This window comes from Parasedimentitalea psychrophila, assembly GCF_030285785.1.
Lineage (GTDB): Bacteria > Pseudomonadota > Alphaproteobacteria > Rhodobacterales > Rhodobacteraceae > Parasedimentitalea > Parasedimentitalea psychrophila.
In genome coordinates this window covers 4097027-4154697 of the sequence record NZ_CP127247.1, presented here as the reverse complement: position 1 = coordinate 4154697, position 57671 = coordinate 4097027, and the positions used below count along the sequence as shown (strand labels likewise).

47 protein-coding genes and 10 pseudogenes (1 of these 57 cut by a window edge) are annotated in these 57671 nt (G+C 54.8%); 33 read left to right on the top strand and 24 right to left on the bottom strand.

What is annotated here, in order from left to right:
* Positions 1 to 632 precede the first annotated feature (632 nt).
* Positions 633 to 1382, top strand: a pseudogene (locus QPJ95_RS20130) (IS3 family transposase); the annotation flags it as partial.
* A 535-nt stretch (positions 1383 to 1917) separates the two neighbouring features.
* On the top strand, positions 1918 to 2160 hold the full coding sequence (locus tag QPJ95_RS24365) for a recombinase family protein (protein ID WP_390922642.1): 243 nt from the start codon (positions 1918 to 1920) through the stop codon (positions 2158 to 2160).
* Here QPJ95_RS24365 and QPJ95_RS20125 read toward each other — a convergent pair.
* Positions 2080 to 7128, bottom strand: a complete 5049-nt coding sequence (locus QPJ95_RS20125; RefSeq protein WP_270920950.1) for a choice-of-anchor Q domain-containing protein — start codon at positions 7126 to 7128, stop codon at positions 2080 to 2082. The genes QPJ95_RS24365 and QPJ95_RS20125 overlap by 81 nt on opposite strands.
* 252 nt (positions 7129 to 7380) lie before the next feature.
* Between QPJ95_RS20125 and QPJ95_RS20120 the strand changes: the two genes are divergently transcribed.
* The 7 genes and pseudogenes from QPJ95_RS20120 to QPJ95_RS20090 form a co-directional block, all read left to right on the top strand.
* A complete protein-coding gene (locus QPJ95_RS20120; RefSeq protein WP_270920951.1) occupies positions 7381 to 8268 on the top strand; it encodes a sulfotransferase family protein in 888 nt (295 codons plus the stop codon).
* Positions 8269 to 8598: 330 nt separating this feature from the next.
* Positions 8599 to 9015, top strand: coding sequence for a hypothetical protein (locus tag QPJ95_RS20115; RefSeq protein WP_270920952.1), 417 nt, complete (start codon positions 8599 to 8601; stop codon positions 9013 to 9015).
* A 168-nt stretch (positions 9016 to 9183) separates the two neighbouring features.
* Complete coding sequence (locus QPJ95_RS20110; protein ID WP_270920953.1) at positions 9184 to 9357, top strand: hypothetical protein; 174 nt, start codon at positions 9184 to 9186, stop codon at positions 9355 to 9357.
* A gap of 353 nt (positions 9358 to 9710) precedes the next feature.
* Complete coding sequence (locus QPJ95_RS20105; protein WP_313851714.1) at positions 9711 to 9878, top strand: acylphosphatase; 168 nt, start codon at positions 9711 to 9713, stop codon at positions 9876 to 9878.
* A 147-nt stretch (positions 9879 to 10025) separates the two neighbouring features.
* Positions 10026 to 10196 carry a hypothetical protein gene (locus tag QPJ95_RS20100; protein WP_286018193.1) on the top strand — a complete coding sequence of 57 codons (171 nt, stop codon included), beginning with the start codon at positions 10026 to 10028 and terminating at the stop codon, positions 10194 to 10196.
* A gap of 98 nt (positions 10197 to 10294) precedes the next feature.
* Positions 10295 to 10909 carry an IS3 family transposase gene (locus tag QPJ95_RS20095; protein WP_313860114.1) on the top strand — a complete coding sequence of 205 codons (615 nt, stop codon included), beginning with the start codon at positions 10295 to 10297 and terminating at the stop codon, positions 10907 to 10909.
* Positions 10906 to 11133 (top strand): annotated as a pseudogene (locus QPJ95_RS20090) (IS3 family transposase); the annotation flags it as partial. The gene QPJ95_RS20095 and the pseudogene QPJ95_RS20090, both read left to right, overlap by 4 nt.
* Positions 11134 to 11157: 24 nt before the next feature.
* On the opposite strand, the gene QPJ95_RS24360 reads toward QPJ95_RS20090, so the two are convergent.
* Positions 11158 to 11256, bottom strand: coding sequence for a hypothetical protein (locus QPJ95_RS24360; RefSeq protein ID WP_390923850.1), 99 nt, complete (start codon positions 11254 to 11256; stop codon positions 11158 to 11160).
* 82 nt (positions 11257 to 11338) lie between these two features.
* Between QPJ95_RS24360 and QPJ95_RS20085 the strand changes: the two are divergent.
* The 6 genes and pseudogenes from QPJ95_RS20085 to QPJ95_RS20060 all read left to right on the top strand — a co-directional run.
* A pseudogene (locus QPJ95_RS20085) lies at positions 11339 to 11533 on the top strand (IS30 family transposase); the annotation flags it as partial.
* A 282-nt stretch (positions 11534 to 11815) separates the two neighbouring features.
* Positions 11816 to 12015 (top strand): annotated as a pseudogene (locus tag QPJ95_RS20080) (transposase); the annotation flags it as partial.
* Positions 12016 to 12241: 226 nt separating this feature from the next.
* On the top strand, positions 12242 to 13111 hold the full coding sequence (locus QPJ95_RS20075) for a glycosyltransferase family 2 protein (protein ID WP_270921216.1): 870 nt from the start codon (positions 12242 to 12244) through the stop codon (positions 13109 to 13111).
* On the top strand, positions 13108 to 13830 hold the full coding sequence (locus QPJ95_RS20070; protein WP_270921215.1) for an FkbM family methyltransferase: 723 nt from the start codon (positions 13108 to 13110) through the stop codon (positions 13828 to 13830). Before QPJ95_RS20075 ends, QPJ95_RS20070 begins: the two co-directional genes overlap by 4 nt.
* Positions 13827 to 14636 (top strand): glycosyltransferase family 25 protein, encoded by an 810-nt coding sequence (locus QPJ95_RS20065; RefSeq protein ID WP_270921214.1) that lies wholly within the window; start codon positions 13827 to 13829, stop codon positions 14634 to 14636. The genes QPJ95_RS20070 and QPJ95_RS20065 overlap by 4 nt, the downstream gene beginning before the upstream one ends.
* 687 nt (positions 14637 to 15323) lie before the next feature.
* Positions 15324 to 16384, top strand: a pseudogene (locus QPJ95_RS20060) (IS110 family transposase).
* Positions 16385 to 16905: 521 nt separating this feature from the next.
* On the opposite strand, the gene QPJ95_RS20055 reads toward QPJ95_RS20060, so the two are convergent.
* Both QPJ95_RS20055 and QPJ95_RS20050 read right to left on the bottom strand, forming a co-directional pair.
* Positions 16906 to 17838 carry a hypothetical protein gene (locus QPJ95_RS20055; RefSeq protein WP_270921297.1) on the bottom strand — a complete coding sequence of 311 codons (933 nt, stop codon included), beginning with the start codon at positions 17836 to 17838 and terminating at the stop codon, positions 16906 to 16908.
* Positions 17839 to 18011: 173 nt separating this feature from the next.
* A pseudogene (locus QPJ95_RS20050) lies at positions 18012 to 19250 on the bottom strand (IS30 family transposase).
* A gap of 243 nt (positions 19251 to 19493) precedes the next feature.
* On the opposite strand from QPJ95_RS20050, the gene QPJ95_RS20045 reads away from it, so the two are divergent.
* A complete protein-coding gene (locus tag QPJ95_RS20045; protein WP_270921294.1) occupies positions 19494 to 20345 on the top strand; it encodes an FkbM family methyltransferase in 852 nt (283 codons plus the stop codon).
* Positions 20346 to 20713: 368 nt separating this feature from the next.
* Here the strand turns inward: QPJ95_RS20045 and QPJ95_RS20040 are convergent, their stop codons facing one another.
* Together QPJ95_RS20040 and QPJ95_RS20035 are read right to left on the bottom strand one after the other, a co-directional pair.
* Positions 20714 to 21613: an IS3 family transposase gene (locus tag QPJ95_RS20040; protein WP_270921312.1), complete on the bottom strand. Its 900-nt coding sequence runs from the start codon at positions 21611 to 21613 to the stop codon at positions 20714 to 20716.
* Positions 21610 to 21906, bottom strand: coding sequence for a transposase (locus QPJ95_RS20035; protein ID WP_286018121.1), 297 nt, complete (start codon positions 21904 to 21906; stop codon positions 21610 to 21612). The genes QPJ95_RS20040 and QPJ95_RS20035 overlap by 4 nt, the downstream gene beginning before the upstream one ends.
* 70 nt (positions 21907 to 21976) lie before the next feature.
* Between QPJ95_RS20035 and QPJ95_RS20030 the strand changes: the two are divergent.
* Positions 21977 to 23173, top strand: a pseudogene (locus QPJ95_RS20030) (IS30 family transposase).
* 68 nt (positions 23174 to 23241) lie between these two features.
* Here the strand turns inward: QPJ95_RS20030 and QPJ95_RS20025 are convergent.
* From QPJ95_RS20025 to QPJ95_RS20010, 4 genes are read right to left on the bottom strand one after another with little or no spacing between them, the layout of a single operon-like run.
* Complete coding sequence (locus QPJ95_RS20025; protein ID WP_270920372.1) at positions 23242 to 26391, bottom strand: efflux RND transporter permease subunit; 3150 nt, start codon at positions 26389 to 26391, stop codon at positions 23242 to 23244.
* Positions 26388 to 27749, bottom strand: a complete 1362-nt coding sequence (locus tag QPJ95_RS20020) for an efflux RND transporter periplasmic adaptor subunit (protein WP_270920371.1) — start codon at positions 27747 to 27749, stop codon at positions 26388 to 26390. The genes QPJ95_RS20025 and QPJ95_RS20020 overlap by 4 nt, the downstream gene beginning before the upstream one ends.
* A 1-nt stretch (position 27750) precedes the next feature.
* The gene (locus QPJ95_RS20015; RefSeq protein ID WP_270920370.1) at positions 27751 to 28365 is read right to left on the bottom strand and encodes a TetR/AcrR family transcriptional regulator; all 615 of its coding nucleotides are present in this window, start codon (positions 28363 to 28365) and stop codon (positions 27751 to 27753) included.
* A gap of 38 nt (positions 28366 to 28403) precedes the next feature.
* On the bottom strand, positions 28404 to 28808 hold the full coding sequence (locus QPJ95_RS20010; protein ID WP_270920369.1) for a hypothetical protein: 405 nt from the start codon (positions 28806 to 28808) through the stop codon (positions 28404 to 28406).
* Between the two features lie 200 nt (positions 28809 to 29008).
* Between QPJ95_RS20010 and QPJ95_RS20005 the strand changes: the two genes are divergently transcribed.
* Positions 29009 to 29341, top strand: a complete 333-nt coding sequence (locus tag QPJ95_RS20005; protein ID WP_270920368.1) for a hypothetical protein — start codon at positions 29009 to 29011, stop codon at positions 29339 to 29341.
* A 164-nt stretch (positions 29342 to 29505) separates the two neighbouring features.
* On the top strand, positions 29506 to 30027 hold the full coding sequence (locus QPJ95_RS20000; RefSeq protein ID WP_270920367.1) for a M10 family metallopeptidase C-terminal domain-containing protein: 522 nt from the start codon (positions 29506 to 29508) through the stop codon (positions 30025 to 30027).
* A gap of 80 nt (positions 30028 to 30107) precedes the next feature.
* Here the strand turns inward: QPJ95_RS20000 and QPJ95_RS19995 are convergent, their stop codons facing one another.
* The 10 genes from QPJ95_RS19995 to QPJ95_RS19950 form a co-directional block, all read right to left on the bottom strand.
* Positions 30108 to 31367, bottom strand: coding sequence for an MFS transporter (locus QPJ95_RS19995; protein WP_270920366.1), 1260 nt, complete (start codon positions 31365 to 31367; stop codon positions 30108 to 30110).
* 125 nt (positions 31368 to 31492) lie between these two features.
* Positions 31493 to 32401, bottom strand: coding sequence for an SMP-30/gluconolactonase/LRE family protein (locus tag QPJ95_RS19990; RefSeq protein ID WP_270920365.1), 909 nt, complete (start codon positions 32399 to 32401; stop codon positions 31493 to 31495).
* Positions 32402 to 32414: 13 nt separating this feature from the next.
* The gene (locus tag QPJ95_RS19985) at positions 32415 to 33755 is read right to left on the bottom strand and encodes a type III PLP-dependent enzyme domain-containing protein (protein WP_270920364.1); all 1341 of its coding nucleotides are present in this window, start codon (positions 33753 to 33755) and stop codon (positions 32415 to 32417) included.
* A gap of 4 nt (positions 33756 to 33759) precedes the next feature.
* Positions 33760 to 34605, bottom strand: a complete 846-nt coding sequence (locus tag QPJ95_RS19980; RefSeq protein WP_270920363.1) for a carbohydrate ABC transporter permease — start codon at positions 34603 to 34605, stop codon at positions 33760 to 33762.
* Position 34606: 1 nt separating this feature from the next.
* Entirely contained in the window at positions 34607 to 35473 is an 867-nt protein-coding gene (locus tag QPJ95_RS19975) for a carbohydrate ABC transporter permease (RefSeq protein ID WP_270920362.1), read from the bottom strand.
* A gap of 84 nt (positions 35474 to 35557) precedes the next feature.
* Positions 35558 to 36883: an extracellular solute-binding protein gene (locus tag QPJ95_RS19970; protein ID WP_270920361.1), complete on the bottom strand. Its 1326-nt coding sequence runs from the start codon at positions 36881 to 36883 to the stop codon at positions 35558 to 35560.
* A 37-nt stretch (positions 36884 to 36920) separates the two neighbouring features.
* Entirely contained in the window at positions 36921 to 37271 is a 351-nt protein-coding gene (locus tag QPJ95_RS19965) for a RidA family protein (RefSeq protein ID WP_270920360.1), read from the bottom strand.
* A 17-nt stretch (positions 37272 to 37288) separates the two neighbouring features.
* Complete coding sequence (locus tag QPJ95_RS19960; RefSeq protein ID WP_270920359.1) at positions 37289 to 38041, bottom strand: SDR family oxidoreductase; 753 nt, start codon at positions 38039 to 38041, stop codon at positions 37289 to 37291.
* Between the two features lie 48 nt (positions 38042 to 38089).
* Entirely contained in the window at positions 38090 to 39205 is a 1116-nt protein-coding gene (locus tag QPJ95_RS19955) for an ABC transporter ATP-binding protein (RefSeq protein ID WP_270920358.1), read from the bottom strand.
* A gap of 22 nt (positions 39206 to 39227) precedes the next feature.
* A complete protein-coding gene (locus tag QPJ95_RS19950) occupies positions 39228 to 40274 on the bottom strand; it encodes a Gfo/Idh/MocA family protein (protein ID WP_270920357.1) in 1047 nt (348 codons plus the stop codon).
* Between the two features lie 111 nt (positions 40275 to 40385).
* Between QPJ95_RS19950 and QPJ95_RS19945 the strand changes: the two genes are divergently transcribed.
* From QPJ95_RS19945 to QPJ95_RS19925, 5 genes are all read left to right on the top strand, one after another.
* Positions 40386 to 41393, top strand: coding sequence for a succinylglutamate desuccinylase/aspartoacylase family protein (locus QPJ95_RS19945; RefSeq protein ID WP_270920356.1), 1008 nt, complete (start codon positions 40386 to 40388; stop codon positions 41391 to 41393).
* 74 nt (positions 41394 to 41467) lie between these two features.
* A complete protein-coding gene (locus QPJ95_RS19940) occupies positions 41468 to 42313 on the top strand; it encodes a fumarylacetoacetate hydrolase family protein (RefSeq protein WP_270920355.1) in 846 nt (281 codons plus the stop codon).
* Positions 42313 to 43329, top strand: coding sequence for a phosphotransferase family protein (locus tag QPJ95_RS19935; RefSeq protein WP_270920354.1), 1017 nt, complete (start codon positions 42313 to 42315; stop codon positions 43327 to 43329). Before QPJ95_RS19940 ends, QPJ95_RS19935 begins: the two co-directional genes overlap by 1 nt.
* A gap of 12 nt (positions 43330 to 43341) precedes the next feature.
* Entirely contained in the window at positions 43342 to 44622 is a 1281-nt protein-coding gene (gene eno / locus QPJ95_RS19930) for a phosphopyruvate hydratase (RefSeq protein ID WP_270920353.1), read from the top strand.
* 36 nt (positions 44623 to 44658) lie between these two features.
* Entirely contained in the window at positions 44659 to 45690 is a 1032-nt protein-coding gene (locus QPJ95_RS19925) for a LacI family DNA-binding transcriptional regulator (protein WP_270920352.1), read from the top strand.
* 69 nt (positions 45691 to 45759) lie between these two features.
* On the opposite strand, the pseudogene QPJ95_RS19920 reads toward QPJ95_RS19925, so the two are convergent.
* The 4 genes and pseudogenes from QPJ95_RS19920 to QPJ95_RS19905 form a co-directional block, all read right to left on the bottom strand.
* Positions 45760 to 45973: pseudogene (locus tag QPJ95_RS19920) on the bottom strand (IS3 family transposase); the annotation flags it as partial.
* Between the two features lie 16 nt (positions 45974 to 45989).
* Entirely contained in the window at positions 45990 to 46772 is a 783-nt protein-coding gene (locus QPJ95_RS19915; RefSeq protein WP_270920351.1) for a transposase, read from the bottom strand.
* A gap of 11 nt (positions 46773 to 46783) precedes the next feature.
* Positions 46784 to 47101 (bottom strand): IS110 family transposase, encoded by a 318-nt coding sequence (locus QPJ95_RS19910; protein WP_270920350.1) that lies wholly within the window; start codon positions 47099 to 47101, stop codon positions 46784 to 46786.
* Between the two features lie 193 nt (positions 47102 to 47294).
* Positions 47295 to 47583, bottom strand: a pseudogene (locus tag QPJ95_RS19905) (DDE-type integrase/transposase/recombinase); the annotation flags it as partial.
* 559 nt (positions 47584 to 48142) lie between these two features.
* On the opposite strand from QPJ95_RS19905, the pseudogene QPJ95_RS19900 reads away from it, so the two are divergent.
* The 9 genes and pseudogenes from QPJ95_RS19900 to QPJ95_RS19860 all read left to right on the top strand — a co-directional run.
* Positions 48143 to 48259 (top strand): annotated as a pseudogene (locus QPJ95_RS19900) (IS6 family transposase); the annotation flags it as partial.
* A gap of 343 nt (positions 48260 to 48602) precedes the next feature.
* On the top strand, positions 48603 to 50894 hold the full coding sequence (locus QPJ95_RS19895) for a bifunctional salicylyl-CoA 5-hydroxylase/oxidoreductase (RefSeq protein WP_270920349.1): 2292 nt from the start codon (positions 48603 to 48605) through the stop codon (positions 50892 to 50894).
* Positions 50891 to 51631: an SDR family NAD(P)-dependent oxidoreductase gene (locus tag QPJ95_RS19890; RefSeq protein WP_270920348.1), complete on the top strand. Its 741-nt coding sequence runs from the start codon at positions 50891 to 50893 to the stop codon at positions 51629 to 51631. Before QPJ95_RS19895 ends, QPJ95_RS19890 begins: the two co-directional genes overlap by 4 nt.
* Positions 51628 to 52089, top strand: a complete 462-nt coding sequence (locus QPJ95_RS19885; RefSeq protein ID WP_270920347.1) for a MarR family winged helix-turn-helix transcriptional regulator — start codon at positions 51628 to 51630, stop codon at positions 52087 to 52089. Before QPJ95_RS19890 ends, QPJ95_RS19885 begins: the two co-directional genes overlap by 4 nt.
* Positions 52082 to 52885 (top strand): enoyl-CoA hydratase family protein, encoded by an 804-nt coding sequence (locus QPJ95_RS19880; RefSeq protein WP_390923848.1) that lies wholly within the window; start codon positions 52082 to 52084, stop codon positions 52883 to 52885. The genes QPJ95_RS19885 and QPJ95_RS19880 overlap by 8 nt, the downstream gene beginning before the upstream one ends.
* A complete protein-coding gene (locus QPJ95_RS19875) occupies positions 52885 to 54042 on the top strand; it encodes an acyl-CoA dehydrogenase family protein (RefSeq protein ID WP_270920346.1) in 1158 nt (385 codons plus the stop codon). The genes QPJ95_RS19880 and QPJ95_RS19875 overlap by 1 nt, the downstream gene beginning before the upstream one ends.
* 1 nt (position 54043) lies before the next feature.
* Positions 54044 to 55666 (top strand): AMP-binding protein, encoded by a 1623-nt coding sequence (locus QPJ95_RS19870; protein ID WP_270920345.1) that lies wholly within the window; start codon positions 54044 to 54046, stop codon positions 55664 to 55666.
* Positions 55667 to 55846: 180 nt separating this feature from the next.
* Positions 55847 to 56980: an ABC transporter substrate-binding protein gene (locus tag QPJ95_RS19865; protein WP_270920344.1), complete on the top strand. Its 1134-nt coding sequence runs from the start codon at positions 55847 to 55849 to the stop codon at positions 56978 to 56980.
* Positions 56981 to 57030: 50 nt separating this feature from the next.
* A protein-coding gene (locus QPJ95_RS19860; RefSeq protein WP_270920343.1) for a branched-chain amino acid ABC transporter permease crosses the window boundary here: on the top strand, positions 57031 to 57671 show its 5' portion. Its footprint extends 277 nt past the window's final position; 641 of the gene's 918 nt are visible here — the first part of the coding sequence; its start codon is at positions 57031 to 57033; its stop codon lies beyond the right edge, outside the window.

Genomic DNA, 57671 nt, shown 5'->3' with positions numbered 1-57671 from the left:
TTCGCACGGCGACGCCCTAAACAACCGTTTCTAAAAAATTCGCCAATATTTTCTGAGCAGTGTTTGACCGGAGTCCGCCCTTAGTTACGACTTACTGCGCCAGCAGCATTGTTCGCTGATTGCGCAGGTTTGGAGTTTTCTGCGTGTCGTTCGAAACTGTACCTTCGCGATGTTATTAGCTCTTCAGCCCAGCAGAAGAGGTAGCGTAAGCCTTTTGAGCGTGTCGTGAAAATTGAGAAATCGTTTCCCACTTCCATCAGAAAAAACAGGAGACAAAAATTATTTAACTGCATGATTTATAACAGTTAGTCTCTTTCTGGGAAGCCGTGAACAAACTTGGCGCGGGATTTCCCAGTTATGACCCTCAAAATAAGCGTGCTTGCTGGGGTGCCGAGGCGATTGCAATGGCCGATCAACCTTATTTATAGGCCTCTCAGAGACGTCAGAATAATTTGCAAAGAAAGGTGCCCCAATATTGGGCAAACGGCGCGAAAGGCCCGTTTAAATCTGTTTTGAAGGACATCCATCATACCTGTCCAGGATGTGGCCTGCCGACACAAAGACTCTTGTTTATAAGGTTCCATCCGGCTTCTTCCGCCATCCTCCGGGCTCTTCCGGTTACTGCAATAATAAGTGTCCAACAACAACGGTATATGCAGCGGCAGGGTCACAAATGCGGTCGCCATCGTGTGCGCCGCCTGATGCGGCTTATGCGCTTGGTTCCAATCTATCAGACGCCAAACACGAGCAAGAAACACCCTCAGCATAAGATTTACCCTTACCTGCTCCGGGGGCTGACGATTGATCGGCCAAATCAGGTCTGGTGCGTTGATATCACCTACATTCCTATGCGGCGCGGATTTCTGTATCTGGTCGCGATCATGGACTGGTTCAGCCGTAAAGTTCTCAGTTGGCGATTGTCCAACAGCATGGAGGCTGACTTTTGTGTTGAAGCCCTGAAAGAGGCCATCGCAAAATATGGGAAACCAGCGATAATGAACAGCGATCAGGGCAGTCAGTTCACTGGGTTTGAATGGACGAATGCGCTGAAAGATGCGGACGTAGAGATATCCCCTCTCTCGCGCATGTAAACATGCGCTGCCGGGCAGTGCATGGACGGGAAAGGTCGGTGGCCCCCTCTCATCGAATTCTGCGAATTCGACTGCCGGGCAACGGACAACCGACTGATAGAAAGGCTTTGGCGTTCCCTGAAATACGAGTGCATCTATCTCAATGCATTTGAAACCGGTTCGGAAACACGCACCGGGATTAAAAAATGGATCGCGTACTACAACGCCGAACGGCCACATTCCACGCACGGAATCTTGACCCCAGATGAAGCCTATGACAGAAAAATGGAACCAATGAGATCAGCAGCCTAAATGAAACCCTGATCCACCTTAAGTTGGCTGCAAACTGGTCGAGTTACTGGGACCACCTCGGCACTTGTCCTTTTCTGCCTGTTCTTGGCCAACTCAAAGCAGGTATTTGCACTCGATAGACTGATTCGCGTAGCCAAAGTGAGGCAGGCACGCCGCCAGTATTTGCCCCAAATTGACACCTCAAATCACAATGCTGCTAAAAAGAACCCTGTGTGATCGGTGGTGGTAGATTTAGCCTTTAAGGTGTTGAATTTAATTGGCAATCAACCACCATTGGCAATATTTCATCGGCCTTTTCGTGTACAGTGTTTGTGGGTTTAACTCGGGCGAAAAGTAGAATGCCAGTACAGTAATCATATGCAGGAAACGAGATCCTCGCACCCGATACGAATATTTTGTGCGCCCGAGTTCTAGGATACCAGAGGATGCGCACTCTAAGCTCAAGCTCATCTCGTGTGAAATTGGGAAGGCATTCGCCTCTGCTCAATTCGCCGAAGACAACCGAGCAAGTGCTACTTCATCCAAGGAGGTTTGAATGCGTTTTGTTGGATATAGTCGTCATTCGACTGACAAGCAGAACCCGACTTCTGCAGAAGATCAACTGTACGATATCAAGGTCGCCGGCGAAGCAAAAGGCTGGGTGTTCGTCAGGGGATACGCAGACTCTGCTGTTTGCCAGGTAAATAGAAGACCACCCTCACACGAAAACGAAAATGTCAGCCAAAAGCTTGAGCGGGTCAACGTCGTCAACAATGACAACTTGGTCCAGGCTCGATAGGCTGCCCGAGTTATCATAATCGGCAACGATCTGAGTGTCGGCCCCGTCCATCGTCAGAAAGATGTCCCCTGGGTTTCCAAGGGGCCCGAAGCTGTCCCCGAGGTCGAGGAATTCGGTCTGGTTGCCCGCAGCGACGGCGCCACTCAAACCGACGTTCGCGTCGTCGATAAATTCGATCCGATCAGCGGAGATCTGGAAGTCGAGGATCTGATCCAAGTCAGGCTCTGCATTGGCAGAACTGATGTCGGTGGTGTTGAATAAAAAGACGTCGAGGCCGTTGCCGCCGCTCAGGGTATCGTTGCCCGGACCGCCCGACAGCTGGTCGTTGTCGGGAACTCCACGGCCTAGGAGGTCAATCTCGGTGATTTGGGTGGCGCCCACATTCTCGGACACAACGACCTCCTGGAACGTCCAGAACGTGTATGGATCGTCTGGATCCAACACCGTGGCACTGTAGTCACCCCACCGCGTCGTATCCGGATCGAAGCCACCAGCGCCTACGTAGGGAGCAACACCAGCCTTCAGAAGCACGGGTTCATCGAAAGTTATGGACCCATCTTGCGCCAACTTCGCCGTAACAGCATAACTGCTTACGAATTGACTTCCGCTGGAGCCATTATAACCAATTACGACATTCCCATAGTCGTTGACAGCAATTGAGCCGAAATAAAGATCCAACTCGGCGTCAGGGATTAAACCATCATTAAGCAATGTATTTGTTTCTGCGTCGATCTGAAACCAATGCAACGCTGCGCGACCGTTTTCCTCAACGTGATGCACTCCCCAGACGGACCCTTCCTGTAAAATCAGGTTCGTCAAAAAACGATTGTCAATTGTCTCCAGGTGTACATTCGTTCCAGGCTGTTGCGCATTTGGCGGAGGACCATAGATTTGATCAAAAATGACGCTATCAGGTACTTGGACATTTATTGAAGGGGAAGTTGCAGTTCCATTCACCGTGGCTACCTGTACCGAATTTCCCGCAATCCAGTTGAATGAGAATATCGGAAAAGGCATTCCACTATTGTCCAGGTCGACGATCGGCTGGTATTTACCGCGACCTGGATCGGGTTCTGCGAGCAAAAATTGCGCACTTTCAAAATTTCCATTATAGAGATCTTCTTTTGGAATGGTCAGCATCTCATTTGAAGTATTGACGACGACAATGTCCGCATTGAACCCTAAGGTCGGTAAATCTATACCAGCGTATTCTGCGGAAGCTAGCGAGAATCCTGCCCAGCCGTCAGTGGGATCTGCGGAAAGCGACGCTGCGAGCAGATATAAATTTGTCGTTCTTTGGAAAGCAGTAGCAATCCATCGTTCCGCAATGGGATCATACAAGATGCGCGGATCCACGGCAGAATCTAAAAGGGTTACTCCGGCGTCTCGCCAAAATTGATCTGTCGACTGAGCCTGAATAATATTTCCAGAAGTTTGATCATAGACCGCGAAACGTCCGTTGAGCATTTCGACGATATGGTCATTCCCGACCGCACCCATGGTGTCTGGAGGACGAAATGGAAGCTGTGACGTTAGCGTGCCTGTAAAGTTCAGCCCGAGTGTTGGGTTTGAGGGACCTCCAACCAGAATGTCGTTGCCGGGGCCGCCTGCAAGAATGTCGTTCCCTGAACCGCCTGAAAGAGTGTCGTTGCCGATGCCTGCATTGATGTTTTCGACCTCGGGCGTGCCCACGACGACGTTGTTGTCCGGCGTTCCCACCGGCAGGCCGATGAAGTCGACATAGTCGAATCGGGCTGGCTCGCTCCCGTCCTTTTGACCGATCACTTCGATAACGGAGCCGTTCTGAAGCGAGATGCCGAGGAGGTCACGGGTGGTGGCCGTTGTCGCATTGGCAAGCGGACTGCCGAGATCTTGGTTCCACACAAAGCTGTCGATCTCGACGCCATCAACCAGCAGTCGGAAGCTCGCCTCACCGTCGTTTTCGTCGAAATAGCCGATCTTGAGATCGTAGTTGCCGGTCGGTTGGTCGAAGGCGAAGCTCGCCCGCTTTTCGCCGCTACCAACGGCCTGGAGCACTGCGTCTCCCGACGCCGCCGAGAGCGACTTGGCTGTGTAGCTGGTCAGGATATCGAAATCCTCTGCCTCCTTCCGGAAGGACGCGGGCGGCGGCTGGTCATCGATGGCGACGGTGAACGCGGCCAAGTCGACGATACCCTCCGCTTCGTTGAATGCGGTATCGAAAACCTCTAGGACGTCGAGCGAAACCGAATAGATGCCATTGTCAGCGGGATCCCAGGTGCCGCCCGGGGCCGCGATCGTGTAGGTGACGGTGCGCGGAGTTCCGTCCGACGGTGTATCGACGGAGAAGCCTGTGACGTCCACGTCAATGCCGCCAGGTCCCGTCACTCTGATATCTTCCGTGTCGAATGACGAGACATCCAGCGCGACGTTATCCGAATAGGTTACCGTCACCTGTGTGGTGGCATCCCCTTGCTGCGCATTGCCAATGCCGGGTGCGGAAGCGGTGTCGACCTGCGGCGGCGTCGTATCCGTGACCTGACCGGTGGGGGCAAAATCGACATAGTCAAAGCGCAGCGGTTCGCCAGCATCCTTCATCCCAACGAATTCGATCACCTCGCCTTGACTGATGTTTACACCTTGGATCGTGTGGGTTGTGGCGGTCATATTGTCGGCGAATGCGCTGCCAAGCTCCTCATCCCACAACCAGTTGCCGATTTCGACGCCATCGACGAAGACGGCAAAGCTGGAGACACCATCGTTCTCGTCGAAATAGCCGATGGTGAGGCTGTAGGTGCCGGCCGGGCGGTCAAAGACGTAGGACGCACGTTGCTCTGCGCTCCCGTCAGCCTGCAAGACTTGGTTGGCCGAGGCCGAGGCGAGGTTCTTGACCTTGAACGCAACGTCGCGGGTGAGGTCCTCCGCCTCGATCCGGAAGGGTTCCGGCGGAGGACCCTGCTGCGCCTCAAAGGCGCCGAGGTCTGGCGCGACGTCGCGCGGAACGCCGCGCTGGTCCGCGGGCGTGGCGGTGGCGGGATTGGCTGCGCCTGCGGCCGGCCCACCGGCCAAGATGGCAACGGTTTCGGTCGGGCCACCATTGTCCGCAAGAAGGCCGCCGCCCGTCACCGGATCAATGGCCACAAAGACATCTGCCGGATCAAGGCCGCCGATGATATTCGGGCCGGTCTCGGTCATCACGCCGTAGGTTTCGCCCGGGGTGTTGCCGAGCACAATCGAATTGCCGATTTGAAGCGTTCCGATGTTAAAGACGCCTGCATTGTAATCCGCGACGCTGGTGTTGCCGGTCACCGTGCTGTTCAGGATCGTCATGTCGCCGCTATTTGAGACTGCGCCGCTATTCACGGCGACATAGTTGCCGGCGATGGTGACATTGGTGATGTCCGCCGTTGCGCCCGGGTCGTTGGTAATGGCTGCGCCGCCCTCCGCCAAACTCCCGGTGATCGTGCTGTCGCTGAGCGTGAGCATCCCGCGATTGGCGATGCCACCACCGGATTCGGACGCCGAATTCTCGGTCAGCATGGAATTGGACAGAATGAGGGTGCCGTCATTCAGGACCGCGCCGCCGTCCTCGCCCGACGCCCGGTTTTCCGACATCAACGCGTTGGTGAGCGTCAGTGTGCCTTCATTCCAGATCCCGCCGCCGCCAGGCGCAACGTTGCCCGAGATCACGACGCCGTCCAAGGTTGCTGTGCCTCCGTTGTTTCTGAGGCCCGCGCCCGAAGCAGTATTGGTATTGTTCAAGATGCTGCCGCCGGTCATGTTCAGCGTCCCGTCGTTATAGATCGCGCCCCGGATATGGTTCGTGAAATCGGACGACTGGATCGTGGCGGTGCCGCCGTTAAAGTTAGTCAGGCCACTTGTGTTTCCCGCGAACCGCGAGTCGAAAATCTCGAGGGAGCCATAATTAAACAGTGCCTGAGATGAGTTGTCGGTCGCAGTGACAGTCGAGAGGGTGAGCAGACCCTCGTTGAACATCGCGCCGGCTACGTTGAAGGCGACGGCCGTGTCTTCGAGTATCGTTGTCCCGCTATTGTAGAGGGCGGCGCCCCAAGTATTGCTCGTGTTTCCGGACAGGCTCGAATTGCGAACGGTGAGATTGGCCCCATAGCCGACGACAATCGCTGAGCCTTCATCGCCGGGACTGCCCGCACCGGTGACAACCAGACCGTCCAAAGTGGCCTCGGATGAGTCGCGGAAGGAGAAGACGCTATAGCTGTTGTCGGAATCAAATGGGTTTGCGGGCGCGTTCGTAATCGTCTTTCCGAACGGGTCAGTGGTGGTCACATCGTCGCCAAGGACGTCGCCCGAGACGATAATATCGGGCTGCCCGTCATCGTTCAGATCGCCATCGATTGTAAGGTCGGAGGTGATAAGGAGCGCACCTTGAGTCAGCCTGATGACATCCTGCGGCTCATCGTTGAAAACGTCGGTGTTGAAGGTAATCGTATTGGCGTCGGGATCCGCGTTTGCCATAGCGATGGCTTCACGCAGCGAGGTCAGGCCGTCTGAGGCATCGGTCACGTCGAGCGGCGTATCCACCTCGATGACATCCGTTCCCGGTCCGGTCAGCGTGAAGTCGATGTAATCCATGCGCACCGGCTCTCCGCCGTCGCGCATTCCCAATATCTCGAAGGTATCGCCGTCTTGCAACGCCACGTTTTCGATGCGGCGGACGGTATGCGTCTGCTGGTTGGCGAGGTGGCTGCCAAGTTCCTGATCCAGCACAAAGCTGCCAACCTCTATTCCGTTCACCAGAACTGTTAGCGTGGCCGAGCCGTCGTTCTCGTCGAAATGGCCGATGTCGAGGTCATAGATCCCGTCTTCGCCGGTAAAGGTGAACTGCGCCCGCGACTCCGGCGCCTTGCTCTCGGCTTTCAAGGTTTGACCGCCTGAAGCCGCGGCCAGGGTCTCCACTTTGAAGCCGTCAATGATGTTGAGGCTTTCCGCCTCCACGCGAAACATCGCCATAGCTTTCCTCCCCAGCTGACGAAACCGCCCCAGGGCAAGCGGGCGCACCCGCACCCCTCGGTCCTTCGCGCGACCGGCCTTTCAGGGCCAGGAGTTTACCTCACGCGCGTTGGATATCGGTTGATATAGGCCGATGCACAGGCCTTTCCAGCGTGGAACGATATGGCATGCGGGCCAATGGCCCTGCGGGGGCTGCATTTTGTGCGGCTGTCGCCTATGCTTTGACGAAGCTGTGTTCGGGGAGGACACGCCATGCAGACCATCCATTTCATTTCCGGTTTGCCGCGTTCCGGCTCAACGCTGCTGGCGGGCATCCTGCGCCAGAACCCGCGGTTTGCCGCGGCGATGACCGGGCCGGTCGGCGGGCTGGTGACGACCCTGCTGAACGCGATGAGTCCGCAAAATGAAACGGCTGTGTTTCTTGACGAGGAGAAAAGAAAACGGATTCTGCGCGCCGTTGTTCAGGCCTATTACTCGGACCAGTCTGGCAAGCAGGCGATCTTCGACACCAACCGATTATGGGCAGCCCAGTTGCCGCTTGTCCGGGCATTGTTTCCTCAGGCAAAGATGCTGTGCTGCGTGCGCAATGTCGCGTGGATCATGGACAGTTTCGAATGCCTAGTGCGGCGAAGCGCCTTTGAACCCTCCAGACTTTTTGCGTCCGCTGAAGAACGCGCCACCGTCTATAGCCGGACGGAAGCGCTAGCCCACCGGGGTCGCGTCGTTGGCTTCGCATACTCGGCCCTGAAGGAGGCATATTACGGCGAGCACTCCAGACACCTTCTGCTGATCGACTACGACATCCTAGCCAGCCAGCCCGAGGCCTGCTTGCGGTTGGTCTACAAGTTCCTTGGCGAAGAATGGTTCGCGCATGATTTCCAGAAGGTCGAGTATGACGCACCTGAATTCGACAGACAGCTCGGCGCTGCCGGATTGCACAAAGTGACTGGGCCAGTGCGGCACACACCGCGGACCACGGTTCTGCCGCCAGACCTGTACGAGCGATTTGACAAACTCACATTCTGGAACGATCCCAAGGGCACCTCGGCCTGGCGCATGCTCCATGAACCACAGCATTCTACCCAGCACGCTCAAACCCCAACAAGTTCCAGCGATTCCGGCCACGCGTCAGACCGGTAGCCGCTATCTCCCCCATTCAGAACATCTGCGCCGTTGCACCACTTAATATGTCGTTCCCGCCATGACCTGACAATGGATCATTTCCTATGGATCACCCGCCAAAACCTGCTCGGTCTGTGCAGCCAAGCCATGAAACCCACGCCGCATATTCGTCACGCGGGCTGTGAGCCAGATCTTTGCATCTGCCAAAAGGGGATCGTATGGCCAGTCCCCGCGCCAGTTCCAGAACAAAGCCCGCATCTACGCCATCACTGATGGATAGCTTGCGCCCATTCTCAAGCGTGATCTCAATACGTGCTTCGGGCAGTAGGGGGGCAATGTCGTTAGGTCTTGGCGCTTCGGACACCTCAACCCGAGTATCGGGCCTGTTTTGATCAATGGGTCACGTACCTGAAACGCGAAAAGCTGTTCGGCTCCGACGACCCGCTGTTTCCGCCTGCAAAGATCAAGCCGATTGACGGCGAGTTCAAAGTGGTGGGCCTTGAGCGGGAAACCTACAAGAACGCCAACGCCATTCGCACGGCGATCAAAGAGGCCTTCACCCGTGCCTATCTGCCGCCCTTCACGCCCCACGCGTTCCGCAAAACACTGGTGAAATGGGCCGACATTCGCTATCCAACTCGCGAAGCCTTCAAAGCCTTTTCGCAGAACATCGGCCATTCAAATGTCGTCACAAACGTAAGCGCATCCTGTCCAGTTTCGATTGAACGCCAGGCAGAGTTGATAGAGACGCCGGGCATTGGCTGATTAGCCGTTGTTCCTGACGTCACCAAAACCTACCTTGCCGAAAAATCAAAGGACCGCCCGTGTTTGAAAACGCCTTTAACAGCATCGACCGTGAATTGCGTAACGAAATTGCGTAACGAAGAGGGGTTGGCATCTGAGCTGGACTATGCCGATTAGACATCTTGGATTTTGTTCCTGAAATACCTCGATGACATCGAACAGGAACGCCAGGACGAGGCCGAACTGGAGGGTAGGGACTATGCCCCGACCTTGCCAACCGCAATGCGGTGGAAGACCTGGACCTCGGCCAAGAATGAAGATGGTTCAGACCGCAAAGACGTGCTGACCGGCGAAGACCTTTGACGAGGGGTTGGGATCGCTCTAAAATCTAGACAGCTGAGAGACAGAAATTCGCGGAATTCAAAACTTGGTGTGGTATGTATTGTGGTATTTTTCTGAAATCACATTGAAGAGTTGATTTAAGTCAATGCCTTGCTAGGTAAATGTGGCGGATGTCTGCCGCCATCACCCCTTTCAAATAGTTGAAAAAACACATTTATTTGGAGGGTCTATTTTCTACCCGCCAAACAGCCTGCCTAAAATTGGGCGCTGTTTTGTCTTGGCCTTTGTCATGTCCTCTGAGTGTTCAATCTATTGCTGCGTGGAGCAAAAAGCGTGGTAGATTGTTCTTCTATAAGGCAAAGGGGCAATTTCTCATGTCTGACATTGCTATCAAGGCTAGAATTGCAGGGCGTGTTCAAGGTGTTGCTTTTCGTGCATGGACACGCTCAGAAGCGCAACGACGCGGCCTGTCGGGCTGGGCCCGTAACGAGTCCGATGGGTCCGTCCTTGCCTTGTTCATGGGGCCAGCTAACGAAGTTTGAACCTCGTCCTTGTTCCCGGACATTGCGGTATTTTCCCCCTGTCCATGAAAGGGGCACTAAATGGGACAACAGCGACGGAAATATACGGACGATTATTAGGCTGCGGTAGTTGAATGACTTTATGAGCCTAGTGCGACGCAGGGTAGCGTGTCGAGCGAGCTTGGGATCACCGGCACACAGCTGAAGACGTGGAGGCTTGAGATTGAGGCGTTTGGTTCATCAGAAGCCAAGCGCCGTCAGAAGGCGGATGCCGCTGAACTGGCCCGCCTTCGCAATGAGAACAAGCGTCTTGCTGAGGAAGTGGAGATTTTGGATTGAGCCGGAACGGAGACCGATCCGGGGGATCGTTATCCCGGTGAAAGCATCCGCTTTTTTCGCAACGAGGGCGGTGAAACCATCCCTCTCGGGACATCGCCTTGCAATGCCCTGCCGGGCAGCGGACGAACAAGCACAGTTCCGTCACGGCCCACAAAGCGCAATATGCGGTTTCCACATTATGCCGACACCTCAAGATATCTCGGGGTTGGTTCTATGGCTTTCTGACCAGTCAGGACACCCGCGATCAGCGGCTTGTCATCCGTGAAGCGCGGGATCTGGAGTTGCTGCCAAAGATAAAGGCGTTTTTCAAAGCCAGCGGGAAATGCTATGGGTCCAAGCGCATTCATCAGGATCTAATGGCTGATGGTGAGATCGCTTCTGAGCGGCGTGTGGCGATAATAATGAAAGAAAACAAGGAGTCTCCGCTTCTGCGTAAGCGCCGAAAGCCCAAAACTACTGACAGCAAACACGACATGAAGCCTTCACCAAATCTACTGGAGCAGAAGTTCAACTGCCAGACGCCCAACACCGTTTGGCTGGCGGATATTACCTATATCGACACTCCCTCTCGTGCATTGCTGCGCAATACACTGCCGGGCAGTGGACAGGGGGAGCCAGTATGCAGGTGGGAAATACCGCAAGCTGATTGGCAAGGCCTCCATCACCCAATCCCCTCTCGTGCATGTGAACATGCACTGCCAGGCACTGCATGAGCCGCAAAGGAGAATGCCTGGATAACGCGCCAATGGAGAGTTTTTTGCTTCATTGAAAAAAGGAACTGGTGCATCGCCAGCGATTCAGAACGCGCGCTCAAGCCAAAGCTGCAATCTTCGAATACATTGAGGTCTTCTACAATCGCCAACGCCGCCACTCCAGTATCGGCTACAAAACGCCCCTGCAGGCATTTGAAGATACAACTTTGAAAATGGCCGCATAGGGTCAATAGTGAAACTGTCCGGTTTTAGGGACGAGGATCAGAGAATGTGTCTTGCCCATAGATAACATAGACCTCTCCAGCTTGTTCATTTCCGTTCGGGTCAGCCTCCCGCGCTCCGATCAACAAGTCGTCGTATCCATCCCCGTTGATGTCGCCAGCATTGGCTACACGGTAGGGTTTTGCGCAGCAATGTCCCGAGAGGAGAACGATTTATCGCAGCCTCCATGTTCAAACTCGTGGGGTTTTGAAGAAGGAATTGCAGGACTTCCTGCTTGGCCTGTGCGCCATCCGACGGTCCAGGCACACCGAGAAAAAGGGCCCTAAATTGCACAAAATCAAAGATGCAATTCCGATCAGTGAACGCCCACCTGAGGTCGAGGATCGCGCTGTTCCAGGCCATCATTGCCGGCAGGGAATGCGTAGCATTGGTACGACAGACAGAAGTGTCTTTGGTCGTGTTCGAGGCGATGGGTTTCTATCACCGGCTACTTGTAACGGGACTCGCAACGCAGGGCGCTCCCCTTGCGCAGGTCAATCTGCGCCAAGCCCGGCGGTTTGCAGAGCTGTTTCAAGCGGCCCAATCGGCTGATTACATCGATACAGCGCTTGATCCGAAAGTGCTCGCCCGTCGATATCAGTCTGATTTTTTGGGACTGCGCGTGTCAGCGGAACGCGAAGGTGTCGAGGGGCCGAGTTGCCCGAGGAGATAGCCGACTGGTCGCTGACCAGCCTACAAACCCGGCCGATCAAGATAGGTGCAAGGGTCGTTCGACATGCCCGTGCCATTACCTTCCAGCTTGCTGAAGTTGCGATCAGTGGAGATTTGTTCAATCGCATCTTGGCGGCGATCCAGCGCTGCGTGCACCGCCGGTTCCCGCATGACTGCGCCACCGATAAAACCTGAGCGAAAGCGGCTCCACAGGTCTGACCAAACGGGTGTCGAACAGACCAAAACCGGATCAATCCCGCCTCCGGGACCAGAAGTCATCCTCAAGTCACGTGGCAAGCGCCCTTATCACGGCACAGCAGGCCCTGCAGGCTTGATTTGGGCACAATATATTGACAAAACGCAAGGAAGGTATTTACTTGAGAAATGTCGGCTAAAGTTATGGATTTAAATCGAATTGGAGTTGTCACAGTCTGCTATCGCAGCATGGCAGTTCTCCCGCAGATGCTCGCATCGGTTCCGAATGGGGTACAGGTGGTTTTGGTCAACAATGCCGGCGAAGACGATGGCGGAGAGCTGGCTACTCTTGCGGCGAAGTACAGCGCCAAATTGATCTCTAATGACCAAAACAAAGGCTTTGGTGTTGCCTGCAACCAAGGTGCCGCAGAACTCGATACCGAATTTCTACTTTTTATCAATCCGGATGCAGCCTTAGCCGCCGACACTTTGACCCGCCTTTTGGCCGCGGCGGACACCTACAAAGACGCTTCAGCATTCAATCCACAGATTACTTCTCCGAATGGCGGGCAGCTTTTTAAGCGGAACAGTCATCTGTTTCCACGCTCTGACAAGATGCCACGCGGCTGGCCCGAGCAAGACAGAGAAGTCACCGTTTTGTCTGGTGCTGCACTACTTATTCGGCGAGCTGCTTTTGAGCATATTTCAGGCTTTGACGAGAATATATTTCTGTATCACGAAGATGATGATATTGCGCTACGCCTTAGAAAAAACGCTGGCAAGTTGATGTTTGTGCGTGATGCGATTGTGACTCACTTGGAAGGGCGGTCTTCTGTCCGTTCACCGGAAATCGCCGCTCTAAAAGCGTGGCATATGGCGCGATCGCGTGTTTATGCAACCCGCAAACACGGCCGCCCTGTTCCGCTTGCCAGAGCATTGAACTCCGCTTTAGGACAGCTACTTTCAGTCACTGTTTTGTTTTCGGAACGCAAGCGTTCTAAACAGGTCGCATATCTATGCGGCGTTCTAAGCACGTTCCGGGATGGCGGCGCAACGCGTGAGGCCAATAAATGACCAAGCTGACCAGGAAGGTTTGGCTCGCCGCGCATCACCTCGTTCATGGAGATCAATTTTCGGTACATGGTGTCAAGGTAACCGTTCCACATAATGTTGACCCCGAAATCCGCTACATGCTGGCACGTAAACGCCCATACGAGGTTCCTGAAGCCAAATTTGTTCAGACATATTTGTCCGCTGGAAATCATGTTGTTGAACTAGGCGGGTCGATTGGCGTCATCTCAACCCTCGTCAGGCACCAAATTGGGCCGGAAGCACTGCATATAATTGTAGAAGCCAACCCTGAACTGGCCGCAGTCTGTAAACATAATGCACGCGCCGAAGCGAAACCAAACTGCGTCGATGTGATTAAAGCGGCGGTGGATTATTCCGGCGAAGCGCAGGTGATGTTCGACTTTGGCCACAATGCACACACCGGACGGGTATCGTTACAGGGGCACCCAGTTCCGACCACCACGCTGGCCCAGGTGTCCAACCGCCTCCCAGATGGCCCAGTCGCACTTATTTGTGATATCGAAGGCGCAGAATTCGATCTTATCATTGCTGAAACCGAGGCCCTGAAACGGTTTGAATTGATAATTCTTGAAACCCATCCGCATGCCTACACAGACGGCCTGGAGAGCTTGGAAAAAATGCTAGGCCTCTTAGTCAGTTATGGGTTTGTCCAAACCGAAGACGCGGATGATGTCGTTGTGTTTACAGGTGTTAATCGATGAAAGTTCCAGGTTACTACATCAATCTAGATCGTGCCAAGAAACGTTCAGAGCATATGTTGTCGGAGGTAAGTAGGTTAAACCTACCGCTGACCCGTTTGCCTGCTGTTGACGGCACAAACTTAAGTCGAGAACAGATTGACGCTTTGCATCAGCCAGAGAAAGGCATGCACCGTTTATCCGGGCCAGAGGTTGGCTGCTTCCTGAGCCATCGCGCGGCGTGGGAAAAAATCGCGGCAGGCCAGCACAAATTTGGCGCTGTTTTTGAGGATGACTTAAAATTCTCCGATGATTCGAAAACCTTGCTAAACGATGATTCCTGGCTGCCGAGTGACGCTGATATAATTAAGATAGAGACCTACCAGCGCAAAGCGGTTGTTTCCCCCCCTTTTGTTGACGTTGGTAAGACCAGACAACTCGGCCGCCTTAAGTCGCGGCATCTAGGGGCTGGGGGCTATATCCTATCGCAAAGCATCGCCAACCGGCTCGTTGAACGCACCCAGAGGTTCAAAGTTCCGGTAGACTACCTCATGTTTGATGCGAAATATGCGATATTCCCCGAGATCACACCATGGCAGTTGTTTCCTGCGATCTGCGTTCAGCAAGTGCGCACACACCAGTCATTTTTGCCCGAAGGTGCTGAGAAATCCAGCTTGGACAGCGCCCGTAAAGTTCTCAAACTTAGAGGGTGGGCAAAGGTGCAACGGGAGCTTTCGCGCCCTGTTACAAATCTAAGCCGTGAATTTTCCGCCCGCTTGCACGCTCGGCAAGCGGGAGGAAAGTGGATGTTCATTAGGTACGAAGAGTGAAACTTTTACAAAAAGTTTAACCCGGCGCTTTGGTCTTGCGCAGATATGGAAAGATTGATCCTCGTCCCTAAAACCGGACTGATCCTCGCTCAAAAGCCGTTCCGGCTTGCGACGATTGCTATGGCCAACAAGTCAGCGCGAGTGATCTGGGCAGTTTTATCGAAAGGACAGCAATACAGGCAGCCAGTCGCATAGGCGACATGGCGGCCACGAGATGCAAGACGAATGAGGTGATGACGCGGCACAAGTCAACCAAGAGCCAGGACACTCCGGGAAGGTCACCGGCCCTTTGAGGTCGTTAAGCCGTTTGGATCCTCGCTTGCGGAAACCATCCACTGCCCGGCGGAGCATTGCGCAGCAATGTCCCGAAAGGGAAGGCCAGCAGTATTTTGAAAGTGGCGCACAAACAGGCCGGACAGACGACTGTACTGACAAAACGCTGCGAAATCGCCGAAAAACGCTTGCAATGCAGGAGCCATCCACAGAGGACCTTCAAGACGAAGTGCAGCACGGGCCAGACTGCGGCCAGATCCACCACTCACTACATCTTCGAAAACCCGGAACTAGGTCAGCTTACGGATGTCACTAAGGGCGGAAAGCAGATGGGGTGGATGGCTCCTGCTCCAACCGGCGTCGCTTTGCGCCATAAATCAGGTGTCGAAATCTGCGAATGAGGGGAGCCACCCAATGCAAGTTACAACAGTTGGCCTCGACCTGGCCAAGAACATCTTTCATGTGCACGGTATCACTGATGCAGGTGAAGTCGCATTCAATCGCCCGTTGCGCCGTGCGCAGGTGCTGGCATTTTTTAAGCGCCTTGATCCTTGTTTGGTCGGGATTGAAGCCTGCGGTACCAGCCATCACTGGGCGCGCGAGCTGAGCCAGGTGGGACATGAAGTACGGCTTATCCCGCCGATGTATGTCAAACCTTATGTGAAGCGCGGCAAGTCTGACGCGATTGATGCGGAGGCTATTTGCGAAGCAGTCACGCGGCCCACGATGCGGTTTGTTGAAATCAAATCGGTTGACCAACAAGCGCTTCTGTCCTTGCACCGGGCACGAAGTCTGATTGTTCGACAACGCACCCAATTGATCAATGCGCTTCGCAGTCTGTTGGCCGAGTTTGGTATCTACATTGCCCGTGGCCTCGCACGGGTGATCAGCTTTGCGCAAAGTGTGGTCGAAGGCGTTGAACTGGAACTTCCCACTATTGCGCAGGACGTGTTCCGCAATCTGTGCCAGCGGCTTGGAGCCCTTCATGAGCAGGTGAGATGGTATGAGACACGTCTGAGATTGGAGGCGAAGCGAGACGCGCGCGTGAGGCTCTTGCAAACAATACCTGGCGTCGGCACTGTCACGGCATCTGCGATCGCTGCTAGCATTGGCGATGGCCATCAGTTCAGGAATGGTCGAGAGTTTGCTGCGTGGATAGGATTGACGCCTGCCAACAAATCGAGTGGTGGGAAAGAGCGATTAGGCCGGATCACCATCCCTCTCGGGACATCGCATGGCGATGCCCTGCCGGGCAGCGGATGGGTGATCAATATCTGCGCCAGCTCCTTGTCGTAGGAATGACATCGCTTGTGCGACAGACTCGATCCCACCCGGAAAGGGCGAGTAAATGGCTAACAGCCCTTTTGGAACGCAAACCAGCACGCTTAGCAACTGTGGCAATGGCGAATAAAACGGCACGGATCGTCTGGGCAGTTTTGACAAAGAATGAGCCGTACACGCCGAGAACAATCTGAAAAGACCTAAACAACACGAGATAGCAAGACCTGCGAAGTGATGGTGCAAAAGTCAGCCGCAACAACCAAGACACCCCGTCGAATGTCCCGGGCGTTATTGCCCGCAAAGCAGAAAGGGACTTGGTTCGCGGAACCCATCCACTGCCCGGCAGGGCATTGCGCAGCAATGTCCCGAAAGGGAGGGCCAGCGGTCAAAACCGCGCAAACAGGCCGGACACAAGACTGCTTCTGACAAATGCGCGGATCACCGCAAAAATGTCTTGCTATGCAGGAGCCATCCACACAAGACTTTCGTTGCAATCCGATCAAACAGCAACTATGCGGACTTTTCTGACCTTAATGTGATTTGGCACAATCAGCGTTCGCAGCCATTTCCATTAAAAAGTCATCAATAGTTGCGAAAGATCCGCCGCTGATGGGCTGGACGTTCCAAGCCTATTGCGTCTACGAAACTGAGGTAACACCGACTTCAGTACTACACAAACTCGTTTGATCGGTGATGTCTCAGTTCAATCGCAGGTTCAGATTACCTCTATTCCTTGTAAGGCAAGCTTTTGCCTGAGCATGCTCACGAGGATAAAGAACTTACTTAAGACCGTTTTCTCGATATGTCTTGCCCCAGACTGTTTGATTTCGATGATGCTTTCTCTCAAACCATCAATCGAGGAGGCCATCGATTTTGTTCTTTCTATTTGCCGCTGATATACAAAACACCAGTCATCCACCTTCAGGTTTGATCGCGCGTAGAAATGGTCTCTGTCACCGGGCCGGACAATTTCCCCTCCTAATCTTCGAAAATCAGAAACCGTAATGCATCCCCCACAATAATACCAAGGCCACCTATTTCCGTGGTTAAAACAAGTGTTGAATGGAATAATATCGGAATCGATAGCAAAGGTAACACCGTCTTCTGACAAAGACATTGAAGCCATACTGGATTTCGGGGGAAAGTCGCTTTCAGTTCGATAGTCACGCCGGTGTAAGAGTTCGATTCCGTGCCTGATGAATGTTTCGTCTTGGTTAATATAAAAGTACTCCAGTGTTCGGTGTAAAACGTCTTTTTGGGGAGCCGACCCTCCAGTATCTATAAATGCCTTACCCAGTTCCTCCTCTAAGTTAATGGGGTTATCGGCGTGATTGAGGAAAACCCTATATGCATTCATGATGCCTTCGAAAATATCGACTTTCTTAGCCCTGCTCATTTGTTGCAGCAACGCTCCGTTATGGTGTCCTCTGTTCCAGTCGGCATGCGTTGGATGCCAGTCTCCAGCAGATTTCCCACACTCAAGGCATAAATAAAAAGTGAATAGGTCCAGGAATTTTTCAAATTTGTTTTCTGTTTCATCAAATAAGACGGGACGCCTTCGCCTCACGAAACTACTTTCCTGACGGAACTCATGGTAAGCGTGCAGATAAGATTTTGCTCGCTTTTTTATGGTCTCAATCACTTTCACTGCTTTCACCCATTTTTGGCATTTGCCGTTAAAAACGGTTTAGTGTGTCGCCCCCCGACTGTACAACCAACTTTCGAAATGAGATGTTTCACGAGTGAAGAGACGTAGCCAAATCTAAACGCGCCGTACAGTTTTTGGATTTCCTGGTTGAATGTCTTAACTGGGCTGCGGTTTCAACTGGTGGACGCAACACAGGCCTCAAATTTCTCTGCTGATGTCTGATATTGCAAGGTCTTTCTCGGCCGCTCGTTGAGTTGGCGTGCGACAGCGCTGAGTTTGGCTTGGCTGAAGCCAGATATATCAGTACCTTTGGGGAAGTACTGTCTGAGAAGGCGGTTGGTATTTTCGTTGCTCCCGCGTTGCCACGGAGACTGAGGATCACAAAAATAGACGTCGATCTTTGTGGCGATGGTGAACTTTCGATGCCCCGCCATCTCTGATCCGCGATCCCAAGTCAGGGATTTGTAGAGCTCCTTGGGAAGCTTTCGTGCTTGTTTGATCAGGGCTGTCGTCACGCTCTGGGTGTCCTTGTTCGCGACTTTGGCCAGCATCACGAAACGGGAATGGCGTGCAACCAGCGTCGCGATGTAGCTGTTGTTCGATCCCGCGATCAAATCGGCATCCTATTAGCTGACAGGTGATGCTTGCATCACCGAGAGGCCTGTGGCCGGGAACGGCACGATCTTCGACCTCGGCTGGGCGTTCGCTAATCGAAACAGCATTTTTGATTTTGCGCAACTCAAGGCCCTTTTGAGTGGCGTGTCTGGAGCGTCGGATCGCACGTGGGCTGCGCAGACATTCCTGTAATTCCTTCTTTAAAACCCCTCGGGTTTGGACATAGAGGCTGCGATATATCGTTCTCCTCTCGGGACATTGCTGCGCAATACCCTGCCGGGCAGTGCATGTGACACGCGGTTTTTCTCTTCATCAGGATATTTGCGTTTGAGCCACCCTGCAATTTGCTGCGGTGACCATTTCCGACGCAGCTTGCGCGCTATCAACTGGCACAATGGATCGTTGAACGAGAGCTTACACAACTTGGGCCGAATTGCGCAGTCCCAGGCGCGCTGGTCTGGTTGGGTGGCGCGATAGGCTTGGCGTCCGCCATTCCTGCGAACTTCTCGGCTGATTGTCGAAGGCGACCGGTTCAGGCTTTGCGCGATTGAACGAAACGACTGCTTTGCGACAAGCCCACGGGAAATCTCCTCCCGTTCAATGAGGCTCAGGGTCCATCGCGACCGTGTGCGATCAGCGGGCCGGATCCCACCAGTCCGCGCCAAATGAGGGAAAATCGAAGACGACGCACGATTGAAGTGACGTCCAATCGAACTCATTGACTCACCGCGTTGCCAGCGATCCCACATCTCGGACTTCTGTTTGTCCGTATAAAACGTCCGTGTGCGATACTTCATTCAAAACACTCCATCTTTCCATAAAGATTAAAGTGTTGCGACGACCCATTGAAACCACAGTAGAACGCGGACATCACTCGACGTTAATCGCTGCCACAATTGTCTTGGGTGTATCTAGAAACGCTGCGGATGTCGGTATTTGTGGCCAGACTGACGCGAGCCGTCTCCCCTCGAACACAGCTTCTGCGTTGCCCCCTAATTTGGCCAGATATACAGTCGCACTTCAATTCCAAAGGGAAGACCATGCAGACCATATTAAAACTTGCGACCAAGCACTGGCTGAGACGGTACAATAAAAAGCAAGCCACCCCCTCTGTGCGCGCGGTGTTATTGGGCGACGCTGTCAGCCTGCGTGTCATCATTGACGGCGTTTTTTCAGGGCCTGAAATCAAGGCTCTTGAGCAGTTTGTTTTCCCTCACCTTAAAGGGCATGCGATGGCGTTGGACATCGGGGCCAATATCGGGAACCACGCGGCGTCCTTTTCCAAATATTTCGGGAAAATCTTTGCCTTTGAAATCAACGAAGTTGTCTTTCACATCCTTCAATCCAACACCGTAGGGACAAACATCATTCCGGTCCATGTCGGGTTGTCGGATCAAGCAGGTGAAGTTTCATTTGCCGAAAATTTCGAGAATATGGGCGCCTCGCGAATTGAAGTGGGATCAAGTGATGCTGCTCAGCAAATGAAGGTGGTCCCCTTAGACACATTTGCGCGAGAAAACGCTTTGACGGATGTCTCGTTTGTGAAGATAGACGTCGAAGGCCATGAACTGCAGGTCTTAAAAGGCGGCGCGGCGTTTTTCCAAGAACAGCAACCGGTCCTTGCGTTTGAAGCGCATTTTGCCACTAACCCTTCAGAAGGCAAACGGGTCCAAGAGCTTCTGGAAAGCTATGGGTACTCCCATTTTTGGGAAATGGAGCTGCAGAGCCCATTCATGCGTAAGCTGAACGCCAATTGCCCAAAGCCGGTGGCACGTTTTTTGAAGCTGCTCATCAGTACACCTGTGCAAAAAAACTTGATGCTTTCACCGTGCGAACAGCTTGCAGGCAAGAAACGGGATTCGGTCATTGCATCGACTTTTGATCTTCGGTGATAGGCTCTTACTCCCGCGCCAAGAACGCTTTGGCCGGTCCTGTCAGATTAAATTGGCTTTAGGCGGGCGGGGCAGTCAGTTAGCGTTTCCGGATGATAAAAAACCCATTTCGTTACTTCAAAGCCTCGCCCGGGATCATCCGGCTGGCGGTAATTCCTTTCGCCCAATAAACGCACCGCCGCTTTTTCCAAATGTGGGCCGCAGCGGAATTTCACGAAGGTGTGGTAAATCCACGAATGTTAGACGGCAGGTCCCAGCGACCACCATGGGCGAACACCGCCCGTTTCAGGATTTCCAGCCGGGTTTCCTGCAGGCTGACCTTCAGATCTGATCCTCGTCCCTAAAACCGGACAGTTTCACTATTGACCCTATGCGGCCATTTTCAAAGCTGTATCTTCAAATGCCTGCAGGGGCGTTTTGTAGCCGATACTGGAGTGGCGGCGCTGGCGATTGTAGAAGACCTCAATGTATTCGAAGATTGCAGCTTTGGCTTGAGCGCGCGTTCTGAACCGATGGCGATGCACGAGTTCTTTTTTCAATGAAGCAAAAAAGCTCTCCATTGGCGCGTTATCCAGGCATTCTCCTTTGCGGCTCATGGATTGGGTGATGGAGGCCTTGCCAATTAGCTTGCGGTATTTCCCACCTGCATACTGGCTCCCCCTGTCGGAATGGTGGATCAATCCGGAAACGGGCCCTCGTCGCGCCAGAGCCATCTTCAGGGCCTCACAGCAGAGCTCTGCCCGCATATGGTCCTCCATCGCCCAGCCAACAATCTCCCGCGTGGACATGTCTTTGATGCCAGCCAAGTAAAGCCACCCTTCATCCGTGTCGATATAGGTAATATCCGCCAGCCAAACGGCGTTGGGCGTCTGGCAGTTGAACTTCTGCTCCAATAGATTTGGTGAAGGCTTCATGTCGTGATTGCTGTCAGTAGTTTTGGGCTTTCGGCGCTTACGCAGAAGCGGAGACACCTTGTTTTCTTTCATTATTATCGCCACACGCCGCTCAGAAGCGATCTCACCATCAGCCATTAGATCCTGATGAATACGCTTGGACCCATAGCATTTCCCGCTGGCTTTGAAAAACGCCTTTATCTTTGGCAGCAACTCCAGATCTCGCGCTTCACGGATGGTACGCCGCTGATCTCGGGCGTCCTGACTGGTCAGAAAGCCATAGAACCAACCCCGAGATATCTTGAGGTGTCGGCATAATGTGGAGACCGCATATTGCGCTTTATGGGCAGTGACGAAGCTGTGCTTGTTCGTCATGGTTTCACCGCCCTCGTTGCGAAAAAAGCGGATGCCTTGTGCAAAATCTCCACTTCCTCAGCAAGACGCCTGTTCTCTTTGCGAAGGCGGACCAGTTCAGCGGCATCCGCCTTCTGACGGCGCTTGGCTTCTGATGAACCAAACGCCTCAATCTCAAGCCTCCACGTCTTCAGTTGTGTACCGGTGATCCCAAGCTCGCTCGACACGCTACCCTGCGTCGCTCCTGGCTCGTAAAGCCGTTCAACTGCCGCAGCCTTATAATCGTCCGTATAATTCCGTCGCTGTCGTCCCATTTGGTGCCCCTTTCATGGACAGGGGTAAAGTACCCCAGTGTCTGGGAACAGGGACGAGGTTCAGTAAATCATGGCCTATCGCCGCAGACATTTTTTACAGATAAACAGAAGTCAGAGATCTGGGATCGTTGGCAACGCGGAGAGTCGATGAGTTCGATTGGACGTGGATTTGATCGTGCATCATCATCGATTTATCCTCTGCTGGCGCGCACCGGTGGTATCCGTCCGCCAGATCGCATGAGGTCCCGTTTGGCTCTGAGTTTGGCTGAGCGCGAGGAGATATCACGAGGCCTGACTGCGCAACTATCTGTGCGATCAATTGCGAGATCCTTGAAACGGTCTGCGTCGACCATCAGCCGCGAAATCCGGCGCAACGGTGGCGTCAAACTTTACCGTGCGGCTCAATCAGATGCAGCGGCATGGGCTCGTGCCCATCGGCCAAAGCCCTGCAAACTGGCAGGCAATATCTATCTATGTCCACTGCCCGGCAGTCGATACGAAGTATCGATGAGAGGGGGCGATATCGGCCAAGCTGACCCGCAAATGGTCCCCGCAACAAATCGCAGGTTGGCTGATGCGCGCACATCCCGATGAGGAAGACAAACGGGTCTCTCACGAGACGATCTACCGAAGCCTATTTATCCAGACACGCAATGTACTTAAGAAAGAATTGCTGTCGCACTTGCGGGCGACGCGATCCATTCGTCGCTCTCGCCACACCACCATGAAGCGCAGCGGCCTTGGCCAAATCAAGGACACTATATCGATCCGCCAAAGACCGGCGCATGTGGAAGACCGTGCCGTTCCAGGACACTGGGAAGGCGATTTGATCGCCGGTTCTGGCAACAGCTTCATTGCCACATTGGTCGAGCGACACACGCGTTATGTGATGCTGGCCAAGGTTGGCAACAAAGACAGTCACAGCGTTGTTCAGGCGCTGATCAAGCAAGCTCACAAACTACCAAAAGAACTCTACCGTTCACTGACATGGGATCGTGGAAGCGAGATGGCGGGGCACAAAAAGTTTACCTTGGCGACTGATGTCGACGTCTATTTCTGTGATCCACGATCACCGTGGCAACGCGGCACGAACGAAAATACCAACCGTTTTCTGCGACAGTACTTCCCAAGGGGCACAGATTTGTCGATACATAGTCAAGCAAAGCTGAGTGCGGTCGCAAGACAGCTCAATGAACGACCTCGAAAAACGCTAGGATATGAGACACCAGCCGAGCGTTTCAATGCATGTGTTGCGTCGACCCGTTGAAACCGCCGCTGGAAGCTGCCGTTAGATGTTTTTGGCACCAAAGGCGGCATTGGGCGGTTACACACCTTTTACTCACAATGTTCCCGATCTGCTGTCCGCCCTGGCCGGACATGCCGTGCATCCAGTTCCCGCATTTTGGCCAGAGTGCTTAGCCCGAAGTCATCCAAGATCGCGTAGATTCCCGGTAGCACAAATAGGACGATCAGCGCCGCAGCCAACAGACCAAAGGTCAGGCTGGAAACCAGTGGAATCAGGATCTGTGCCTGCAGGCTGGTTTCGGTGAGGATCGGGAGCAGCCCGGCAATGGTTGTGACTGAGGTCAGAAAAATCGCCCGAAACCGTGCCCGGGCGGCTTTGCCTGCGGCCTCGGCCACTGTCAGAGCCGTGCCATGCTCGTGTTTCACAAAACCCACCAGCAGGATCGAGTTGTTTACCACCACACCGGCCAGCGCCACAAAACCCAGCATCGAGGGCATCGAAAAATTCAGCCCCATGGCCATGTGACCAAAGATTGCCCCAGTCAGAGATAGCGGGATGATCAGCATGACAACAAGTGGTTCGACATAAGAGCGAAACAGGAAACTGAGAAGTAGAAACACCCCGATCAGACCAATCACGAAACCCTTGAGCATGGATTTCTGGGTCTTGGTGGCCTCAGCGCGTTGTCCTTCGATATCCAGCTGCACTCCGGGGTAGCGTTGCAACAGATCGGGCAGAAAATGAAACAGCGTGTCACTGACAATGGCATTGGCATTGGCGATGGCAGTGTCGATGGTGCCCTGCACCGTGATGGTGCGGATGCCGTCCTGACGGTTGATCCGGGCATAGCCCTGACCGATCTCGACCTGGGCCACCACCGATAGCGGCACAAAGGACCCATCTGGACGGGTGATGGTGAAATCGTCGAACTGGCGCAGCAGGCCTTGGTCGTAGCCTTGCAGCTGCGCGGTGACGTCCAGCTGCTGGCCGTTCACCTGCATCTCGCTGACGGTGGTGCCAAAATAGGCCGCGCGCAACTGATCGGCGATTTGCCCGGCGGTGATCCCCTTCGGCCCGGCGGCCTGGGTTAGGGTGATGCGCAGTTCACGTTTTCCGGGGCGCAGATCGTCCAGCACCGAAGTCACGCCGCTGTATTGCCACAACCAATTTTGCAGCTCGACCGAGGCCCGTTTGAGTTCGGCCAGGTCGTCACCCTTGAGCCGCATGTCGATGGCGATACCCGCCGGGCCAATGGAGGTTTCTGTGTACTTCAGGCTGATAACATCCGGCACGTTTCCCACCAACTGGCGCCAATGGGCCATGATCGCGTCGGGGCGGCTGTTGCGCTGCGACGAGGGCAGCAGATCTACGCTGAGTGTGGCAACATGTGCGCCGGTCTCAAAGGAATCTTTGTTGACCCCGTAAGACACCGTGACGTGCCGGACCAAGGCGGCACCACCGGGTTGTTGCGGAGACAGGTCGGCGTTGGTCTGATCTAATCCGTGCTGCAACTGGGCGATGACCTCTTCAGTGCGCGCCAGCGGCGTGCCCTGCGGCAGCAGCACCCGGGCAACGATGGTATCGCCATCCAGTTCGGGGAAGGCGGTAAATTTCAGATACCCGCCTGCCAGCATTCCAGCCGCAATCAGCAAGGTGGCAAAGGCCATTCCGGTGACCAGGTAACGCCAGCGAATGCACAGATCGGCCAGCGGCCCAACCAAGCGTTCGCGGGTAAAGTCCATTGCCCGTTCAACGCCATGGCGAATGCCGCCAGGTTTGCGGGGATGCTCAAGACTGTGCAGCAGGTGGTGCGGCAGAATCAGGAAGGCCTCGATCAGCGACACCATCAGCACAAACAACATCACCACCGGCACCACCTTGAGCACCGCGCCCAGATCGCCGGACAGGAAGGCCAGCGAGCCAAAGATCATGGCGGTGGTGGCAAAAGAGGCAAGCACGTTGGGAAATACCTGTGAAGCGCCCTGAATTGCCGCCTCGATAGGGCTAAGACCCTTTTCCCGCTGCCGGGCGATGTTTTCGGCAATGACGATGGCGTCATCCATCAACAGGCCAATGACGATCAGCAGTCCCAATGTGGTCATCAGGTTCAGCGAATAGCCGACCAGCCCCATCAGTGCGACCCCCCCCATCAGGGAGACCGGCAGGCCCATCGCCACCCAGAACGAGAAGCGAAAGCCAAAGAACAGCCACAATACGAGAAACACCAGCGCCAGTCCCTGCAAGCCGTTCACAGCCACCAGCTGCAACCGTTCGCGCACCACGCTGGCCGCGTCCGAGCTGATTTCCAGCACCACACTCGGAGGCGCTTGTTGACGTTCCGCCTCGAGAAAGGCAGCCAGAGCATCCATGATCCGCAGGCTGTCATCCGCGCGCGTCTTGGAGATGTCCAGAACGGCTGCAAGTTCACCGTCAAACAGGATTCGGTCGTCGTCCAGTTCAAATTGTTCGGAGATAGTGGCGATGCTGCCCAGCCGCACCTGGCCACCGCTGGCCGAAGATTGCACGATCAGCGACGCCAGATCGGCGGCGGTTTGGCGTTCTTCGGCGACCCGGATCAACAGTGTTTCAGATGTGGTTTCGATGCTACCCGCAGGCAGGTCCAGACTGGTGGATTGCACCGCGCGGGCCACGTCTGGCACTGAAATGCCAAACTGCCTCAGCGCTGCCGGGCGCAGGCCGATGTGCAGCTCGCGGGTGGAAAAACCACGGATGTCCACCTTGGGAATGCCACCCCAGCGCAGCATGCGGGTACGTATCTGTTCCGCGTAATCCTTTAGATCGGTGCGTGATTTTGGCCCGGTCACACCCACTGATGCCACAAAAACGGTCTGCCCCAGAACTTTGATCCGGGGTGGGTCGGCGCGTTCGGGAAATTTGGACACCGCCTCGATTTCAGATTTCACATCCGCGGTGAATGCCAGAAAATCCTCGCCCTCGCGCATTTTGACAGTAGCACGGGCCAGATTCTCGCGCGCCTCGCAGGATTGGGTGTCAATGCCGGTGACCGCATCCAATGCCGTCTCAATCCGTTCGCAAATCGCGGTCTCTACATCCTCGGGCCGGGCGCCAGGATAGGCTACGGTAATCTCGACTTCGCTCAACTCGGGGCGCGGAAAGGTCTCGCGCAGCAAGGAGGGGCCGATGGATATGCCTGAGAGTAGAAGCAGGATCATCAGCAGATTGGCCATGGTTTGGTGGCCAGCAAGGAATCTGATCATGGCTGTTGTCCCGCGCGGGCCAGCTGTGCCTCCAGGGCCAGATCGTTGGTCACATCAAGCAACATGCCCTCCATTGCAGGCGAGGGAAAGCTCACCACGATGCGGGCGCCGACAGGCAGGTCCTGGGTGATCAGTGCAACCTCGTCCTGCATCAGCCGTGTGGTTACCGGGGTCGAGGCTAGACGGTTGTCGGCATCGGCCAGAAATACCCTGCCATTCCGCAGGGCGCTGCGGGGGATAACAATGCCGTCAAGCGGCGGTGCGCTCAGCTCTACATCGACAAACATGCCTTTGGTCAGGGGCGGGCGGGTGCCTGGCCTTACACCGGTATAGGCGCTATCAACACGTACAATCACCCCAACGGTGCCGGATTTCAGGTCGATCTGGTCACTGATGCGGTCCACTTTGGCGGGCCAGGTCAAAACCTGTTCACCGAGCCGTAAATGCACTTCTGCATTCAGACCAAGGCTGTGCAACAGGGTGGACAGAGCGCCGGGGACTAATTCTTTTGGCCTTTCTGCCTGCGGCTGACGGGATCGCAGCAGGGCCAGCATATCACTGATCGAGACCTGAGCCTCGATTTCGGCTGAACCCACCCCATCTAACTCGGCGGCAACCTGACCAACACGGACAAATTGCCCGATCTCGACAGAAGTCTGTGCCACCCGGGCCGCAAAGGGCAGGGTCAGAGTGGTCCGGGCCAGATCCAGTTCGGCGGATTTCAGGCTGGTCTCATAAACGGCAATCTGTTCGGTTTGCACCTGCTGCTGGGTGGGTAACAGCGAGAGCGTATTTATAAGGGTCTGAACCTTTTGACTTTGTAGCAGCCAAGACGATTGTGCAGCATCCATTGCCACCGCGCTGGCAATGCCTCTGACGGTCAGCGTCTCTATCCGTTCAATCTCTCGCGCCCTGATTTCCAGTGCCCGGGATTCAATGTCCAGCGCCGCAATCTGGTTCAATTGCGTGACCGTGAGTTCGGCCAATTTGGCTTCACCAGCCCGAATGTTGGCTTTGGCCTGAGCAATGCCCAGATTGAAATCAGTCTGCGACAGACGCAGCAGCACTGTGCCAGCGGGCAGAATTTCGCCTTTTTCAAGGTTGGGGTTCACATAATCAGCAGTGCCGGCAACCTGTGCGATGGCTTCGTAAACACGACTGGGCCGCACTAACCCGTAGCCAGTGATGCGCGGCGGCAACTGACTCGCTTGGGTGGTTATTACCCGCACCGCAGTTGCGCGCTCGGCCAGAATAACGCGCGCGGGTGGCGGTCGGTTCGAGACGATAAGGGCCAAAACGCCGACCCCAATTGCCAGAACCGGCAGGGTGATGAATATCAGTTTGAAACCGGGTTTCATGTCACTCTCCGATGTGGGCAAAACCCGCTAATTGTAGGGCCAGCAGGCGCTCGCCCTCGGGTAGTAGAATGGCCGGGTTGCGGCTGAGCAGCATCCTGAGCACCAAGCTCTGGATAATCCCCAATATCAGGCTTGCGGCGTCGTCGGTGTCGATGTCCTCTCTAAATTCACCCGACTTTTGCGCTGCGGCCACGTTTTCGACCAAGACAGCGTGAAACGCACTCATGCTTTGCAAGATCTGCTGGCGCAGCACGGATTGGTCCTTGTGCAATTCGCGCAGCACCATAATTTCTGGCAACGCCGGGTTCTTCTGAACCAGTCTGAGGTGATCTAGAACCTGCATCTTTAGGCGATCCTGTGGGGAACAATTGGCAGCGCGGCAACGGTCGAGGTTACCCCGTATCTGCGTCGTCAGATGGTTGGCAACTTGTATCCAGATGTCTTCTTTGCTGGAAAAGTGCTTGTAGATAGACGGCTGAGTTAGGCCCAATTTCTGCGCGATCATTCCAGTGCTGACCATGCCAGGTCCCGCTTCGAAAGCTAGATCCAACGCCGTCTGCAGGATCTCGACCTTGCGGTCTCCGGTTGATTTACGACTGCGCTTGTTGGTCATCATGTCTCTGATCTTTCCCAGGATTTCAGCAATGGATGTGGTCAGCGGTGAGCGCGCCCAAGAGCGGCAACAATAGCCGCCCAGACTCCCGCGCGGAAGATCAGCGCGCCAACCGTGCGCATTTCAAAGGCTCCGCCCATTGCAATGTGGAGCCCAAGTCCCAAAAAGATGACTACAGTTGCACCTACAATAAGCGTCGCGAGAGCGCGGGCCCAGGCGGCGCCAGTCCATATGCCAAGCCCGGCTGCGATGTAGGCGAAGCCGGCTATGAAGTTGAACCAAACAACAAAGGGGACATAGGATCCAGCTGCGGTTTGCGCCGACATGGGCCCAAACAGAACGCTGCCGCCCGAAAACAGGGTCAGCGCACCAAATGCCGTGGCAGCTACGGCAATAGGGCGCAGCCATTTAGCGAAGCTGGGGAGGAGTTTGTTATGAGTGCTCATGATATTTATCCAGATTGAGGCTGCGTCTTCGCGCTGTTAACACGAAGTAGGTTATAGTTCTATAACCGCCTTGTCGAGCAGATCGAATATCAGCATTACTCCGTTTGGCTGACCGGCCTCAGTGTGAAGCGGCTCTTGGCGGGCAATTGAGGAACTACGGGCTAGGCGGGCCAGCTTGGAGCATCTCCAACAGAGACGGCATGAACCAACTCTTCAACGGGAATGTCGATGCTGAATTCAATTGGGCCATAGAAGTCCGATTTAGCAAAGGGGGACCGGAAACGCGGCTGTTTCGAGTAGTATGTGTCCAACATCCCGATCTTATCGTGTTCCCAAAAATGCGGCTTCAGTCCATTTTATATGCGCTCGCGCTCGAACTGGAAGATCCAGTCAAAGCTGCGGGACAAGCCATCAGTTGGATCGTCATGTTTGCCAACGTGCCCGTGAGGGCGCCTCCAATGGTGTCGGCCACTTGCCGCCGAACCATTGAGCATGCGAGCCAGCTGAACGACTCCATGGGGCGAATGCTGTAGACTGTATCGGCGGTTTCTAGCGTGGATTTGGACGCTTTGTGTGTCGGCAGACACATTCATAATGGGGGATTTCCGATATCGACTATGCAACTTCAAGCGCAGCTTCTTCGGTAACCACACACTCTGACTATTGCCAGGTAACTTATCTGATCACCTTCACTCACTTGTCTCTGCCCACCTATCTGGGCGAAGACTTCTTCACGGTGGTCGGGATCCCACCCACGGACACTGAAGGCGGCGACGACGTTCTGAAAGGAAAGGGCGGTGACGACAAGCTCATTGGGGGAGAGGGAAGTGATGTTCTCAAAGGCGGCAAGGGTGCAGATTGCCTGAAGGGGGACTCAGGTAGGGATAAGCTCTACGCAGGCAAGGACTCCGACACCGACATATTCATTTTCTGTAAGACTTCTGATAGCATGATTGGTAAGGGAAACCGCGACGAGGTCTACCAGTTTGACAGCGGAGAAGACCTCATCGATCTTTATTGGATCGACGCCAATAGCACTATGTTGGGTGACCAAGAGTTTGACTTCAGCGAAGATGGCCCAGCAGCAAACTCAGTTTGGGTCAAGGACATCGGGAAGCACCTGCTTGTCCGGGGTGATGTCGATGGTGACAGTCAGCATGATTTCGAAATCCAGATTAGGAGAACGGCTAACCTAACCCAAAACGAACTCATCTTATGACGCGACAGAAGGCCGTTTCGCCAGCCTCTTAGATCCCATGATCGTGCAGAACGTCTAGAGGGCATACTTCTGTCCCCTCTTTACCCGTTGCGTATGGGATGGTCTTTTCTCGGGGTGGTCGATTCTGCACGTAGGGCAAATATGGGCGGTACGGCTAGCATTGCTAAGACCGCGACAATGTAAAACGCGGTTTCAATTCCGAACTTGTCAGCAACTATGCCTATTCCCAGCGGCCCAACGGCGGACGCAAACGTGCCAGACGAATATAGAAGCGCGTAGCCCCGTGCCATCCGACGATGATCAATCAGGTCTGCAGCAAAGCCGTATGTTATGGATGAAGTCCCCTGCATCACTGCACCGAGAGGCACGAGCAACGCAAAGGCGAGCGGGGTTGGAGCAACAACAACAGCAATCAATCCCACCGCGGTTAAGGTCTGGATAATAGCGAAGGCGGTGCTCACGCCTATTCGGTCAGCAAGGTATCCACATCCAGCTTTGCCAAAAATTCCACCCGCGAGAAGCAGCACCGTTGCTCCAGTAGCGACAGGCAAAGATAACCCCTTAGCAAGCATCAGAAAGGCTACAAAAACCAGTCCGGATGTTTGAACCATGGCGTCGATGCTGCTGACAATCAGCAAAATGCCATAAGAGCGCCAGTTGAGAATGCCCCACCCGGTTATATCAGGCTGGTTGATAGTGTCGGGTTCCTCACGCGTTTCTGTATGCCGCATAAGAGAGGACGCGCCTATGGAAATGGCAATTCCGACAGCGGCAAATACGGCGACCATTCCGTACAAGATGCTGATCTGATGCCAAGCGAGCCCAGCACCGATCGCAAAGCTGAAACAGCCTGTGAAGGCGAGTTTCCCGACATCCCCGGAAGCATTGAAGAGTCCGAGCGCACTGCTGCGTGTAGCGGATGGGCAATTGTTGGCAATTAAAGCCGAAGAGGGCGCATGGTGAAACGCCGTACCGGCCCCAATAATCAGCAAACAAATTGCCACCAATAATGCACTCGGAGCGATTGAGAGGAGGAGATAACCTGCTCCCGACAGCGCCAATCCCACGACAATCAACCGACGCTCACCGATCCGTTCGCTCATCCAACCCGAGCTTATCTCAAGCACTGCCTGCGATAAGCCCTTAAGGCCCTTGAGCACGCCGACCTGCGCGTAACTGAGCCCGAATGCCTGAGCCAAAATTGGCAACAAGGCATATATGGTCGCCGACATACCGTCCTGGACGATGTGAGTTGTGCAAGTGGTTAATATAGCGGTTTTGGGCTTTGACGTGAAGACGCGCATCTTAATTCGATTGCGCGCAGGATATCTTAAGTTCAACAGAGTACCTCCAAACTTTCGCGGTGTCCTAAAGCTGTCGTTTTTGACCATTTTGCCATAGCGACATTGGTTGCGCCGCGGAAAATCTGCAATATGGGCTCTTTGGGATTTGCGAAATACAGGTTCTAATTCATCTCAGCCAAGTGAAAATGAGGCGACGCAAGACCGCGTGTGCCCGTCCTGACCCGCAACAGCGCTCCGGCGTTTGGCCCTTTCTGCAGCGCAGGCGCATCCAGATAGCAGGAGGCCGAGGTGATGATCAGCTCGTCCAGATCTGCGCCGGCAAAAATGCAGCTGGTTGGTTTTTGTACCGGAAGGGTGATTTTCTCTAGCCGCTTGCCGCCGGGCGAGACTTTCTGAATGCCCCAGCCGTCCCACATTGCAATCCACAGGCAACCGTCCTGATCAATACACATACCATCCGGGCCGCCTTCCTCCGGGGCAAAGTGGATCAATTCTTGTTTGTTGGTTATCGCGCCGGATGTTGCATCGAAATCATAGGAGAACACTGTATAAAGCCATGAATCAATGTGATAAAATCTATCACCCTGCGGCGACCAGCACAGACCGTTGGTGTTAAAAATCCCGGTGGTCCGAGTGACGGGTTCTTGCCCATATTCATAAGAGTAGAGATTACCTGTTGGATCGGTGATCTCCTCGCCCCGGCTACCCGAAAGCGGCAGTGATCCGACCCAGAACCGCCCCTGAGGATCAAGTTTCCCGTCGTTGTAGCAGTTGAGATCCAGACCGGCCTCGGGGTCGGCCAGAAGCTGAAGGGCACCACTGCGCAGGTCAAACAGTTCGTATCCGCGGTCGGTCACCACCGCAAGACGATGGGGATCCGTGGTCAGCGCCAGACAGCCAAATTTATGGGGCAGGGGCCATTGCCCGGTCTGTGTCTTTGTCACAGGATCAAAGCGGAAAATCCTATTTTGCTTCAGATCCCCCCAGTACAGGACGTTCAGCCGGGCATCCCAAAGTGGTCCCTCTCCCAGAGTGGCATTTGCGGCCTGCAGAATTTCTACCTGATACATCTGTCGGCTCCGCTTAGAAAAAGGTTTCAGCCATATTTGTTACCCGGTCCTGCGCATCGACACAGAAAACAAAGCGCCATTTGTCAAAGGCTGTGCAGGGATGCGAAATCCCAAGTTTCAGAACATCCCCGATCCGAAGATCCATCCCAGCCGCCGGTTTCAGAAACGCGTGTTGGTCATTGGCCCGTGTCAGCCTTAATCTGTCTTCCTGCTCCGAAAGATCTGCGATCTGCTGGCCGTCTCGATACTGGGCAAGAACCACCGGCAACCCTGCGTCATAGGGGAAATCCCGCATGCCAGCGGCCAGAATGGCAATGCCCGGCTCTGGCAGTGATTGCACCGCAGCCCAGATCGCCATAGCGGGCTGAAAACGGGTCTCTGCCGAGACGGCTTTCCCGTTTAGAACAAACCCGCCCCGTGCATCCATTTCCGCCAACCGCTCTTTATAGGCGAGATGGTCATAGGTCGCGGCCACACCGCCCCGCAACCAGATTTGCGGTTGGCGCTGAAACGACGTCGCCTTGCAGGCGCTGACAACAAAATCAAAACTCGAAGACCCGCCGGCAGTGAATACCGGCACCTGATCCGCAGGCATCAATCCACTGTCGCAAATCCGGTTAAAGGCACTGACCGCAAAGTCGAGGTAGTCCGCCACCCGCGCTTTGCGCTCGTCATGGCTGCCGCCAATTGCGCCTTCATAGGCCTGCAAACCACACAGTTGCACTGGTGCCTGCGCCGACTGCTGTGCCGCCACGGCCTGTAGAACTGTGTCGACACCCGTCATCGATTGAATGCCGGTGCGCGCGCCTTGAAATCCAACCTCGACCAGAATGGTAAAGTGCTGTCCCTTTTCAATATGAGACGCCCCATGCGCCACCAGTTGATCCAACCCGGCCACAGAATCGACCAGCATCAGAAAACGGGTGGCCGGAAACTGTGCCATCAGATGGGCAAAGCTGCGGATATTGCTGCGTCCGACCAGCTGGTTGGCCAGCAGCACAACCGGTGCGCCGCATTCAGCCATCATCCGCGCTTGGGCGACTGTCGCGGCAGACAGACCAAGGGTGCGCTCTCCGGCCAAGACATGCGCCAAAAGCTGCGGCGACATCATGGTTTTGCCATGCGGGCAGAGCCAGACATCCTGTTCCCGTGCATATTGATCCATCACAGCCAGATTTTTCTGCAGGGTCGGTTCACAGACCGTCAAAACCGGCAGGCACAGGTCTTCATCCGGTACCGACCAGCCAAAGCGTCCTGCATCCTTTAGCGCAAAGGCATCACAGTCTGCCGGGATGCCCCGCGATTTTCCATCCACCCGTGTTTCATTGGATCGCTCAATAAGAAATTTGGTCATAACATCAGCCCTTCACTGCGCCGCGCAGCATGGATTTTCCGATATAGGGATAAGCAAAGAAACCCAAAAGCATTGGCGGGAATACACCCAGCATCATCGCCGCCGCAGTCGCTCCCCATTTCACCCCGTAAGAGGTGACAAAGAAAGTGGCCCCCACGGTCACAGGCACCGCACTTTTGGTGGCTAGGATCAGGCCAAACAGGAATTCATTCCAGGAATAGATGAACGACAGAATAGCCACCGCAAACAGGATCGGCCGTGAGGCTGGCCAGATGATATGGTACAGCACCTGCAGGGTTGAGGCCCCGTCCAGACGCCCGGCCTCGTCCAGTTCTGCCGGAATGTCCTGCATGAACCCGACCAGCATTAGCAAGGCCAGCGGAATATTGATGATACAGGCAATCAGCGCCAGACCCAGTTTGGTGTCAAGAAGCCCCACCGACTGGTACATAAAATAGAATGGGATCGCGAAGATAATCAGTGGCAGCGCCCGCAGGTTGGACACGATTGGCAAAAGCCAGGCGGCGCCAGTCTTGTAACGCGCGATCGCATAGGCCGCCGGAAAAGTCAGCACAATGGCCAGTAGCGTCCCGCCCGAGGCAATCACCACCGAGTTCCAGATGTAGGATACAAAGTTAGTATTTCCGGTGAACAGCACCTCGTAATAGTGGTCTAGCGTCGGCGTGAACAGCCATTTTGGCGGATAAGCGTTAATGTCAGCGGTGGATTTGAACGAGGTCAGCACCGTGGCCAGGATCGGAAAGTTCAACACCACAACCGCGATGAAAAGAACCGCCCATCGTGCACCCATCAGAAGGCGACTGTTTAGGGTTACCGGTTGTACAATCATCTTAATTGCCCCTCAGGATAAGTTTCATCGCCGCAAACATCAGCGCCAGTGACATCACCAGCAGGATCAGCGACACCGCCACTGCCTCACCGATGACATTCTGATTGAAAAACAGCTTGTAGATATAGATCGAGATTGAGGTGGTCAGGTTGCCGGGGCCGCCGCCTGTCAGCACAAAAATATGGTCAAACACCCGAAAGCTGTCGATGAACCGGATAAAGGATACGATGACAATCGACGGCAGCATAGCAGGCAGCAACACAAGGCGGATCAGCTGAAACGGAGTGGCGCCATCCATCCCGGCTGCCTCCTCCTGATCCGGTGAAATCGCCTGACGCGCGGCCAGCAGAATAAGAAAGGCAAAGGGGGTCCATTGCAGCACCTCGATCACCACGACCGTACTGTAGATATTTTCCGGACCGAGGAAGTTCACATAGAATCCAAGAATTTCAAGATATTGTGGGATAATGCCGACAAATTCATTCAGCACTAGCCGGTACATGACCCCCAGCAGTGCGGGCGAAATCATCATTGGCAACATCAGCAGGGCGGTCAGCCAGGGCCGTTTGGTCAGGATCGGGTGCAAGACAAACACCAGCATCAGCGCCAGCGACACTTCAAGCACGGTACAGATCAACCCGAATTTCAGCGAAAACCCCATCGCGTCCCACATTTTCGTCGAGAAAATCTGATTGGTGAAATTTTCCAACCCGATGAAGGACGGGTTGCGGATATCGGCAAACGAGACGTCAGAGACCGAATACCAGATATTGGTCAGCGCCGGAAAACCCAGCATGACTGCAAGGAAAATGCAGAGACCAGACAGCAACCAGCCGCCGTCCCTTTTTAACGTGTTGGTATTTTCCATTTCCGCTTTCCATCAGGGTTTTGACCCAAGAGCGCAGCGCGCCGAGGGGAGGGTGCCGGGCAGGGGGCCTGCCCGGCAAAGGTATCAGCCGTCAAAAGCCGACTGGATCGCCGCTTCGACATTGGCAATGGCTTCGTCTTCGCTCATTTGTCCGGCCCAATAGCCAGTGAAGTTTTCGGCCATCACCTCATAGATACGCAGCGCTTGATCGCTGGCGCCGCCATTCATGACAAAACCGTATTTGGCGGCATGTTCGCCCATCAAGGGCATGTCGGGGCGGTCTTCTGCCACGGCGGCCATGATGCTGTCCACCACAGGTGGCGAGCCACCCAGCTTGGCGTACATGGTGTTGGCTTCGGTGTTGGTGCCAAGCCAGCGCAGGAATTTCAACGCATCCGCTTTGTTCTCGGATGCAGCGCTGACACCCAGACCAAGGCTGTGGAAGTGGGTTTTGGAACCCTGTGCGCCAGCAGGCTGTTTGGCGAGACTGAATTTGCCCGCAACCGCCGGGTTCTGTTCCGGGTCGTTCAGCTCGGACACCGCAGCGTTCCATTGCACCATGAATGCAACCTGCCCCGAGCCAAAGGCCGCGTTGGCGTCGCCATATTCATAGCTGGAGGAGGCGCCAGGTGTTGCCTTGTTGTCAGTGATGATCTTGAAGATATCCAGCCCACGACGGAAAGCGTCGGTGCTGATTGTCACCTTGCCATCGCCATCACGCCAGTCGCCGCCATTGCTGGCCACTGTCGACTGCCAGATCATCATGTTGAACAGCAGGTTCTTCATCTGAAGCACGGTGCCATAACGGGTTGGGCTGTCCGAGTTGATGGATTTGGTAAAGTACAGCGAGGTGGCGATATAATCGTCCCAGGTCCACTCTCCCGGTGCCTTGGGAGACATTTTCTTGCCCATGCGCTCTTCGGTGATCTGCTCGTATTTGGCGATCCACTCTGGGTCGGTCATCAGCTGATCGATAAAGTCATCGCGGTAATAGAGAAAGTGCAGGCTTAGATCATTGGGAATGCCATAGACCTTGCCGTTAAATTTCTGGGTCTCAATCGCATTCTCTGGGAAGACCTTGTAGATTTCTTCGTCAATGATTTCATCAATCGGAGACATGAAGGGCGCATAACGGCCGATGTCATAGGTCGAGGTCACCATCAGATCGAATTCTGTTGATCCAGCGGCGGCATCAGCCAGCATTTTTTCCTTGAAACCCTGGCGCGAGAAATAGATCAGCGACGCCTGGCTGCCGTCCTCAACACCCTGGGTTTCGTTATAGCTTTCCACCACGGCGCGCATGGCTTTTTCCGGATCTCCGCCCGGCCAAGCCAAAATAGTAATATCTGCGCTTACCAATGTTGTTGAGGCAAGCAGCGCTGCCATGCCGGACATTAGAATGTTTTTCATTTTCCCTGTTCCTTTAGTTAGTTGCTTTGGTCTCAGTTCACTCCACAGCGGCAATCGCTGACATTTCAACCCGCAAGGAGGGATGCGCTAAGCGCGCCTCGACACAGGCCCGCGCCGGTTGGTTTTCTGGGTCAATCCAGGCGTCATAGATGCTGTTCATGGCGTCAAAATCCATAATCATCGGCAGGTAGACGTTGATCGAAACCAGACGGCTGCGATCGGAGCCTGCCTCGGTCAGAAGCGCGTCAATCTTGGCCAGAACCTGACGGGTCTGTTCTTCGATTGACGCCTCAAAATCATCCGGTACCTGACCGGAGATATGCAGGCTTCCGGCGTGTTTTACTGCCATGCTCATGCGCGGGTTTTTCTGAAATCTTTCAATGCTCATTGCTGTGCCTTTAGTGTTCAAAGCGTGATGCCGCCGTCAGCGACCACCCATGTTCCTGTTGTGTAAGCGGATTCATCACCTGCAAGATGCAGCGCAATGGCGGCGATCTCTTCGGCGGTGCCGACGCGGCCAATGGGTTGGCGCGCAACAAATGCCTTCCAGGCAGCTTCTGGATCTGCGGCCTGGTTGATGCGTCCGGCCAGCGACGGTGAATCCACCGTGCCCGGGCAAATGCCGTTCACCCGGATGCCGTCACCAATGTAATCGGCGGCGACCGATTTGATGAACCCCAGCACCGCTGCCTTGGTCACGGTATAGGCAAACCGGTTGGGCACGCCCTTCAGGCTGGACGCGGCAGAGGACATACAAATGACGCTGGCACCGCCATTGGCAATGAAATGCGGCAGAAAGGCCTGGGTCAGCAAGAACATCGATTTGACGTTGATGTCAAAGGAGCGGTCCCAGTCTTGGGATGAGGTAGATTCCAGCGTGCCCTCATGCACATAGCCGGCGCAGTTAAACAGCACATTGACGTCGCGATGCGCCGCAACGCAGCCTTTGACCGCATCGTGGTTGGTGACGTCCAGCACCGCGACCTCATGCCCGGCGGCTGAAATATCTGCCAATTCAGCGCGCAGGCTATCCAGCGCATCAGCATTGATATCGGTGGCAATGACACGGGCGCCTTCACGGGCATAAGCCAGTGCCGTGGCGCGACCGATTCCGGCGCCAGCTGCGGTGATAAAGGCGGTTTTGTTTGCAAGTCTCATATCTCACCCCTCCCAGGGGTTTTTGTCGTTAGGTCAGTCCGAAAGATTTCAGCGCGCGTCGTAATCAATCAACGCCCGGCCCTGATCAGCGCCGTCGCCATTCTCAAACAGGAACAGATCTTGCAGATCGGCGCTGAGTTTCAGTTTGTCGCCGGGCCGGACGCGGGAAATTCCAGGTTCGCGCACTGTCATCAGCGTGCCGTCCGCAGCCGTTATATAAAGAAGCGTTTCCGCTCCAAGCAGCTCGCTCTGGCTTAGGGTGCCTTCAATAGTGAACTCACCTTCGCCATTCAGCCGCAGATGTTCAGGTCGCACGCCAAGCATAACGTCGCCCAACACGGCATTGGCCAGTACCGGCAGGGTTGCTACTGTTTGACCTGCGATCACGACCTGGCCGCCATCTCCCAGTTCGGCTGCCAGAAAATTCATCGACGGCGAACCAATGAAATTGGCGACAAACCGATTGCATGGCCGGGTATAAAGCTCGATCGGCGAGCCGGCCTGCTGAATGCCGCCGCCGTTCAGAACCACGATCTTGTCGGCCAAGGTCATGGCCTCGACCTGATCATGGGTGACATAAACCATAGTGGCGCTTAGCTTTTTATGAAGCCGCTCAAGCTCCAGACGCATGTGCACCCTAAGGGCGGCATCAAGGTTGGACAGGGGTTCGTCAAACAGGAACACCTGAGGGTCACGCACGATGGCGCGGCCGATGGCGACCCGCTGACGTTGGCCCCCGGACAATTCCGAAGGCTTGCGATCAAGCAGTTGATCCAGCTGCAAAACCTTTGCCACCTGCATCACTTTTTCATTGATTTCAGCCTTGCCGACTTTCGCCAGTCTCATACTGAAACCGATGTTCTGCCCCACCGTCATATGCGGATAAAGCGCATAAGACTGGAACACCATCGCCACTTCGCGCTTGGACGGGTGCACCGTGTTCATGTTGCGGCCGTTGATCTGAAGATTACCCCCAGTGATTTCCTCCAAACCGGCAATCATCCGCAGCAATGTTGACTTGCCGCATCCCGAAGGGCCGACAAAGACCACGAACTCTCCAGGGTCGATGGTCAGGTTGATATCTTCCAGCACCATTTGTGCCCCGTAGGACTTGGATATCCCGGTTAACTCGATCGCCCGTTCTGACAACGTCTTCCCCTTCATCACTTTTTCATGCCTGTTGGCATCAACACGCAATTTCACTGATTTTGACCGGCCGGCCTGTCTGCGCCGACTTGTCTGCAGCAAATAGAACCCGGTGCATTTTCATTGTGGTCTCAAAATCCGAATACCGCATTGGCTGGCCCTGGCTGATACAGTCCAGAAACGCGCGGAACATCGGCTGATACATGTCGCCAGTTATGGCGTCGCCATCATCCAGATGACGGGCCTGGATCTCGGTCCACTTTTCCCGCCCTTCACCGTGTGGGGCAGGGCTGGAAAACCGGCGATCAATCAAAGACCCCTTACTGCCCACCAGAGTGGCCCTGAAGGTATAAGGCTGCTGGGCGTCGATGCAGGAGGTCACCTTACCGATGGACCCATCCTCAAACTTCATCAATGAGATTTGGGTGGTGTCATATTCGACATCAGCAAACTCAGATGAACGGGTAGAGTTTGCGTAAGACGTCACCTCGGTCACCTCAATGCCTGCCTTGCAAAGCATTAGAAACTGAAGCGCATGACATCCCGCAACCAACAGGCTGCTACCGCCCGTCTCGCGTCTTTTAGCCCACCAGAACTGTGGTGCCCAGGGACCAATTCCGTTAAGATAATCGACCTCCATCAGATGCAGCGCGCCAAGCGCACCCTGTTCAACAAGGTCAAGCGCCGCGCGAAATTGGCCTTCGTGAAACTCGTGAAATCCGGCGCAGACCGTGACACCAGCAAGCTCTACGGCGTGGCGCAACCGGGCCAGATCAGCCTCTTTGGTGCAAAACGGCTTTTCCAATACAATATGCGCGCCAGCCTTGGCCGCTTTGATAGCCTGTTCGGCGTGCACATCATGCATTGTGCAGATTGACACCACATCCGGGTTAACGGCGTTCAACATCTCATCATACTGGTCGAAAACCGCAACCTGACTGCCAAGTTGCGCCCGAATCAGCGGAGACTCGGTTTCCGGGGCAGGTGAGAAAACAGCAACAATCTCAAATTCTTCAATCGCAGCATAGGCCTCGGCATGCGCACGCGCTGCAACGCCGTACCCCGCGATAGCTACCCTTAAACTCATCTGAGTTATTCCTTTAAAACTTTACCCTGGGTGGGCAAATTGTATTGCGTCGATCTGATGGTAACGTTATCATTTACAAAACATCTGTCAAGAAACTTTGTGAGCTTCATCATGCATAATGCGGTAAAATCCAACGTTGACTGGAACGCCTTCGGCGCAACAGCCGGGATGCTAAGTGTTCCATTTTCAATCGACCGGTCACCTTATTATCAGGTTCAGATACCGGTCTGGCGTTGGCGCGGTGGAACCGGGAAATCGCTGCTTATTCTGGGCGGGAATCATGGCGACGAATACGAGGGGCCGTTGGCGATTTTCAAACTGATCCGGGCGCTGGAAGGACGGCAGGTGAACGGCGCGATCACGGTGATTCCCAGCCTGAACGCCCCGGCCGCGATGGCGGCAAAGCGATGCTCGCCGCTGGACGGCGGCAACATGAACCGGGCCTTTCCCGGCAGTGCATCCGGCACGCCGACTCAGCGTATTGCCAACCACATGGAGGTCGAGGTTATGCCGCAGCACGACATGGTATTTGACCTGCATTCTGGCGGCACAACTATGGAGCATATCAGCTGCGCATTATGTGAGGAAAATCCTGATAAAACGATGAATAATAAACAAATTGATGCAATGTCGGCGCTTGGAATGCCCTATGGGTTCGTGGCGGGGACCAACAGTTCCAGCCCGACATCTATGGGGGCCGCCCGGCGCGCCGGTGTCTTGGGGGTCAGCGGTGAATTCGGCGGCGGCGGCACTGCAACCCGGCAGTCAATCGAGGGGGCCGCTCAGGCTATTGACGGGCTGTTGCTTCATCTGGGCATCACTGAATCGCGCCTAATCAGCGAAGTTTCGACCGACAAAGTTGAGATGGGAATTCTTGATCTCCGCCGTCAGTCGCAGTTTGTTTACGCGTCAGAAACGGGTTGGTTTGAGCCTGCCGTTTCGCTGAATGAGCCGGTTTTAAAGGGCCAGATTGCAGGCTGGATGTACAACCCAGAACGACCAAAAGCCGCAGCGGTTCCGTATCATTTCGAAGAAGACGGCATTGTTATCTCCAGGCGCCTTCCTACAGCGTCCCAACCGGGGGACTGCCTGTATAATATCGCCCGCCCCGCAGTGTAATCCGCACGAAGCGCTTGACGCAGGCACTGCAGGCAGGCTATCCAAATGACAACGTTATCATTCAGGACATCACAATGAAGCTTTTCAGGTTTGGCACTACGGACAACGAAAAACCGGGCGTCATTGACGGCACTGGCATCTACCGCGACGCGTCATCCCTTGTTCAGGATTATGGTCGTGGCCAGTTGAGCAATGCGATGGAAACATTGCTGAAAGCCGATATCTCTCAGCTGCCAGAGATCCCCAAGGGCAGCCGGATCGCCAACTGTATTCCGCGCCCCGGCAAGATTATCTGCATCGGCCTGAACTGTGTGTTGCACGCTAAAGAAGCGAAAATGGACCCACCGTCGGAACCCATTGTGTTCATGAAGGCCAGTACCACGATTTCCGGACCGTTTGATCCTATTCTGATCCCGCCCGGATCAAAGAAAACCGACTGGGAAGTTGAACTGGGCGTGGTGATCGGCAAAGACGCCGTCTGTATCAGCAAAGAAGAGGCGAAGACCCATATCGCAGGCTACTGCCTGATCAATGATGTCTCAGAGCGCGAATATCAGCTTGAGCGCGGCGGCCAGTGGGTCAAAGGTAAAAGCTGGGACAGCTTCTGCCCCACCGGCCCCTGGATGATGCCAGAAGATGGGTCGTTTGACGCCATGGATCTGGGCATGCGGCTTTGGGTGAATGGCAAACAGTTTCAGGACGGCCGCACCAATACGATGATTTTCGACATCGAAACCGTGGTTGCCTATCTCAGCAACTTTATGCGCCTTGAAGAGGGCGATCTGATTTCAATGGGAACCCCATCGGGTGTTGGCATTGGCCAGAACCCGCCGGTGTTCCTGTCCGAAGATGATGTGGTAGAGCTGGAAATCGACGGGCTTGGCCGCCAGCGCCAGACTTGCCAAAACTGGAGCGCCTGATGCCTTCGGACGACTGGCATAACATCCTGCCACCTATGCTGCAGGAGGCAGGGTTGGTGGCGAGTTCGATTAGCGACATTGCACCGCTGACCGGGGGTGTCTCCTCTGACATTATTCGGTTTCGCACCGATGACGGGCGGCAGTTCTGCGCCAAGCGGGCGCTGTCCAAGCTTAAGGTCGCCGAGGACTGGACCGTACCGCTGGAGCGTAACAGCTATGAGGTGGCCTGGCTGCGCCGCGCCAATAGCATCATCCCAGGGGCAGCGCCGCAAGTGATTGCCGATTCAGCAGAATTTGGCACTGTAATCCTCGAATTCCTGCCGCCAGAGCAGTTTGACAACTGGAAGTCCTTAATGCTGGCAGGTGATGCTGATCCTGACATCGCGGCAACAGTCGGGGCAACACTGGGCCACCTGCACGCAGCCACTAGCAATGATCCGGAGGTTGCAGAAACTTTTGCCACTGACAGCCTGTTTGACGCGCTACGGCTTGATCCCTATCTGCGCTTCACTGCTACAGTCCATCTGGACCTGTCGGAAAAAATCCTGGCAGTGCTGGCGCAAACTGCTGCAACACAAACGGCGCTGGTTCACGGGGATTTTAGCCCCAAGAACATCCTGATCCGCAAAAGCGACAATCAGCCGGTTATTCTGGACGCGGAATGTGCCTGGTATGGCGACCCTGCATTTGATGCTGCGTTTTGCCTGAACCATTTCTTGCTGAAGGCCGCGCATATTCCGCAACTGGAACCCGCATTCCTGACCAGTGCGATACATTTTTATGATGCCTGGATTGCCTGCTTTCCACCGCAACAGCAGGCAATGGTCACCCGCCATGTCCTTCAATTGCTGCCCTGCCTGCTATTGGCCCGGATTGATGGCAAGTCCCCTGCGGAATATCTGACAACGACGCAACGCACGCTGGTGCGCAGCGCGGCCCGTGAACTGATTTCCCAAGACCACCGAACCCTGGCGCAGTTAATCTCAGATTTCGCGCAACTCGTTCAGAACAAATAGAAAGCTGATTTCATGGCCGATACGACCATTGCCTCGATAAAAGCCCGCCAGGTCTGGGATTCCCGTGGCCGACCAACAGTAGAGGCCGAAGTGACCCTTGCCTCTGGGCGCAGCGGGCGCTCCATCGCACCGGCCGGCGCGTCGCGCGGAAAACGCGAGGCGATAGATCTTCGGGACGGTGGCACTCGGCTGGGCGGGCTTGGGGTCAATAAGGCCATTGATGCTGTTAACCGCCTCGTCGGCCCGGCGCTTACCGGTATGGATGCGGCAGATCAGCGGGCGATTGATACGGCTTTGATCGCATTGGACGGAACTGCACAAAAATCGACGCTGGGCGGAAACGCCTGTGTCGCAGTGTCAGGTGCAGTGGCCTGGGCAGCATCTGCGGAACTGAACATGCCGTTGTGGCAGCACCTGCAGCAGAGCTTCAATGTGTCTGCAGCCGGAATTCCGGCCCCGATGATCCAGATTTTTGGTGGCGGCGCCCATGCCGGCAACCGTGTCGATGTGCAGGATTTTCTGGTGATCTGCAATGGCGCGACCAGTTTTGCCGAAGCTGCGGAATGGACCGCCGAAATCTATATCGCCGCCCATGCCATTATGAAGAAACGCGGTCAGATTGCCGGCGTCTGCGATGAGGGCGGGCTTTGGCCTGATTTTGACAATAACGAGGTGGCGCTTGGCCTGACCACTCAGGCGATTTCTGATGCAGGTTTGCGCCCTGGCACCGATGTGTCCCTCGCACTGGATGTCGCCGCCAGTGAATTTTGGCGCGACGGACGTTATCATCTGGCGCTGGAGAACCGCAGCCTGAGCACCGGTGAGTTCATTGCCGAGCTTGAGCGTTGGAGCAATGACTATCCGATTGTGTCGCTTGAAGACCCATTGGGAGAAGATGACACTGAAGGGTTTGTCGCCATTACCGAACTGTTGGGGGACCGGATGCAGATCATCGGCGACGACTATCTGACCACCAGCGCTGCACAGGTTGAAAAAGCCGGCCACGACAAAGCCTGCAATTCCGTGCTTCTTAAATCCAACCAATGTGGCACTATCAGCGAAGTGTTCGATGCATCGCAGGCGGCGCGGTCCTTTGGCTGGAACACTGTCATGTCCGGCCGTTCAGGCGAGACGGAGGACGTGACCCTCAGCCATCTTGCGGTTGGTTTTGGCGCTGATCAGATCAAGGTTGGCTCCATGACCCGCAGTGAGCGGACCTGCAAATGGAATGAGGTCATCCGTATCGAGGAGCGCAACAGATCTCTTGACTATTGGACGTTTCTCACGCCGTGATTAGAAACCGGTTCAGATAAAGGCAGGCAGCATTACGTGGCACGTTCAAGAGATAAACCTTTCGCAAAAGCGACGGAAACCGTCCGGATCGAAGATGTTGCCAAATTGGCTGGCGTGGCACCAATTACCGTGTCACGCGCCTTGCAAAATCCTGGAAAGGTGCGGGAATCCACCCGCCTGAAAGTGGCGGAAGCCGTCAAGAAAACCGGTTATGTTGCCAATCCTTTTGCCAGCAACCTGCGTTCGGGCAGCTCAAATATCATATCCTTCTTTGTGTCAGATCTGCGCAACCCGCATTTTTCCAACGCCATGCAGGGGTCAGCCGACGCCCTAGAGGGCAGCGCCTATAAACTCATGATGTCGCAGATCGGCTACTCCGAGGAGGTCGAAGCCGAAGCCCTGAATTCCGTATTGCCCATGCGCCCGGCCGCGCTGGTTTTTACCGGTCTTGTGCAATCGACAGCCACCCGCGCGCGGCTTCGCGATCAGAATATTCCGGTTATGGAGATGTGGGATTTCACCCCTGACCCGATTGATATGCTGGTCGGTTTTTCCAACTATGAAGGTGGCCGGATGATGGGGCAGCATTTTGGAAAATGCGGCTATAAGCACATCGCCTATGTCGGACGGTCACAGGGGCGCGGTGCCCAGCGACTACAGGGGTTTCAGGAGGCCCTGCTGAACACCGGAGCCTCGGTTGAGCGTATCTTTCCAATGGAAGGGGGACGCAGTCTGGCCGACGGTAAAAAAGCGCTTGGCGATCTGTTGGAGCAATTCCCCGATGTGGATGCGGTGTTTTTTGGCACTGACACCCTGGCGGTCGGCGCGATCTTTGAATGCCGAACCCGTGGCATAAACCTTCCCGAGGATCTCGCCATTGCAGGATTTGGCGACCTTGAAGTGTCCGGGCAATTGTCCACACCACTGACAACAATCCATGTTGCCAGCTATGAAATGGGCTATGAGGCGGGTAAAATCCTGCGCAACCGTTTGGAAGGCCGCGATGGAGAAGTGACCAATGCCACAAAACTGTTCCCGGTCACCTTGATGGCACGTATAACGGCATGAACGCAGACCTCTGGCTGTTTGGACCTGTCCCGCTTTAGTGCCGCCTCAGGTGCTCGTTTAATCTACTTTTCATTCGAAGGCGACGGGGCTTTTCCAACTCAATGCTGAGTGCCGCCCACTGCCCGGCAGGGTATTGCGAAGCAATATCCCGAGAGGGGCGTGGGTTGTAGAACCCGTTTATGTATTCGAAGATCGCCATCTCAGCCTGCCGCCGTGTTTCCCATGAACTACGCCAGATAAGCTCGGCCTTGATGGTTTTGAAGAACGTCTCCACAGCGGCATTGAAGCTCCTATGTTTGTCAACATGGCTTTTCCTGTGTTTCTGGCCTGCAAAGATGTGTGAAGATTTCGCGGACGATATAGCGTTTGAGACAGCGAATGATCTCACTTTTGCTTTTACCGTCTTTGGTGCGCTCTCTAACATATGCGAGTGTTGGTTCATGGTTTCTCATCCTGACAATTGCGACCCGATATAGAGCTGCGTTGGCTTGTCGCTTTCCACCACGATTGAGCCTGAACCTGTGTGTTTTCCCGCTCGAAACTGGGAACTGACAAACACCACACAATTTTGCCAGCGCTGCTTCGGATCGAATGCGGCTTGGATTGTCGCCAACCAATATCAGCATTTCCGCGATTGTAAGTGTTGCGATCCCGTGAGAGGCCATCAAGCTGGGTGCCTTTGCTTCTACCAAGGTTTTGAGTTCCTTGTCGTGTTCTGCGACTTCGTCATTCAACATCAACCATCGGCGTGCCAACGAGCGCATGGCAGCTTTGGCTGACGCGGTTGTAGATGTGATCGGCCCTGGTCTGAACGCCGCAATATGTCGGATCAGCGCAATTTTGCCTTTTAACTGATCAAGGCTATCGCGCAGTTCGGCAGGCGCATTTATAATCAGTGCTTTGAGTGTAACCAACGCCACAGAACGACTTTTTACGGCTGTATCACGGGCGATCTTCAAGTGGCGGATCATCTCCACAGAACCGAATTGGGTTTTGGGTGCAGCAATTGCCTGCCCGCTGAGAACAGACCGGGCAGCGCCCTCAGCGTCAAGACTGTCATTCTTTCCTTGCTGATAACGCAATTGTCGCCCTCTCATGATTTGCAAGGGCAAACCACTGTCGGGTAATAGTTGGGTCGTGTTACCGCAACAATATTCAGGCCCAGAGACATCAGATAACGGGAAAGACCAGCACCGTAAGGCCCGGTTCCTTCGATCCCAAATGCCTGAACCGAACCCAGTGACCGGGACCAGTTATCTAATTCCATGTACCCTTTGGAATTGGTGGGAACAGAGATAGCAGCGAGGCGAGTACCCTGTTCATTGATCGCCACGGCGACATGGATGGACTTGTGTGTATCGACACCAATGATAATATCGGTGGCCCTAAGGCTTGTTTCAATAATGGACATTTGATCCCCTCATTGACGATGCCCAGGCATCCGTTCAGAGAGGACAAGACTGTGAAGGGGCGTCCCCGACAGGCTCCTATGAAGTCACATCTCGCCGGTTGCCAGGGCGACTTGATGGTCGACACGTCAACGCAATGACACGGAGCCAATCGTAGCATGGGTCAGACCATCAAGCCGCAATAGCATACTCACAATCATAGCAATTACCTTTGCCGCTCATGCACTGCCCGGCAGCACATGTTTACATGTGGGAGAGGGGATGCCCTGAACCCATGTTGGCGCAGGATCTTCTGGTAATCGTGGGAACAGTATTGGCTGCCCCTGTCCGTATGATGAATGCAGCCCGCAGGTGGTGATCGGAAGGCTATGGCCATGTTCAAAGCCCGGATCGCCAGATCACGCTTCATCCGATTGCTGACGGCCCACCCGATGACGCGCCGGGAATGCAGGTCGAGGATCACTGCGAGGTACAGCCAGCCCTCAAACCTGCCCAGGATACTGCCCGCCGTCACAAAACCCCTTGTTTGTAAGGTTCTATCCGCCTTCTTCCGGCGTCCTCCGGGCTCTTCCTGTTACTGCAATAATAAGTGTCCAACAACACAGGCGCTCATGGATACACTTGGCGGTATGACGTCGTTTCTTGATCCGGCTCATATCCTCCGCGAGGATCTGACTGATAATCGCCACGAACGGATCAAGATTCGGGCGGGCTGGTGGACCTTCCCGGCGGTATCCCGGCGGAACTGAATGCTTCAGGATCTTCGCAACGGTCTTGCGATCAATCCCAATTAGACGCGCCGCCGCGCCATTGCTCATCCCGTCGACATGGCACGCACGTCGTACCCGGCTGTAAAGTTCCACTGAATATCCCCACCCTCAGCTCGTTCGCCTCGGGTGTCAGACTGCCGGATTTTACTCCGCGACGGTCAGATCATCCAACCGATTCAATGGACATTTTGTCTCCGGGGTTCACACCCTTAGTTACTGGGCCGAAATCCTGCGACCACCTCTTTAACTACTGGTCCGAATTCCCGCGACCACCTCCACGCCTCGGTTTGCAATCACTACAATCAGGAACGTCACCTTTATTCACGCGAAAATTTCAAGCTCAACCGCACCGCCGCTCTCTCCGAGTGGCGTCAACTTTGTTCAGCATAGGTTCCTGGTTTTAGCGATTAACTGAGACGAGTTCGAATTGGTTTGACAGCACCCAGGCCCAGTGCGGCGCCAGCGATCAGTGCAGCGCCGCCCGCAAGAAATTTTCTTCTGGGTAACGTCATCACGCTCTCCATTAGTTCTTCTATTCAAATATGTATCATTGTTTTCCTTGGAACAAGGCTTTCGAGGCAACCGCAAAGCGTTTTGTGGTGCCAGTGACGTCGCTCAAGACTGGTGGGGCGGGCATTGCTTGAAGCTTAAAGCTTCAAGCTTGAAATAATGAATCTCTGCCGCTACGATCGAAAGTGAAGCGCCAAGAATCATATAAACAAAAGGCTATGTCATGAAGGTAATGTGTCTCGGCGGCGGGCCCGCAGGTTTGTATTTTGCGATCAGCATGAAGTTGCGCGATCCAAGCACCGAAGTTACGGTTCTTGAGCGAAACAAAGCCAATGACACCTTTGGATGGGGGGTGGTTCTTTCAGATGATGCCCTTGATCAAATGCAGGAAAATGACCCCAAGAGCACGGCAGAGATCCGCAATAGCTTTGCCTATTGGGATGATATCGCGGTTGAGCACAATGGCGATCGGACGGTTTCGGGGGGGCATGGATTTGCCGGGATCGGCCGCAAGAAATTGCTTATCATCCTGCAGGCGCGGGCCCGTGAACTGGGGGTAAATATGCAGTTTGAGACGATCTTCAAAAGCGCCGAAGAGTACCGCAAGGACTATGATATTGTCGTAGCGACTGACGGCATCAACTCATTGGTGCGCAAAGAATACGAAGATGTTTACAAGCCCGATATCGACACCCGCCTGTGCAAGTTCATCTGGCTCGGCACCCATCAGAAATTTGACGCCTTTACATTTATTTTCGAGAAAACCGAGTTTGGCTGGATGTGGGCGCATGTCTATCAGTTCGATGACAATACAGCGACCTTCATTGTGGAATGCCTGCAGCCAACCTGGGATGGATTTGGCTTTGCCGTTATGTCCAAAGAAGAAACCGTGGCGGCCTGTCAGGCGGTTTTTGCGAAATACCTCGATGGCAACGATCTGATATGCAATGCCAACCATTTGCGTGGATCGGCTGTCTGGATGAATTTCCCAAGGGTCATTTGCGAAAAATGGTACAATGAAAACGTTGTGCTGATGGGCGATGCGGCGGCGACCGGACATTTCTCAATCGGATCTGGGTCCCGTCTTGCTTTCGATAGCGCCATTGCCCTAGCCAACTACGTGCACTCAGAACCAACGCTTGAACAGGCGTTTCAGCGCTATCAGGAGGAGCGGCGGTTAGAGGTCTTGCGGTTGCAATCCGCCGCGCGCAACTCTCTGGAATGGTTTGAAGAGGTGGAACGCTATCTGGATCAGGACCCCGTCCAGTTCAATTACAACCTCTTGACCCGATCCCAACGTATCAGCCATGAAAACCTGCGTTTGCGTGATCCAGCCTGGGTTGAAAAGGCAGAGCGCTGGTTCCAGACCAAGGCAGGTGTACCTGCGGATGCGCCGGTCAGGGCGCCGATGTTCGCGCCGTTTAAACTGGGAAATATGGAGCTGGCCAACCGTATCGTGGTGTCACCTATGGCGCAGTATAAGGCGGTGGATGGATGCCCCACCGATTGGCATTTCGTTCACTATAGTGAGCGCGCCAAAGGCGGCGCTGCTTTGGTCTATACCGAAATGACCTGTGTCAGTCCCGAGGGGCGCATCACCCCCGGCTGCCCCGGGTTATATGCGCCAGAGCATCAGGCCGCATGGTCGCGTTTGAATGCTTTTGTCCATTCCGAAACCGCTGCCAAAACCTGCTGCCAGATTGGCCATTCGGGACGCAAAGGCTCGACTCAGGTAGGCTGGCAGGAAATGGATGCGCCTCTCGATGAGGGCAACTGGGATCTTGTTTCGGCCTCGCCAATCCCCTGGTCTGATGGCAACGCCACACCTCGGGAAATCAACCGTGCGGAAATGGATGCGGTGCGGGATCAATTTGTCGCCGCGACCCAAATGGCGGACCTGGCTGGGTTTGACATGGTGGAATTGCATGCGGCGCACGGCTATCTGATTTCCTCGTTCATCTCGCCTTTGTCTAATAGCCGGTCTGATGAATTTGGCGGCAGTCTGCAAAACCGCATGCGCTATCCGGTGGAGGTTCTGACCGCCATGCGGGCGGCTTGGCCTGCTGATAAACCGCTCTCTGTTCGGATCTCGGCCAATGATTGGGTTGAAGAAAATGGTGTGACACCAGAGGATGCGGTAGAGATTGCTAGGCTGTTCCGTGCGGCTGGTGCAGACATCATCGATGTCTCTGCGGGTCAGACCAGTTCTGAGGGCCGTCCGGTCTATGGCCGGATGTTTCAGACTCCGTTTTCGAACCGTATTCGCAACGAGTTGGGCATGCCGACGATGGCGGTGGGCAATATCTTTGAAACCGATCACGTGAACTCAATTCTGATCGCGGGACGGGCCGATCTTGTTTGTCTGGGGCGGCCGCATCTCGCCGATCCCTATTGGACCTTGCATGCCGGGACCTCGCTTGGCGATGGCGCCGTCAGCTGGCCGGATCCTTACCTTCCCGGGCGCGATCAGGCCTATCGCCTGCAAGAAAAGGCGCAGGAGGCAATCCGGGTATGACACTTACTGGCAAACGGGTGCTGATTACCGGCGGAGGGACCGGGCTTGGCGCCGACATGGCCGCCCATTTTGCGGCTGTCGGCGCTGAGGTGGTGATCTCTGGACGCAGGCAGGACAGGCTTGACGCTGTGGCCAGTGAAACAGCAAATACCCGCGCCATACGGGCTGATGTCACCAGCGAAGACGATGTGCAGGCGCTGTTTGCAGCGGCGGGCCCGGTGGACATTGTCATTGCCAATGCCGGTGCCTCGACCAGTGCGCCGTTTGGGCGGACATCGCTGGCGGACTGGAACGCGATGTTGGCGATCAATCTGACCGGGGTGTTTTTGACGCTGCGTGAAGGGCTAAACCAGATGCAGGGCTGGGGACGGCTGATATCGGTGGCCTCTACGGCGGGGCTCAAGGGATATGCATATGTGGCCCCCTATGCGGCAGCCAAACATGGTGTTGTCGGATTGACCCGCTCACTGGCCATGGAAACCGCCAAACGGGACATCACGGTCAATGCGCTGTGCCCCGGATTTCTGGAAACGGAAATGACCGAAAGAACGATCCAGAACATTGTCGAAAAAACCGGCAAAGCCCGCCCTGATGCAATTGCGGCACTGGCGTCACACAACCCGCAAAAAAGGCTGGTGCAGCCGCATGAGGTCTCAAACGCCGCCCTCTGGCTGTGCGGCAAAGGATCCGAGGGTATCAATGGTCAGGCCATTTCCATTGCCGGAGGTGAGATATGAGCGATACAATCTCACTATCGCGGCGGCGGTTGCGCACCTGGATCAGATTACTACGCCTCACCCGCAGATCAGAAAGCCATCTGCGCGAATTTCTACGAGTGGAATACAATACGACATTGCCCCGATTTGATGTGATGGCAGCATTGCACCGAAATCAAACCCCGATAAAGATGAGCGACCTTAGTCGTATGTTGTTGGTTTCCAACGGAAATGCTACCGCAATCATTGGCCGACTTGAGCAGGACGGATGGGTGACGCGAACACCTGTAAAAACCGACCGGCGTGTCATCGAGGTGCAATTGACGGATCAGGGCCGCGCCCAGTTTGAAATACTAGCCGCCGCGCATGAAGCCGAAGTCGACAAATTGTTTTCGGGTTTCGACCACGACGACCTGGATACCCTACGTGACATGCTGAAGCAGGCCAAAGGAGATGATGATGATGACTCGGATGACTGAATTTGAACCCAAGCATTTTGAAATGCAGGTAAAGGATCAGATTGCGGTGATCCGCCTGAACCGGCCCGATCGCAAGAACCCGCTGACATTTGAAAGCTATGCCGAACTTCGCGATACGTTTCGGGCAATGGTTTATGCTGAAGATGTAGACGTGGTGGTATTTGGCTCTAACGGCGGCAATTTCTGTTCGGGCGGCGATGTGCACGAGATTATCGGCCCGCTTGTCAAAATGGATATGAAAGAGCTACTGGCCTTCACTAGGATGACCGGTGATTTGGTCAAGGCGATGATTACCTGTGGCAAGCCGATCATTGCGGCCGTGGATGGTATTTGTGTCGGTGCCGGTGCCATTGTCGCAATGGCTGCAGACCTGAGACTGGCCACGCCAGAGGCCAAATGTGCGTTCTTGTTTACCCGTGTCGGGCTGGCGGGCTGCGATATGGGGGCCTGTGCGATGTTGCCGCGCATTATTGGTCAGGGCCGGGCCGCTGAACTGCTTTACACCGGTCGCTCATTTGGGGCCGAGGAAGGTCATATCTCCGGTTTCTGGAACGCCATTCACGGCGCTGATGATCTGGAGACCGCCGCGATCAAGATGGCGTCTCGATTGGCTGCGGGACCTACATTCGCCCATGGTATCACCAAGACCCAGCTCAATCAGGAATGGAACATGGGGCTAGAGCAAGCGATTGAATCCGAGGCCCAGGCCCAGGCGATCTGCATGCAGACGAGGGACTTTGAGCGCGCCTATCATGCCTTTGTCGGAAAAGAAAAACCAGAATTTGAGGGCAACTGATGGCCGATAAGACCTTTCTGAACTGGCCATTTTTTGAACCTCGCCACAAGGTATTGGCGGAGTCGCTTGACCTCTGGGCGGCGGGCACCGTGGCGGCGGTTGATCACAGTGACACCGACAGCGCGTGCCGCATATTGGTCAAAGCAATGGGCGACGCTGGCTGGCTGCAAAGCTCCGCGGCCGGCGCGGGTGAGACCTTTGATGTCCGCGCCCTGTGTCTGACCCGTGAAACGCTGGCGCGCCATGATGGTCTGGCAGATTTCGCCTTTGCGATGCAGGGTCTTGGGACCGGGGCATTGTCGCTGTTCGGGACACCGGCGCAGCAGGAGGACTGGCTGCCTTTGACAAGGACAGGCAAGGCCATCGCCGCCTTTGCGCTGACCGAACCGCAGTCTGGCTCAGATGTTGCCAACTCTACCATGACAGCAACACGTGACGGTGACAGCTATGTGTTGAATGGTGAAAAGACCTGGATTTCGAACGGTGGAATTGCCGACGTCTATACCGTTTTTGCCCGCACCGGGGATGCACCGGGGGCGCGCGGTCTTTCGGCCTTTGTCATACCGGCGGATGTGCCCGGTTTTGAGGTTGTTGAACGGCTTGAAACCATTGCGCCCCACCCACTGGCGCGGCTTCGGTTTGCCGATTGCCGGATACCCGCGTCGGCCTTGATTGGCGCGCAGGGGCAGGGGTTCAAAATTGCAATGTCGGTTTTGGACGTGTTCCGTTCAACCGTGGCCGCAGCGGCCCTTGGGTTTGCCCGCCGTGCGCTGGACGAAGCACTGAAGCGGGTGAGTACGCGTGAAATTCAAGGCGCTACGCTGTTTGATTTGCAAATGGTGCAGGGTCACATTGCCGATATGGCGACGGACGTAGATGCCGCTGCATTGCTGGTATACCGGGCGGCATGGGCCAAAGATACCGGCGCGCCACGGATTACCCGTGAGGCCGCGATGGCCAAGCTATTTTCGACCGATCAGGCCCAAATTGTCATTGATCAGGCTGTGCAGCTGTTTGGCGGTGATGGCGTGAAATCGGGTGAGGTGGTTGAAAAATTATATCGAGAGATCCGCGCCTTACGAATCTACGAAGGTGCTTCTGATGTTCAGAAAGTAATCATTGCGCGCCAGACAATGGCTGCATTCCAGGGAGATTGAAATGTTGGGACCAACCGGACATGTAGACAGGTTTTCAAGAGATGGGTTGCCACCGGTTGAACAACAGCCGGATTTTCTGCTCGACGGGTTTGACTACCCTGAGTACCTCAACGTTGGCTATGAACTGACCGATGCAATGGTTGCCAAGGGGTTCGGTGACAACACCGCCCTGATTGGCAATGGTCGTCGGCGAACATACAAAGAGTTGGCGGATTGGAGCAATCGACTGGCGCATGTCCTGGTCGACGACATGGGGGTGCAACCGGGCAACAGGGTTCTCATTCGGTCGGCCAATAACCCGGCAATGGTCGCTTGCTGGTTGGCGGCAACCAAAGTTGGGGCAGTTGTCGTCAATACTATGTCGATGCTGCGCGCCGGTGAAATTGGGCAGATTGTCGACAAGGCCGAAATCACCCACGCCCTGTGCGACACGCGGCTGATGGATGACCTGGTTAAGTGTCAGAAAACGAGCAAATATCTCAAGCATATTTTGGGCTTTGATGGCACGATGAACCATTCGGCCGAACTGGACCACTTGGCGCTAGAGAAACCTGTTCAATTCGAGCCTGCCAAAACCGGTCGTGATGACGTTGCCCTTTTGGGCTTCACGTCGGGAACAACGGGTAAACCCAAGGCCACAATGCACTTTCACCGCGATCTGCTCATCATTGCTGATGGCTATGCCAAGGAAGTTCTGAATGTTCAGCCGACGGATGTCTTCGTCGGCTCCCCACCGCTTTCGTTTACCTTTGGGCTTGGTGGCCTGGCCATTTTCCCGCTGCGGTTTGGGGCTGCTGCAACACTGCTGGAAAATGCGTCACCACCGTCATTGATTGAAATCATCCAGCAGTACAAAGCCACGATTTGCTTTACCGCGCCAACGGCATACCGGGTCATGCTTGCAGCGATGGAAAAAGGCGCCGATCTCTCGTCTCTGCGCGCGGCAGTTTCAGCCGGGGAAACCCTTCCTGCGCCAATCTATCACGACTGGATCAGGAAGACGGGGAAGCCCATGTTGGACGGCATTGGCGCGACTGAGTTGCTGCATATCTTTGTCTCTAATCGGTTTGAAGATCACAGGCCGGGCTGCACCGGGAAAACCGTGGGCAACTATGAAGCAAGGATCGTGGATTCCGATATGCAGGACGTGCCGCAGGGCGAGACCGGGCGTCTGGCTGTTCGGGGGCCAACCGGGTGCCGGTATTTGAATGACGACCGGCAATCCAACTATGTCTGCGAGGGTTGGAACATCACCGGCGACAGTTTCACCATGGACGAAGATGGCTATCTGCATTTTGCGGCCAGAAATGACGATATGATCATTTCGTCTGGCTACAATATTGCCGGACCTGAGGTTGAGTCTGCGCTTCTAGGGCATCCGGCAGTGTCGGAATGTGCGGTTGTGGGCATTCCTGACGAAGATCGCGGCATGCTGGTTGAGGCGCATGTCGTTTTGAAGCCGGGAACCAATCCAACAGATGAAACCCGCAAGCTGCTGCAGGATTATGTCAAGGAAACCATCGCGCCATACAAATATCCCAGATCAATCAAGTTTCGCGAAACGCTGCCCAAAACGCCAACCGGCAAAATCCAACGTTTTTTGCTGCGTGAAATAAACGCCTAGCGATTGGGTTGGGGGCTGAGAGAAAGCTGTTGCGGAAACTATTTCTCGACGATCACACGGATATCGGGCACTTCATACGTGGCAAACTACTTGGTTTCGACGGGATCAAGTAGGCCGTTAAGGCGCTGACCTTTAAAGCGCTTTTAAAACCGTCGAGGACAACACAGGAGGATCTAACACATGAAACTTAAATTTCTCGCGCTGGTAACGGCGCTGACATCCGCTGCCAGCCTGGCGCAGGCCGATGTGAAAGTCGGCATGATAACCACCCTTTCAGGTGGTGGTGCCGGATTGGGAATTGACGTGCGTGACGGCTTTATGCTGGCCATTAAACAAGCCAGTCGCGATGACATTGAGGTGGTGATCGAAGACGATCAACGCAAGCCTGACATTGCCGTTCAACTGGCTGACCGGATGATCCAGTCGGAAAAAGTTGATATTCTGACCGGCATTATCTGGTCAAACCTTGCGATGGCAGTTGTGCCAAGCGCCTTGGCACAGGGTAAATTTTACCTGTCGCCAAACGCAGGTCCATCACAACTGGCCGGGAAGGGGTGTCACAAGAACTATTTCAACGTTGCTTGGCAGAATGACAACCTGCACGAAGCGGGCGGCGCCCATGCTAATAGCACCGGGTATAACAACACCTTTGTTCTGGCGCCAAACTACCCAGCTGGCAAAGACGCATTGACCGGTTTCAAACGTGTCTATGAGGGCGAGCTTTCAGGTGAGCTGTACACGAAACTTGGCCAAAAAGACTATGCATCTGAGATTGCTCAAATCCGGGCATCCGGCGCTGATAGCGTGTATTTCTTCCTGCCAGGCGGCATGGGCATTTCGTTCCTTAAGCAATACGCCGACAGTGGGCTTGAACTTCCTTTGGTCGGGCCAGCCTTCAGCTTTGACCAAGGCATTCTTCAGGCTGTTGGTGACGCAGCACTTGGCGTTGCAAACACCAGCCAGTGGTCAAAAGACATCGCGAACCCCACAAACGAAGCCTTTGTGGCAAGCTTTCAGGCTGAATACGGCCGTCTTCCATCGCTCTATGCGTCTCAGGGTTTCGACACCGCGAATCTTTTGATCAGCGCGGTTGACGTTGCTGACGTTGCCGACGCCGACGCCTTCCAGGCTGCGCTGAAGGCGGCAGAATTTGCGTCAACAAGGGGGGATTTTTCCTTTGCGGAAAACAACCACCCGATTCAGGACGTTTTCGTGCGTGAAGTGATCAAGGAAGGTGACATTTACACAAACAAAATTGTGTCTACGGCGCTGGAAGATCACTCGAACGCTTACGTTGCTGAATGCAAAATGTAGTGAGACTGCCGGGCCGTTCATTCGGCCCGGCACCAAAAGGGGGGCGGGGAATGTCGCTAGTATTGCTCATCGAGCAAATTCTAAATGGACTGCAATTCGGAGTGATGTTGTTTTTGATGGCGGCCGGCCTGACCTTGATCTTTGGGGTGATGGGGCTGATCAATCTTGCACATGGGTCCTTTTACATGATTGGCGCATTTGCAGCCGCTGCGACCGCTGCTGCAACCGGATCGTTTCTGCTGGCTCTTGCCGCCAGCCTCGTTGCTGCGGCCGTGGCCGGGGCTATTGTTGAAATGACCGTGATCCGGCGGCTATATAACCGGGACCATCTGGATCAAGTGCTGGCGACCTTTGCGCTGATCCTGATCTTTTCCGAAGGCACCAGGTGGCTGTTCGGATCATTCCCGCTGTTTTTGGAAATTCCAGAGTATCTGTCCGGCCCCATTAGCTTGCCTTTCGGAATCCAATATCCGCAATACCGTCTGGCGATTATCGCGGTTGGGCTGCTCGTTGCGGCTGGGCTGTTTGCACTGATTGCCCGAACCAGCATTGGTATTCAAATTCGCGCCGGCGAAAGCGATCGGGAAATGATTGCAGCTTTGGGTGTTGATATATCGAAACTATACACGTTTGTTTTTGCACTTGGCGCGGCATTGGCGGGATTTGCCGGCGCGCTGATCGGCGCCATTCA

What these genes read in the sequence shown, in the direction of transcription:
- QPJ95_RS24365 (WP_390922642.1), top strand. Translation starts at nt 1,918, where the DNA reads ATGCGTTTTGTTGGATATAGTCGTCATTCGACTGACAAGCAGAACCCG.
- QPJ95_RS20125 (WP_270920950.1), bottom strand. Translation starts at nt 7,128, where the DNA reads ATGGCGATGTTTCGCGTGGAGGCGGAAAGCCTCAACATCATTGACGGC.
- QPJ95_RS20120 (WP_270920951.1), top strand. Translation starts at nt 7,381, where the DNA reads ATGCAGACCATCCATTTCATTTCCGGTTTGCCGCGTTCCGGCTCAACG.
- QPJ95_RS20105 (WP_313851714.1), top strand. Translation starts at nt 9,711, where the DNA reads ATGTCTGACATTGCTATCAAGGCTAGAATTGCAGGGCGTGTTCAAGGT.
- QPJ95_RS20075 (WP_270921216.1), top strand. Translation starts at nt 12,242, where the DNA reads ATGGATTTAAATCGAATTGGAGTTGTCACAGTCTGCTATCGCAGCATG.
- QPJ95_RS20070 (WP_270921215.1), top strand. Translation starts at nt 13,108, where the DNA reads ATGACCAAGCTGACCAGGAAGGTTTGGCTCGCCGCGCATCACCTCGTT.
- QPJ95_RS20065 (WP_270921214.1), top strand. Translation starts at nt 13,827, where the DNA reads ATGAAAGTTCCAGGTTACTACATCAATCTAGATCGTGCCAAGAAACGT.
- QPJ95_RS20045 (WP_270921294.1), top strand. Translation starts at nt 19,494, where the DNA reads ATGCAGACCATATTAAAACTTGCGACCAAGCACTGGCTGAGACGGTAC.
- QPJ95_RS20040 (WP_270921312.1), bottom strand. Translation starts at nt 21,613, where the DNA reads ATGACGAACAAGCACAGCTTCGTCACTGCCCATAAAGCGCAATATGCG.
- QPJ95_RS20035 (WP_286018121.1), bottom strand. Translation starts at nt 21,906, where the DNA reads ATGGGACGACAGCGACGGAATTATACGGACGATTATAAGGCTGCGGCA.
- QPJ95_RS20025 (WP_270920372.1), bottom strand. Translation starts at nt 26,391, where the DNA reads ATGATCAGATTCCTTGCTGGCCACCAAACCATGGCCAATCTGCTGATG.
- QPJ95_RS20020 (WP_270920371.1), bottom strand. Translation starts at nt 27,749, where the DNA reads ATGAAACCCGGTTTCAAACTGATATTCATCACCCTGCCGGTTCTGGCA.
- QPJ95_RS20015 (WP_270920370.1), bottom strand. Translation starts at nt 28,365, where the DNA reads ATGATGACCAACAAGCGCAGTCGTAAATCAACCGGAGACCGCAAGGTC.
- QPJ95_RS20010 (WP_270920369.1), bottom strand. Translation starts at nt 28,808, where the DNA reads ATGAGCACTCATAACAAACTCCTCCCCAGCTTCGCTAAATGGCTGCGC.
- QPJ95_RS20005 (WP_270920368.1), top strand. Translation starts at nt 29,009, where the DNA reads ATGAACCAACTCTTCAACGGGAATGTCGATGCTGAATTCAATTGGGCC.
- QPJ95_RS19990 (WP_270920365.1), bottom strand. Translation starts at nt 32,401, where the DNA reads ATGTATCAGGTAGAAATTCTGCAGGCCGCAAATGCCACTCTGGGAGAG.
- QPJ95_RS19985 (WP_270920364.1), bottom strand. Translation starts at nt 33,755, where the DNA reads ATGACCAAATTTCTTATTGAGCGATCCAATGAAACACGGGTGGATGGA.
- QPJ95_RS19980 (WP_270920363.1), bottom strand. Translation starts at nt 34,605, where the DNA reads ATGATTGTACAACCGGTAACCCTAAACAGTCGCCTTCTGATGGGTGCA.
- QPJ95_RS19975 (WP_270920362.1), bottom strand. Translation starts at nt 35,473, where the DNA reads ATGGAAAATACCAACACGTTAAAAAGGGACGGCGGCTGGTTGCTGTCT.
- QPJ95_RS19970 (WP_270920361.1), bottom strand. Translation starts at nt 36,883, where the DNA reads ATGAAAAACATTCTAATGTCCGGCATGGCAGCGCTGCTTGCCTCAACA.
- QPJ95_RS19965 (WP_270920360.1), bottom strand. Translation starts at nt 37,271, where the DNA reads ATGAGCATTGAAAGATTTCAGAAAAACCCGCGCATGAGCATGGCAGTA.
- QPJ95_RS19960 (WP_270920359.1), bottom strand. Translation starts at nt 38,041, where the DNA reads ATGAGACTTGCAAACAAAACCGCCTTTATCACCGCAGCTGGCGCCGGA.
- QPJ95_RS19955 (WP_270920358.1), bottom strand. Translation starts at nt 39,205, where the DNA reads ATGAAGGGGAAGACGTTGTCAGAACGGGCGATCGAGTTAACCGGGATA.
- QPJ95_RS19950 (WP_270920357.1), bottom strand. Translation starts at nt 40,274, where the DNA reads ATGAGTTTAAGGGTAGCTATCGCGGGGTACGGCGTTGCAGCGCGTGCG.
- QPJ95_RS19945 (WP_270920356.1), top strand. Translation starts at nt 40,386, where the DNA reads ATGCATAATGCGGTAAAATCCAACGTTGACTGGAACGCCTTCGGCGCA.
- QPJ95_RS19940 (WP_270920355.1), top strand. Translation starts at nt 41,468, where the DNA reads ATGAAGCTTTTCAGGTTTGGCACTACGGACAACGAAAAACCGGGCGTC.
- QPJ95_RS19935 (WP_270920354.1), top strand. Translation starts at nt 42,313, where the DNA reads ATGCCTTCGGACGACTGGCATAACATCCTGCCACCTATGCTGCAGGAG.
- eno (WP_270920353.1), top strand. Translation starts at nt 43,342, where the DNA reads ATGGCCGATACGACCATTGCCTCGATAAAAGCCCGCCAGGTCTGGGAT.
- QPJ95_RS19910 (WP_270920350.1), bottom strand. Translation starts at nt 47,101, where the DNA reads ATGTCCATTATTGAAACAAGCCTTAGGGCCACCGATATTATCATTGGT.
- QPJ95_RS19895 (WP_270920349.1), top strand. Translation starts at nt 48,603, where the DNA reads ATGAAGGTAATGTGTCTCGGCGGCGGGCCCGCAGGTTTGTATTTTGCG.
- QPJ95_RS19890 (WP_270920348.1), top strand. Translation starts at nt 50,891, where the DNA reads ATGACACTTACTGGCAAACGGGTGCTGATTACCGGCGGAGGGACCGGG.
- QPJ95_RS19885 (WP_270920347.1), top strand. Translation starts at nt 51,628, where the DNA reads ATGAGCGATACAATCTCACTATCGCGGCGGCGGTTGCGCACCTGGATC.
- QPJ95_RS19880 (WP_390923848.1), top strand. Translation starts at nt 52,082, where the DNA reads ATGACTGAATTTGAACCCAAGCATTTTGAAATGCAGGTAAAGGATCAG.
- QPJ95_RS19875 (WP_270920346.1), top strand. Translation starts at nt 52,885, where the DNA reads ATGGCCGATAAGACCTTTCTGAACTGGCCATTTTTTGAACCTCGCCAC.
- QPJ95_RS19870 (WP_270920345.1), top strand. Translation starts at nt 54,044, where the DNA reads ATGTTGGGACCAACCGGACATGTAGACAGGTTTTCAAGAGATGGGTTG.
- QPJ95_RS19865 (WP_270920344.1), top strand. Translation starts at nt 55,847, where the DNA reads ATGAAACTTAAATTTCTCGCGCTGGTAACGGCGCTGACATCCGCTGCC.